50 protein-coding genes and 5 pseudogenes (2 of these 55 running past the window's edge) are annotated in these 57,671 nt (G+C 39.5%); 28 read left to right on the top strand and 27 right to left on the bottom strand.

Annotated elements, in window-relative coordinates; genetic code table 11:
- From VSAL_RS01215 to VSAL_RS01205, 3 genes are all read left to right on the top strand, one after another.
- Nucleotides 1-96, top strand: partial view of a hypothetical protein gene (locus VSAL_RS01215; RefSeq protein WP_012549067.1) — the 3' portion only. The gene continues 363 nt to the left of window position 1, outside the view; 96 of the gene's 459 nt are visible here — the last part of the coding sequence; its start codon lies off the left edge, out of view; its stop codon occupies nt 94-96.
- A gap of 187 nt (nt 97-283) precedes the next feature.
- Entirely contained in the window at nt 284-1,102 is an 819-nt protein-coding gene (gene mutM, locus VSAL_RS01210; RefSeq protein WP_012549041.1) for a bifunctional DNA-formamidopyrimidine glycosylase/DNA-(apurinic or apyrimidinic site) lyase, read from the top strand.
- 36 nt (nt 1,103-1,138) lie between these two features.
- The gene (locus tag VSAL_RS01205) at nt 1,139-3,118 is read left to right on the top strand and encodes an LTA synthase family protein (RefSeq protein ID WP_012549040.1); all 1,980 of its coding nucleotides are present in this window, start codon (nt 1,139-1,141) and stop codon (nt 3,116-3,118) included.
- A 43-nt stretch (nt 3,119-3,161) separates the two neighbouring features.
- On the opposite strand, the gene coaD (VSAL_RS01200) is transcribed toward VSAL_RS01205, so the two are convergent.
- Genes coaD (VSAL_RS01200) through VSAL_RS01185 form a run of 4 tightly spaced genes read right to left on the bottom strand, consistent with a single transcriptional unit; the run spans nt 3,162 to nt 6,526 of the window.
- Nucleotides 3,162-3,650, bottom strand: a complete 489-nt coding sequence (gene coaD / locus VSAL_RS01200; protein ID WP_012549066.1) for a pantetheine-phosphate adenylyltransferase — start codon at nt 3,648-3,650, stop codon at nt 3,162-3,164.
- Nucleotides 3,643-4,671 (bottom strand): glycosyltransferase family 4 protein, encoded by a 1,029-nt coding sequence (locus tag VSAL_RS01195; RefSeq protein ID WP_044583156.1) that lies wholly within the window; start codon nt 4,669-4,671, stop codon nt 3,643-3,645. Before VSAL_RS01195 ends, coaD (VSAL_RS01200) begins: the two co-directional genes overlap by 8 nt.
- Before the next feature lie 2 nt (nt 4,672-4,673).
- Nucleotides 4,674-5,456: a glycosyltransferase family 2 protein gene (locus VSAL_RS01190; protein ID WP_012549064.1), complete on the bottom strand. Its 783-nt coding sequence runs from the start codon at nt 5,454-5,456 to the stop codon at nt 4,674-4,676.
- Nucleotides 5,456-6,526: a glycosyltransferase family 9 protein gene (locus VSAL_RS01185; protein WP_012549063.1), complete on the bottom strand. Its 1,071-nt coding sequence runs from the start codon at nt 6,524-6,526 to the stop codon at nt 5,456-5,458. Before VSAL_RS01185 ends, VSAL_RS01190 begins: the two co-directional genes overlap by 1 nt.
- A 375-nt stretch (nt 6,527-6,901) precedes the next feature.
- Here VSAL_RS01185 and VSAL_RS01180 point away from each other — a divergent pair, with 375 nt between their 5' ends.
- The 7 genes and pseudogenes from VSAL_RS01180 (at nt 6,902) to VSAL_RS01150 (ending at nt 13,796) form a co-directional block, all read left to right on the top strand.
- Nucleotides 6,902-7,606, top strand: a complete 705-nt coding sequence (locus VSAL_RS01180; RefSeq protein ID WP_012549062.1) for a 3-deoxy-D-manno-octulosonic acid kinase — start codon at nt 6,902-6,904, stop codon at nt 7,604-7,606.
- A gap of 47 nt (nt 7,607-7,653) precedes the next feature.
- Nucleotides 7,654-9,492: a DUF3413 domain-containing protein gene (locus VSAL_RS01175; RefSeq protein WP_044583366.1), complete on the top strand. Its 1,839-nt coding sequence runs from the start codon at nt 7,654-7,656 to the stop codon at nt 9,490-9,492.
- A gap of 21 nt (nt 9,493-9,513) precedes the next feature.
- Nucleotides 9,514-10,605: a dTDP-glucose 4,6-dehydratase gene (rfbB, locus tag VSAL_RS01170; RefSeq protein WP_012549060.1), complete on the top strand. Its 1,092-nt coding sequence runs from the start codon at nt 9,514-9,516 to the stop codon at nt 10,603-10,605.
- On the top strand, nt 10,605-11,489 hold the full coding sequence (rfbA, locus tag VSAL_RS01165) for a glucose-1-phosphate thymidylyltransferase RfbA (RefSeq protein WP_012549059.1): 885 nt from the start codon (nt 10,605-10,607) through the stop codon (nt 11,487-11,489). The genes rfbB and rfbA overlap by 1 nt, the downstream gene beginning before the upstream one ends.
- Nucleotides 11,489-12,388: pseudogene (gene rfbD, locus VSAL_RS01160) on the top strand (dTDP-4-dehydrorhamnose reductase). Before rfbA ends, rfbD begins: the two are co-directional and overlap by 1 nt.
- A 10-nt stretch (nt 12,389-12,398) precedes the next feature.
- Nucleotides 12,399-12,956 (top strand): dTDP-4-dehydrorhamnose 3,5-epimerase, encoded by a 558-nt coding sequence (gene rfbC, locus VSAL_RS01155; protein WP_012549058.1) that lies wholly within the window; start codon nt 12,399-12,401, stop codon nt 12,954-12,956.
- Nucleotides 12,957-13,796, top strand: a complete 840-nt coding sequence (locus VSAL_RS01150) for a glycosyltransferase family 2 protein (RefSeq protein WP_012549057.1) — start codon at nt 12,957-12,959, stop codon at nt 13,794-13,796.
- Here the strand turns inward: VSAL_RS01150 and VSAL_RS24205 are convergent.
- The gene (locus tag VSAL_RS24205) at nt 13,783-14,031 is read right to left on the bottom strand and encodes a GNAT family N-acetyltransferase (RefSeq protein WP_083799305.1); all 249 of its coding nucleotides are present in this window, start codon (nt 14,029-14,031) and stop codon (nt 13,783-13,785) included. The two genes, VSAL_RS01150 and VSAL_RS24205, sit on opposite strands and share 14 nt — an antisense overlap.
- Before the next feature lie 6 nt (nt 14,032-14,037).
- On the bottom strand, nt 14,038-14,496 hold the full coding sequence (locus VSAL_RS01145) for a GNAT family protein (protein ID WP_044583155.1): 459 nt from the start codon (nt 14,494-14,496) through the stop codon (nt 14,038-14,040).
- A gap of 82 nt (nt 14,497-14,578) precedes the next feature.
- Between VSAL_RS01145 and rffA the strand changes: the two genes are divergently transcribed.
- The 11 genes and pseudogenes from rffA (at nt 14,579) to VSAL_RS01090 (ending at nt 26,334) form a co-directional block, all read left to right on the top strand.
- A complete protein-coding gene (rffA, locus tag VSAL_RS01140; protein ID WP_012549056.1) occupies nt 14,579-15,721 on the top strand; it encodes a dTDP-4-amino-4,6-dideoxygalactose transaminase in 1,143 nt (380 codons plus the stop codon).
- Nucleotides 15,718-16,839: a hypothetical protein gene (locus VSAL_RS01135; RefSeq protein ID WP_012549055.1), complete on the top strand. Its 1,122-nt coding sequence runs from the start codon at nt 15,718-15,720 to the stop codon at nt 16,837-16,839. Before rffA ends, VSAL_RS01135 begins: the two co-directional genes overlap by 4 nt.
- 117 nt (nt 16,840-16,956) lie before the next feature.
- Nucleotides 16,957-18,147 carry a UDP-N-acetylglucosamine 4,6-dehydratase gene (locus VSAL_RS01130; RefSeq protein ID WP_012549054.1) on the top strand — a complete coding sequence of 397 codons (1,191 nt, stop codon included), beginning with the start codon at nt 16,957-16,959 and terminating at the stop codon, nt 18,145-18,147.
- Between the two features lie 23 nt (nt 18,148-18,170).
- Nucleotides 18,171-19,316, top strand: a complete 1,146-nt coding sequence (locus tag VSAL_RS01125; RefSeq protein WP_012549053.1) for a LegC family aminotransferase — start codon at nt 18,171-18,173, stop codon at nt 19,314-19,316.
- Between the two features lie 37 nt (nt 19,317-19,353).
- Entirely contained in the window at nt 19,354-20,538 is a 1,185-nt protein-coding gene (neuC, locus tag VSAL_RS01120; protein WP_012549052.1) for a UDP-N-acetylglucosamine 2-epimerase, read from the top strand.
- 7 nt (nt 20,539-20,545) lie between these two features.
- The gene (neuB, locus tag VSAL_RS01115; protein WP_012549051.1) at nt 20,546-21,619 is read left to right on the top strand and encodes an N-acetylneuraminate synthase; all 1,074 of its coding nucleotides are present in this window, start codon (nt 20,546-20,548) and stop codon (nt 21,617-21,619) included.
- Complete coding sequence (locus tag VSAL_RS01110) at nt 21,612-22,256, top strand: acetyltransferase (RefSeq protein WP_012549050.1); 645 nt, start codon at nt 21,612-21,614, stop codon at nt 22,254-22,256. The genes neuB and VSAL_RS01110 overlap by 8 nt, the downstream gene beginning before the upstream one ends.
- A 15-nt stretch (nt 22,257-22,271) precedes the next feature.
- The gene (locus tag VSAL_RS01105; protein ID WP_012549049.1) at nt 22,272-23,330 is read left to right on the top strand and encodes a nucleotidyltransferase family protein; all 1,059 of its coding nucleotides are present in this window, start codon (nt 22,272-22,274) and stop codon (nt 23,328-23,330) included.
- Nucleotides 23,330-24,025, top strand: a pseudogene (locus VSAL_RS01100) (acylneuraminate cytidylyltransferase family protein). Before VSAL_RS01105 ends, VSAL_RS01100 begins: the two are co-directional and overlap by 1 nt.
- A complete protein-coding gene (locus VSAL_RS01095; RefSeq protein WP_012549048.1) occupies nt 24,022-25,125 on the top strand; it encodes an N-acetyl sugar amidotransferase in 1,104 nt (367 codons plus the stop codon). Before VSAL_RS01100 ends, VSAL_RS01095 begins: the two are co-directional and overlap by 4 nt.
- Before the next feature lie 252 nt (nt 25,126-25,377).
- Nucleotides 25,378-26,334 carry an IS30-like element ISVsa7 family transposase gene (locus VSAL_RS01090; protein ID WP_012549047.1) on the top strand — a complete coding sequence of 319 codons (957 nt, stop codon included), beginning with the start codon at nt 25,378-25,380 and terminating at the stop codon, nt 26,332-26,334.
- A gap of 152 nt (nt 26,335-26,486) precedes the next feature.
- On the opposite strand, the gene VSAL_RS01085 is transcribed toward VSAL_RS01090, so the two are convergent.
- The 5 genes from VSAL_RS01085 to rfaD all read right to left on the bottom strand — a co-directional run bounded on the left by VSAL_RS01085 (nt 26,487) and on the right by rfaD (nt 32,196).
- Nucleotides 26,487-27,488 carry a polysialyltransferase family glycosyltransferase gene (locus VSAL_RS01085; RefSeq protein ID WP_012549046.1) on the bottom strand — a complete coding sequence of 334 codons (1,002 nt, stop codon included), beginning with the start codon at nt 27,486-27,488 and terminating at the stop codon, nt 26,487-26,489.
- Nucleotides 27,489-27,534: 46 nt separating this feature from the next.
- The gene (waaA, locus tag VSAL_RS01080) at nt 27,535-28,797 is read right to left on the bottom strand and encodes a lipid IV(A) 3-deoxy-D-manno-octulosonic acid transferase (RefSeq protein WP_012549045.1); all 1,263 of its coding nucleotides are present in this window, start codon (nt 28,795-28,797) and stop codon (nt 27,535-27,537) included.
- On the bottom strand, nt 28,791-29,861 hold the full coding sequence (gene waaF / locus VSAL_RS01075) for a lipopolysaccharide heptosyltransferase II (RefSeq protein WP_012549044.1): 1,071 nt from the start codon (nt 29,859-29,861) through the stop codon (nt 28,791-28,793). The genes waaA and waaF overlap by 7 nt, the downstream gene beginning before the upstream one ends.
- Nucleotides 29,858-31,084, bottom strand: coding sequence for an O-antigen ligase family protein (locus VSAL_RS01070; protein WP_012549043.1), 1,227 nt, complete (start codon nt 31,082-31,084; stop codon nt 29,858-29,860). The genes waaF and VSAL_RS01070 overlap by 4 nt, the downstream gene beginning before the upstream one ends.
- A gap of 170 nt (nt 31,085-31,254) precedes the next feature.
- Entirely contained in the window at nt 31,255-32,196 is a 942-nt protein-coding gene (gene rfaD, locus VSAL_RS01065) for an ADP-glyceromanno-heptose 6-epimerase (RefSeq protein WP_012549042.1), read from the bottom strand.
- Between the two features lie 292 nt (nt 32,197-32,488).
- Here rfaD and mutM (VSAL_RS01060) point away from each other — a divergent pair, with 292 nt between their 5' ends.
- Together mutM (VSAL_RS01060) and VSAL_RS01055 are read left to right on the top strand one after the other, a co-directional pair.
- Nucleotides 32,489-33,307 (top strand): bifunctional DNA-formamidopyrimidine glycosylase/DNA-(apurinic or apyrimidinic site) lyase, encoded by an 819-nt coding sequence (gene mutM, locus VSAL_RS01060; RefSeq protein WP_012549041.1) that lies wholly within the window; start codon nt 32,489-32,491, stop codon nt 33,305-33,307.
- A gap of 36 nt (nt 33,308-33,343) precedes the next feature.
- A complete protein-coding gene (locus VSAL_RS01055; protein WP_012549040.1) occupies nt 33,344-35,323 on the top strand; it encodes an LTA synthase family protein in 1,980 nt (659 codons plus the stop codon).
- A gap of 43 nt (nt 35,324-35,366) precedes the next feature.
- On the opposite strand, the pseudogene coaD (VSAL_RS01050) reads toward VSAL_RS01055, so the two are convergent.
- Nucleotides 35,367-35,564, bottom strand: a pseudogene (coaD, locus tag VSAL_RS01050) (pantetheine-phosphate adenylyltransferase); the annotation flags it as partial.
- Between the two features lie 72 nt (nt 35,565-35,636).
- Between coaD (VSAL_RS01050) and tnpA (VSAL_RS01045) the strand changes: the two are divergent.
- The 3 genes and pseudogenes from tnpA (VSAL_RS01045) (at nt 35,637) to VSAL_RS01035 (ending at nt 37,855) form a co-directional block, all read left to right on the top strand.
- A complete protein-coding gene (tnpA, locus tag VSAL_RS01045; RefSeq protein ID WP_012548925.1) occupies nt 35,637-35,951 on the top strand; it encodes an IS66 family insertion sequence element accessory protein TnpA in 315 nt (104 codons plus the stop codon).
- A gap of 76 nt (nt 35,952-36,027) precedes the next feature.
- Complete coding sequence (tnpB, locus tag VSAL_RS01040; protein WP_083799278.1) at nt 36,028-36,294, top strand: IS66 family insertion sequence element accessory protein TnpB; 267 nt, start codon at nt 36,028-36,030, stop codon at nt 36,292-36,294.
- Between the two features lie 71 nt (nt 36,295-36,365).
- Nucleotides 36,366-37,855 (top strand): annotated as a pseudogene (locus tag VSAL_RS01035) (IS66-like element ISVsa2 family transposase).
- Between the two features lie 100 nt (nt 37,856-37,955).
- On the opposite strand, the gene fre reads toward VSAL_RS01035, so the two are convergent.
- From fre to trxA, 6 genes are all read right to left on the bottom strand, one after another.
- Nucleotides 37,956-38,666 carry an NAD(P)H-flavin reductase gene (fre, locus tag VSAL_RS01030; protein ID WP_012549039.1) on the bottom strand — a complete coding sequence of 237 codons (711 nt, stop codon included), beginning with the start codon at nt 38,664-38,666 and terminating at the stop codon, nt 37,956-37,958.
- 98 nt (nt 38,667-38,764) lie between these two features.
- A complete protein-coding gene (locus VSAL_RS01025; protein WP_012549038.1) occupies nt 38,765-39,028 on the bottom strand; it encodes a 2Fe-2S iron-sulfur cluster-binding protein in 264 nt (87 codons plus the stop codon).
- Nucleotides 39,025-40,866, bottom strand: a complete 1,842-nt coding sequence (ubiD, locus tag VSAL_RS01020; protein ID WP_012549037.1) for a 4-hydroxy-3-polyprenylbenzoate decarboxylase — start codon at nt 40,864-40,866, stop codon at nt 39,025-39,027. The genes VSAL_RS01025 and ubiD overlap by 4 nt, the downstream gene beginning before the upstream one ends.
- 96 nt (nt 40,867-40,962) lie before the next feature.
- Nucleotides 40,963-41,985: a hypothetical protein gene (locus VSAL_RS01015; RefSeq protein ID WP_012549036.1), complete on the bottom strand. Its 1,023-nt coding sequence runs from the start codon at nt 41,983-41,985 to the stop codon at nt 40,963-40,965.
- A 143-nt stretch (nt 41,986-42,128) separates the two neighbouring features.
- Nucleotides 42,129-43,388 (bottom strand): transcription termination factor Rho, encoded by a 1,260-nt coding sequence (gene rho / locus VSAL_RS01010; protein WP_012549035.1) that lies wholly within the window; start codon nt 43,386-43,388, stop codon nt 42,129-42,131.
- Between the two features lie 238 nt (nt 43,389-43,626).
- On the bottom strand, nt 43,627-43,953 hold the full coding sequence (trxA, locus tag VSAL_RS01005) for a thioredoxin TrxA (protein ID WP_012549034.1): 327 nt from the start codon (nt 43,951-43,953) through the stop codon (nt 43,627-43,629).
- Nucleotides 43,954-44,065: 112 nt separating this feature from the next.
- Here trxA and rhlB point away from each other — a divergent pair, with 112 nt between their 5' ends.
- Both rhlB and gppA read left to right on the top strand, forming a co-directional pair.
- Nucleotides 44,066-45,370 carry an ATP-dependent RNA helicase RhlB gene (gene rhlB / locus VSAL_RS01000; protein WP_012549033.1) on the top strand — a complete coding sequence of 435 codons (1,305 nt, stop codon included), beginning with the start codon at nt 44,066-44,068 and terminating at the stop codon, nt 45,368-45,370.
- Nucleotides 45,371-45,402: 32 nt separating this feature from the next.
- A pseudogene (gene gppA, locus VSAL_RS00995) lies at nt 45,403-46,855 on the top strand (guanosine-5'-triphosphate,3'-diphosphate diphosphatase).
- A 35-nt stretch (nt 46,856-46,890) separates the two neighbouring features.
- On the opposite strand, the gene VSAL_RS00990 reads toward gppA, so the two are convergent.
- The 9 genes from VSAL_RS00990 to VSAL_RS00950 all read right to left on the bottom strand — a co-directional run.
- Nucleotides 46,891-48,378 carry an IS66-like element ISVsa2 family transposase gene (locus VSAL_RS00990; protein ID WP_012549008.1) on the bottom strand — a complete coding sequence of 496 codons (1,488 nt, stop codon included), beginning with the start codon at nt 48,376-48,378 and terminating at the stop codon, nt 46,891-46,893.
- 71 nt (nt 48,379-48,449) lie between these two features.
- The gene (tnpB, locus tag VSAL_RS00985) at nt 48,450-48,797 is read right to left on the bottom strand and encodes an IS66 family insertion sequence element accessory protein TnpB (RefSeq protein ID WP_012548924.1); all 348 of its coding nucleotides are present in this window, start codon (nt 48,795-48,797) and stop codon (nt 48,450-48,452) included.
- Complete coding sequence (tnpA, locus tag VSAL_RS00980; protein WP_012548925.1) at nt 48,794-49,108, bottom strand: IS66 family insertion sequence element accessory protein TnpA; 315 nt, start codon at nt 49,106-49,108, stop codon at nt 48,794-48,796. The genes tnpB (VSAL_RS00985) and tnpA (VSAL_RS00980) overlap by 4 nt, the downstream gene beginning before the upstream one ends.
- A gap of 124 nt (nt 49,109-49,232) precedes the next feature.
- On the bottom strand, nt 49,233-50,039 hold the full coding sequence (locus VSAL_RS00975) for an ABC transporter ATP-binding protein (protein ID WP_012549032.1): 807 nt from the start codon (nt 50,037-50,039) through the stop codon (nt 49,233-49,235).
- A gap of 14 nt (nt 50,040-50,053) precedes the next feature.
- Nucleotides 50,054-50,995 carry a FecCD family ABC transporter permease gene (locus VSAL_RS00970; RefSeq protein WP_231850865.1) on the bottom strand — a complete coding sequence of 314 codons (942 nt, stop codon included), beginning with the start codon at nt 50,993-50,995 and terminating at the stop codon, nt 50,054-50,056.
- Between the two features lie 73 nt (nt 50,996-51,068).
- A complete protein-coding gene (locus VSAL_RS00965) occupies nt 51,069-52,169 on the bottom strand; it encodes a FecCD family ABC transporter permease (RefSeq protein WP_012549030.1) in 1,101 nt (366 codons plus the stop codon).
- Nucleotides 52,166-53,116 carry an iron-siderophore ABC transporter substrate-binding protein gene (locus VSAL_RS00960; protein WP_012549029.1) on the bottom strand — a complete coding sequence of 317 codons (951 nt, stop codon included), beginning with the start codon at nt 53,114-53,116 and terminating at the stop codon, nt 52,166-52,168. Before VSAL_RS00960 ends, VSAL_RS00965 begins: the two co-directional genes overlap by 4 nt.
- Nucleotides 53,117-53,234: 118 nt before the next feature.
- Nucleotides 53,235-55,400: a TonB-dependent siderophore bisucaberin receptor BitA gene (bitA, locus tag VSAL_RS00955; RefSeq protein WP_012549028.1), complete on the bottom strand. Its 2,166-nt coding sequence runs from the start codon at nt 55,398-55,400 to the stop codon at nt 53,235-53,237.
- 23 nt (nt 55,401-55,423) lie between these two features.
- A protein-coding gene (locus VSAL_RS00950) for a GNAT family N-acetyltransferase (protein WP_012549027.1) crosses the window boundary here: on the bottom strand, nt 55,424-57,671 show its 3' portion. 212 nt of this gene lie beyond the right edge of the window; only the last 2,248 of its 2,460 coding nucleotides appear in the window; its start codon lies off the right edge, out of view — the gene reads right to left on this strand; the stop codon is at nt 55,424-55,426.

The raw sequence follows: 57,671 nt of genomic DNA, 5'->3' as shown, positions 1-57,671 counted from the left end.
ACAATTTACCAAGCTCCGAATTTCTGGATGATGCAGAACTGGCAGGGTGAATGGATAGCGGTGAGTGGAGAAGAAGGGTATTTGTTTAGAAACTAGAGACTATACGCTTCGCTAACTAGAAACTATAAGAGCAGGTACGGTTGAAGTGGTAGGATAATTGGTTTCAGTTGTGTTCGCTTTTTCTTTTATAGGAGCGAAGCGGTCTAGTTAGCGCAGCGTATAGTTTCTAGTCTCGTTGCGATCATCTCTGAACGCTAAGGATTTATTTTTAAAAGGATCAAAAATGCCAGAACTACCAGAAGTCGAAACCAGCCGATTAGGAATAACACCACACCTACAAGGTCAAACTATCAAAGCGATCACAGTCAGAACAGAAAAGCTGCGCTGGCCGATCCCACAAGAGCTACAAAAACTCGTAGGGCAAAGAATTCAATCCATCCGCCGGCGTGCTAAATATTTAATGATAGACACCCCAGAAGGCACAGCCATCATTCATTTAGGTATGTCTGGTAGTCTACGTATACTCGATGAGGCGATCCCAACAGCAAAACACGATCATGTCGATCTTGTTTTAGATAGCGGTAAATTGCTTCGTTATAACGATCCTCGTAAATTTGGTGCTTGGCTATATTCTGAAGTAGGCGTTTCACATGACGTGCTTGCCAAGCTTGGCCCAGAGCCACTTACCGATGTATTTAATGTGGAATATCTAGCAGAAAAAGCAAAGAATAAAAAAATCGTCGTAAAACAGTTTATTATGAACAACACTATTGTGGTGGGGGTGGGGAATATCTACGCCAGTGAATCCTTATTTATGGCAAAGATAAATCCTAAGGCACCAGTAGGTACATTGACGTTAGCCCAAATTGAACGATTAGTATCTGACATTAAAAAAGTACTAGAGACGGCTATTAAACAAGGTGGAACCACCTTAAAAGACTTTAACCAAGTCGATGGTAAACCGGGATATTTTGCACAAGAATTGCAAGTTTACGGACGAGCAGGAGAGGCGTGCTTAATTTGTCAGTCATTGATCCAAGAACAGAAAATAGGGCAAAGAAATACGTTTTGGTGTGAAAAGTGCCAACCTATTAATCAGTAAAATAGTGATCAGAATACCAATAGAAAAGAGATATAGATGAGCTTTCAACAAAACTTCAAACAACTCAGTAGAACCATATGGTTATCTGTTTTTATTGCCACAGCCATCATGTCTGTAGGTCGATTAGTCTTTCTTGCCAATATTGGTGACATGGCAGAGCTTACACATCGCGGCGGGGATCTATGGCGTGCTCTATTTACAGGCTTACGCTTTGATTTAAAAATAGTGGTTATTGGTTTTGTCCCCTTATTGCTCATTGGTCTAGTTCTCGCTATTTTCCCAAAAGCTTATCGTTTCTTTGTAAGAATAATCCCTTGGTACGCAGGACTTATCTTTTTTATTGTTACTGGTTTCTCCATTGGTAATTACTATTACTACCTTACCTATGGCAATTACATTGATGTATTTATCTTTGGATTAGCGGACGATGATACCAAGGCTGTATTAGCCAATGCTTGGGCTGATTATCCTATTTTCTTGTCGTTTATTAGCAGTGTGATAGTCGCTTTCTTCTCTGCAATCATTGTACGTAGTGCAGTAAACAAAATGCAGCAATGGGAATGGAAATTACAACACAAAGGAATTATTTCTGTCTCTGTTTTTGTGATGATCTTGACGATATTCTTCTTTGCGCGAGGCACATTAGGTTCTCATCCATTAAAGCGTTATCACGCGCAAATTTCTGATTATAAAGTGCTTAACAGCATCACTCCGAATGGATTGATCGCACTTGAGTGGGCGAAAAGTGATTATAAAAAACAGAATAAATTTCACTCAGTAAATAAAGTGGATCTTGAAGCTCAGTTTACTAAGGTTGTTGGTAACTCAACTGGCCAGTTTACGACGCCTTATAATGCTTATTTAGCTGAGAACAAACCTCATGTTGTGATGGCATTAATGGAAGGAATGGGAACTAATGTTCTTGTTGAAGATAACTATCCAGAAAATGACTTATTAGGAGCATTGCGACCAACCTTTGAGTCTGGTTTTGTTTTTAAGCGATTTTTAGCTGAGACTCCAGCGACAATTAATACGCTGGTGAATATGTTAGGGCAAAGTAATGTTCCGACGATCAGCCATTCTTCAGCTCAAAAAGTAGAAGTCGCAGCAGCGGCAGCACGTCCTTATAAAGCTGCAGGGTATAAAACGATTTTTATTACTGCTACCAATGGCATGTGGCGTAATGTTGCTAATTATTTACCATCACAAGGCTTCGATGAAATATTAGATGAAAATGCGATTTTAAAAGCGTTTCCTGAAGCAGAAGCGTTTCGTGGTGAATGGGGATTATCGGATGAATACGCTTTCAAACTAGCAGAAAAAGAGCTAAAAGAAGCGACTCAGCCACTTATGATTTACATCTTAACCATTACAAACCACACTCCTTATGAAGTACCAGAAAATTATGATGTAAAACCACTTAAGGTGAGCGAGCGTTTATTAGAAAGAATGGGGTCAGGAGAAGAAGAAGCGACGCGATTACTTGAAACTTATCAGTATGCCAATAACGCATTAGGTGAATTTATTATGGATATAAAACAGTCACCACTAGGAGAATCAACCCTCATAGCCGCGACGGGTGATCATAAATTAAGAGGGTTTACGATGCAGTACCCTGATGATTTAGCGATCATCAATGCTGTGCCATTTTATCTGTATGTGCCTGAAAAAATACAACACCAAGTGCCATATATCTATAATGAAAAAGTTGTAGGATCGCACAAAGATATCTTCCCAACCTTGTATGCATTCAGCTTGTCAGAAGCGACATATTACAGCTTAGGTGGAGAGAATATGTTGAGCACAACAGACACAAACCGATTTGGTTATAATCCTGAAATGACGTTGATAGAGCAGGGGATATATATGAATAAGCAGCCAGATCGATTATATCCATGGGTATCAGAGGTGGCGATAACTCCTGAATCGATTTCAAATAACGGCAAGCTTTTAGATAAGGATTACCACACATTGCAAACCTTATACATCAATAGCCAAGTAAAAGGCGTTCATTAATTGTAATCATAGGCCACTTATTTGAGTGGCCTTTGTTTGGGCATTAAACTGGTGACTTTACTTTATGTATTAATGCTTGATTTACCACAGAAGGAACAAAGGCTTCCACACTTCCCCCATGCAATGCCACTTCGCGAACAATGGTCGAAGAGAGAAAAGCATACTCTTCAGAAGGCGTAAGAAATACACTTTCTAACTCTGGCATTAACTTACGATACATACTAGTTAAGCCAAATTCATACTCAAAATCCATCGTGGTTCTTAAGCCTCGGACCAATAGGTTTGCTTGTTTCTGTCTTGCGAAATCCACCATTAGTCCAGAGAAACCCTCAACGGACACGTTTGGCAGATCCTGAGTTACTTCTTGCACTAATTGAACGCGCTCATCGAGCGTAAATAAAGTATTTTTACTTGGGCTGGCCGCTACCGCCACAATAATGTGTTCAAACATGGCCGCAGAGCGTTTAATTAAATCTAAATGCCCATTAGTGATTGGATCAAAAGTGCCAGGATAAAGCGTTAATTTAGTCATGTTGTAAAGCTCGTTGGTAAACCTTGAAATACAGAGCCGCAGTATGCTCAATCATAAAGGCGGTTAATTTTTCCCACCCACCTTCAATTAAGTGCTCTTTTAGCGTGGCATTATTAGCTATTTTTTCAATGTGTTCTGCCAGTTCTGTAGAGTTACCCGGCTCGATAAGTAGCCCTGATTTTTCATGTTCGATAATGTTAGGGATCCCTCCTGCACGCGAACCTATAGCAGGAAGGCCTGTACTCATGCCTTCTAAAATCACAGACCCGAGCCCTTCAGTATAAGAAGGGTGGATCAACAAATCTGCAGCCGCAAACCAGTCACCCATATTATGTTGACGACCCATAAACGAAATATTAGTTAATCCTGAAGCTTGCTTTTCTAGTTCACAGCGTTGTTTCCCATCCCCCAATAAACAGATATGAACACGAGGATCTTTCAGTAGCATTGCGGCGTTAACGGTGACATCAAACCCTTTATGAGGGATCATATTACCGGCTTGAATAACCAAAAATTTATCCTTAAATCGCTCCCTAATATTCGCGACTTCAGAATGATTGATCGGATAAGTAACCGGTGAATCAGGAATCGTCATAATATGTTGTTGCGGAAGGCGTTGTCGCACTACCTCAGAAACACAAGTACTGATCCCAACAATGGCCGCTGCATTTGAATACGCAAAAGTAGTGAGCCATTTTTTCTTAATAGGATTATCTAAACGTCGAGTAATGATATAAGGCGTTTGACTTACTTTATGTTGAAGTGCAGCCCAATAGATAGCATGCCCCTCATGAACATGTAAAACCGCGTCTTTCGGAAGAGAAATCGTGTGACCTAGTAGATAATGTCGAACAGTAATAACTTCGCAGCCTAAATCTGATATCGCGTTATAAAAAGGGCTGTTAGTTAGAGCAATCACTGCGATATTTTGCTTCTCTTTTAGATGTTGCTGGATGAGTGCGAGGGTTTGCTGTTCCCCGCCACTGAAACCACGAGCAAGATTAACATGATAAATTTTCATCATTATTCCTTGTTTGCTTTATTGTAGTCTCGTAGCCATAGATCAGCGTAACGATTGAACGTCACGCTAGCGCTTAGTGTTGCAAGTAGTAATCCGTGGCGGCCATCTAAAAAACCACGCTTTAAAATATACATACGGATAAAACAAAAGAATCCATGAAGAAAAGCACCACTGAGTGAGCCTTTCTTTTTTCCTTCGCGTTGGTCGACCCAAGATTTTATATACATGACATTTTTTGCATTATATTGCTGCAAAGCATCGTATGTGAAATGTAATAAGCGACCAGTTAAAGCGTTAACTTGAATATGGTTTGGAATAACGACACTTTCATGCACTAGAGAGTCGCTATATTGAGTTTCATCAGTTTTATATAAACGAACAACCCAATCAGGAGACCAACCAGAGTGCTTAATAAATTTCCCAAACGCAGAGCTTGAGCGATTTATTTTATATGCGGTCTTTGTCTTGTTTGCTTTCACGGCAGCTAAAATTTCAGTTTTTAACTCTGGAGTGACTCTCTCATCGGCATCAAGCCATAATACATAATCTGAGGTAACGTGCTGTTGTGCTAATTGACGTTGTTTGCCAAACCCTGGCCACTCTTTATTTACAATAAATTTATCAGTAAATTCACGAGCAATTGTTTCAGTTGAATCAGTACTTCCTGAATCCATTATCACAATTTCATCAACCCAATCAGCAACGGTATCAAGACAGGCTTTTAAATGTTTTGCTTCATTTTTAACAATAAGCGCAACCGCTAAGGTTGGAGAGGATGTTGTCATTATTTTTTCCCTTCTTCGGTGCTGTTTAGGATGATTTCCAGTTGCTGAAATGAGCGGGCAACCATATCAAGCGTTATATCTTGCATTATATGCTCGCCTTTAACGCGAGTGCTCCATTTTAGCTCATTAACAGGCTTATTTTGTTGTTGCGTTACATGTTGTTCATACACACTCACCACATAAGATAAGCTATTATATGGCCCCGTGCGTTTAGGATTACTATGGCCATATAAGCCAATAACTGGTGTGGCTTGTGTTGTAGCGATATGTGCTGGGCCTGAATCCGGTGCAATTACTACCGTGGCTTTTTTTAATACTGCGGTTAACTGTTTTAATGAAGTCTTACCAATTAAATTAATAAGTGGAGAGTTGGCAAGTGATTCAATACTGTCACCAAGTTGCTTTTCACGATCACTTGGCGAACCACAAAGTACCACTTGGTAGCCTTGTGTGGTTAACCAGTCAGATAATTGAGCATAGCGCTCAGTCAACCAATTACGCTCATCCTTACTGGCAGCAGGGGAAATCACCACATACGGCTTTTCTGCTGGAATATGTGAATTCACAAACGAAAAGTCATCGTCAGATAATGGAATATTCCAGGTTGGTTCACTTTTAGGCACACCAAGGTACTCAATAAAAGAGTAGAAGCTATCTAGAACATGCGCTGAGGCCGTATCTTCAATTTTACGATTGGTAAAAAGCCATTGACCTTCTTTGGCGCGCTTGCGATTAAAACCGACTTTATATTTAGCTTTTATACCAATAGTTAACACACTAGCACGTAACGCCAATTGCATATGAATCAGTGCATCAAAACGTTGGTTATTCAGCTGTGACCAAATTGCTTTCATCCCTTTTAATCCCAGTTTTTTATCAAACGGGATCACCGTAATACCAGGTAAATCATGAATTAATTGCGCTTCTATTTTTCCCACAATCCAAGTGATTTTGGTTGTCGGCCACTCTTTTTGAATCGCTTGAACTGCCGCAACAGCATGACAAACATCACCAATAGCAGATAAGCGTAGAATACAGAGTGAGTTAGGGGCAGAAGTGAATAAAGCCATAAAGATGTTTACCCAAAAAGAATGAGGTAGAATTATGCTATTAACGTTCATAAATGTAAAATGGCAGAGCAAGAAAGAGACTAGAAACTATACGCTGCGCTAACTAGAGGCTATAAGAGCAGGGTTCAGGTCTCAGGATTCAGGGGTACTTGCTTTTAGCTCCTCCCCTTTATTGATATAGCTACTTAGCTATAAATGTTGATATAAGGGGAGGTTGGGAGGGGTTGCTGGCGAGAAACTATACGCTTCGCTTCTAGAGACTATAAGAGCAGAGTTTAGAGGCATTTCGCTCTTGAACTTATAGTTTCTAGAAGCGAAGCGGTCTAGTTAGCGCAGCGTATAATCTCTAATGTTTAATATTGGAGTACCTGTAACATGCAAAAAATCCAAACAACAAAACAAACCATTTGGTATGACGACTCAATTCTTAGTGACTCACCAGAACAATGTTGTGATCCCGACTATTGGCAGCAACAAGATAAGGTAATTGGCTCAGCTCAAGGGCGAGGAACAACTTGGTTTGTGGCATTAGATACTATGGATGCGGCACTGCGTCATTATCGCCGTGGTGGCTTGTTTGGAAAGCTAATTAAAGATCATTATATTTTTACTGGTTGGGAAAAAACACGCAGTTATCAAGAATTTCAGCTTCTCAATATTTTAATAGAAGCGGGTGTTAATGTACCAAAGCCCATTGCAGCTCGTTCGATTAAACGCACTTTTTGCTACCAAGCCGATTTGTTAAGCGAGAAGATCCCTCATGCACGAGATTTAGTGGCTATTTTACAAGAAGAATCACTATCTAAAGAAATATATCAAAAAATAGGGGCTGAGATTGGTAAGATGCACACCGCACAAGTGAATCATACTGATTTAAATATTCATAATATTTTAATTGATGATAAAGAGAATGTTTGGATAATCGACTTTGATAAATGCTATCAACAAGAAGGTAGCGATTGGAAAGAAAGTAATTTATCTCGTTTGAATCGATCTTTTCATAAAGAAGTAAACAAAAGACAGATAAAATGGTCGGAAGATGAGTGGCAACACTTGTTTTCGGGCTACAACACAATTTAACCCATTTTTATTCACCCATTACAGCTGGATTCATGATTTTGAATACATTGACATTTAAACAAAAACTTCACAGTCACGGTTGGTTTATTTTAATCAACAGTCTTATTGCGATGGCCATTGCTACTCGTTATTTTGCCTTCTTGCCAGAGATCCCAACGGACATACTTGGTTTTAGTTTTATTACTTCAGGCACCTTTAGCCAAATGGTATTACTAGTGGGATTAATCGGTCTGGTTGCTTTGCCTGCTCTAGCAATTCGTCCTGCAAAAATACGTAATGGGTTGCAAGCATTAATCGCCTCTATTTGTATTGCGACGTTATTTATTGATATCTTAGTGTTTGCTCAATACCGATTCCACATTAATGCCGTTGTTCTTGAATTGGTGCTTTCTGGTCAAGTAGTAAGCTTTCCACTCATTACATGGGTAACGGTTATTGGTGGAGTAATTGCTCTGGTTGTTGGTCAATACCTTTTGATCTCTTGGTTAGAAAAACCAGCCGCAATAACTCAGCACAAATTGGGTCGTAAATTTGCACTTATAACGTTCTTCGCATTATTAGCAACCCACGGAATTCATATTTGGGCTGCAGCGAACGCCTACCAACCCGTGACAACAGTAAAACGTTATTTACCTGCTTTTTACCCTGCAACATCAACAAGCATGATGAAAAAATATGGCTGGGTAAATGAAGAAGCCATTGCTCAACAAAAAGCGATGAAGCTAAATCGTAAAAGTGATTTAAATTATCCGCTTGCACCATTACAAAAAGAAGCGGTTGAAAAGCCAATTAATATTATGATTTTGACTGTTGATTCATGGCGCGCAGATACCTTTAACGCAGAAAATACGCCAAACATGTGGGAATACGCGCAATCAGGCGTGATTTTTAATAATCACATCGCAACAGGTAATGCGACACGTACGGGTATCTTTGGATTGTTCTATGGCATTCCAGGCACGTATTGGCACGGCTTCTTAGCTAACCAGAAAACACCTGCGTTAATTGATCGCCTACAAGAACTCAATTATGACATGGGAATATTCACAGCAGCACAGCTAGAAAAGCCTGAATTTAACCAGACTGTCTTTAAAAACATTCCAAATTTACGCATTAAATCAGAAGGTGGCTCGCCATCAGAACTAGATAAAGATCTAACTAAAGATTGGCTAGAGTGGTACAGCAAGCGTGATACCTCTAAACCTGCATTCTCATTCTTATTCTATGATGCACCGCATGGGTATGATTTCCCTAAAGATTATGCACATCGATATGAGCCAATGCTAGATGAGATTAATTATTTAGAATTGAGTAATGATAGCGATCCAACGCCTTTCTTTAATCGCTATAAAACGAGTGTACATTTTGTTGATAGTGTAGCAAAACAAGTATTAGATAAACTAAAAGAAACGGGTGATTTAGAAAATACGTTAGTGATTATTACGGGTGACCACGGTCAAGAAATGAATGATAACCGCATGAATTTCTGGGGTCATAATAGTAACTTTACAGACGCTCAGGTGAAGGTTCCGTTTGCTATATTTGGGCCAAAGATAAATGGTAAAGCGTTAGATTGGACGGCAGATGATTTAACTAGCCACCAAGATGTCGTTCCAACCTTGATGAAAAACTACTTAGGTGTAACAAACAACATTAAAGATTACTCAGTAGGTGAAGATCTATTAGGCAAGCATGTTGATCGTAATTGGATCATGACTTCAAACTACAGTGGTTATGCAATTATTGATAAAGAGTCGATTTTAGAAGTTGGTGCAACAGGACAATATCAATTGTTAGATAAGACTAACCGTCCAATGAAAGATGCTGAATTAAATTATCAACATCTTCAAGAAGCATTAGAGCAGATTAGTCGATTTAGTAAGTAGATTTTAGATTAAAGGATAAATATGAATATTTTAGTCACCGGCGGCGCAGGTTTTATTGGCTCAGCAGTTATTCGCCACATTATCAGCAATACATCAAACTCTGTCATCAATGTTGATTCTCTTACCTACGCAGGAAATCTAGAGTCTTTGAGTCAGGTTGAAGCATCAGATCGTTATTCATTTGAACACGTTGATATCTGTAATCGCACTGAACTTGACCGTATTTTTTCTGAATATCAACCTGATGCAGTCATGCACCTAGCTGCTGAGTCACATGTAGATCGCTCAATAGATGGCCCTGCTGCGTTCATTGAAACTAATATTGTCGGTACTTATACTTTACTTGAAGCAACGCGTGCCTATTGGAATTTGTTAGCTGATGATAAAAAGCAAGCCTTTCGTTTTCACCATATATCAACGGATGAAGTGTATGGTGATTTAGAAGGTACAGATGATTTGTTTACCGAAACAACCCCTTATGAGCCATCAAGCCCTTATTCCGCGTCTAAAGCTTCTTCAGATCATTTAGTTCGTGCATGGCAACGTACTTATGGCCTACCAACAGTTATTACTAATTGTTCAAATAACTATGGGCCATATCATTTCCCTGAAAAGCTGATCCCATTAATGATTTTAAATGCCTTAGAAGGTAAGTATTTACCTGTTTATGGCAATGGAATGCAAATTCGAGACTGGTTGTTTGTAGAAGACCATGCTCGCGCGCTATATAAAGTCGTTACTGAAGGTGAGATTGGCGAAACCTACAATATTGGTGGTCATAACGAAAAAGCCAATATTGAAGTAGTTAAGACCATTTGCTCATTACTTGAAGAGTTAGTGCCGAACAAACCTGAAGGTGTTGCTCAGTACCTTGATTTAATTACCTACGTAACAGACCGCCCTGGTCATGATGTTCGTTATGCTATTGATGCTTCAAAAATTGAGCATGAATTAGGGTGGAAACCAGAAGAGAGCTTTGAATCAGGGATCCGAAAAACCGTTCAATGGTATTTAGACAATAAACAATGGTGGTCACGCGTCCTTGATGGGTCTTATGCAGGAGAACGTTTAGGCGTATCAAGTGAACAGGTTGTACATAAGGAAATTAGATAATGAAAGGGATTGTTTTAGCCGGAGGCTCAGGCACACGCCTATATCCATTAACTCGTGGAGTATCAAAGCAGTTATTACCTATTTACGACAAACCAATGGTGTTTTATCCGATATCGACATTAATGCTCGCCGGTATTAAAGATATTTTAATTATCACTACTCCAGAAGATAACGCAGGTTTTAAACGCTTATTAGGCGATGGCTCTGATTTTGGGATTAACCTTGAATACGCAATTCAACCAAGCCCTGATGGTTTAGCTCAAGCTTTTATTATTGGCGAAGAGTTCATTGGTGATGACCCAGTCTGCTTAGTACTTGGTGATAATATTTTCTATGGTCAATCTTTCTCTAAAACGTTAAAGAATGCGGCTTCACGTGACTTAGGTGCCACCGTATTTGGTTATCAAGTAAAAGACCCAGAGCGTTTTGGTGTGGTTGAGTTTGATGAAAAAATGAAAGCAATCTCAATTGAAGAAAAGCCACTAAAACCTAAATCGAATTATGCGGTGACAGGATTATACTTTTACGATAACCGCGTAGTTGAAATGGCAAAACAAGTTAAGCCTTCTCATCGTGGTGAGCTTGAAATTACCACGCTTAATGAAATGTATCTTAACGATGGTTCTCTTAATGTTGAATTATTAGCTCGTGGCTTTGCGTGGCTAGATACAGGGACTCATGAGAGTCTGCATGAAGCCTCTTCATTTGTGCAAACCATTGAGCATATACAAGGCTTAAAAGTGGCGTGTTTAGAAGAAATATCATGGCGTAATGGTTGGTTATCAGATGAGCAAATATTAGATCTCGCAACCCCGATGATGAAGAATGAGTATGGCCAATATTTAACCCGATTAATTAACGATAATAAACAGAAAGAATTATAATGCTAAAGGTCCTTATTACAGGTGCAACCGGGCAAGTCGGTAGTCATTTAACTCTCTTATTAACGGGAAGAGCTCAACTGCTCGCGGTCGATAGGTCTGAATTAGATATCACCGATGAGAGTGCTGTGAACGCTATAGTTACAGAATTTCAGCCTGATTTTATTATTAACGCAGCAGATCATACCGCCGTTGATAAAGCATAAGAGTAAGTGGAAAGCTCTTATGCGATTAATGAACTCGGTCCTCGTTATTTAGCACAAGCTTCTGCACAAATTGGAGCAACCATACTTCATATTTCTACCGATTATGTATTTGAGGGAAATAAGCAAGGTTGCTACAGTGAAACCGATGTCACAAACCCACAAGGTGTATATGGGCTGAGTAAACTCGCTGGCGAAAAAGCAGTGATAGCAGAAAATGCTAAACATATTATTTTAAGAACGGCGTGGGTTTTTGGTGAGCAAGGTAATAATTTTGTCAAAACTATGCTGCGTTTAGGGGCTGGTCGAGAGGCATTAAGCATTGTTGGTGATCAATTTGGTGGGCCAACTTATGCAAAAGACATTGCGGCCACCTTAATTAACATCATGATGCAGCTAGCAGAGAACACAGCAGAAGTAGATGAGAATAAGTATTATGGTATTTACCATTATTCAGGCTTACCTCATGTAAGTTGGTATGAATTTGCCCGCACCATTTTTGCAAAAGCCCAAGAGCAAAAAGTACTAGATTCAATACCTACACTCTGCTCTATTTCAACAGCTGAATATCCGACACCGGCTAAACGACCGACAAACTCAACGATGAATACCTCTAAAATTACCGATACTTTTAGTATTCAAGCAAGTAACTGGACTACGGCCTTGGATAATCTTCAAGTTTATAAAGATAAGGGATAAGAAACGAATCATGAACGTTATAGATACCAATATTCCTGATGTAAAAATATTCGAGCCAACGGTGTTTGGGGATGAACGTGGGTTTTTCATGGAAACATGGAGCCAGAAGAAGTTTGAAGAATTAGTGACGGGAAAACCAACTCAGTTTGTACAAGATAACCATTCAAAATCTAAAAAAGGGATTTTGCGTGGCTTGCATTACCAAACAGAAAACACCCAAGGGAAACTAGTACGTGTAGTTTCAGGAGAGGTGTTTGATGTAGTGGTTGATATTCGTGAAAATTCCCCAACCTTTGGTCAATGGGTTGGCACTTATCTTTCTGCTGAAAACAAACATCAACTCTGGGTGCCAGAAGGCTTTGCTCATGGTTTTTATGTGACAAGTGAAGACGCTGAGTTTGTCTATAAATGCACGGATTATTATAACCCAAAATCAGAAATCTCAATTGCTTGGGATGATAAGGCTATTGGTATTGAATGGCCAATCACGACTCCACCTCAATTATCTGAGAAAGATAAAAATGCGATGATATTATCTCAAGTCACACCCATAAAGCAGGAGGACTAGATGCTAAAACCAAAAGCCTCTTTAATTATTGCATTTTATAACAATACAGTATGCTTAGAGTTAATATTTAAAGCCTTATCTACTCAAACGGAATCCAATTTTGAAGTGATTATCGCGGATGATGGTTCAAAGCAAGAAGCTATTGATTTCATTAATACCCGTAAAGAATCCTTACCTTTTACCGTTAAGCATGTGTGGCATGAAGATAAAGGTTTTAGAAAGAATCGTATCCTTAATCATGCAGTGCTCAAATCCAGTAGTGATTACTTGATCATTATTGATGGTGATTGTATCCCAGAAAAGCACTTTATTGAGGATCACTTTAATAATGCAGAAAAAGGGCGTAGCTTAAGTGGTCGTCGAGTTGAACTCCCAGAGCTGTATACTCAACGAGTTATGAATAGCGTATCTCCAGGAGCATTTTTTAGTGAAAATAAGCTAGAAATTTTAATACGGTACATGTTATCTAATGGAGATAAACAAACAAAAGGTCGCCATATTGAAAAAGGCCTTAGATTTGCTAAGCTGTGGCAACAATCTCTGTTTAAAGGAAAGAAAGCCAAAGCGATTTTAGGTTGTAACTTCTCATTATTTAAAGAAGATTTATTAAAAATAAACGGCTTTGATATGAGATATGAAGCGCCAGCAGTAGGTGAAGACAGTGATGTTGACTATCGACTAAACTTAGTCGGTGTTACCAATAAATCTCTCAATGGACTTGCCGTACAAATCCATTTGTACCATCCATGGTTAGATAGAGTTTCGGGTAATTGGGATATTCTCAGAGATACCATGAAGCATGAGAGGTATTGGGCTGATAGTGGTATTAATGATTGTTAAGAGCCTTATAAAGCCAAATAGAATAATTTTTTACTTGAAAATTATTCTTAATATATAAATTGATCGCTGGTAAATTACTAGTTTGTGTTGCGACTGTAAAACAGTGGCAACCTTTCGATGAAAAATAATTTGATGCATGGTCTAAAAGCTGAGAAGCAACACCTTTGCCTCTAGCGTATTCAGAGACCCCAATTAAACCTATTTGGCCTGAATTACCGTTAACTTTTAGAGTTATAAAGCCTTAGATAGAGTGATTTGTCTTATCTTTTAGTAGATAGCAAATATCGTCAAATGTACCATGAACTGCTTTTTTCACCCATTCAGTATAGAAACGTATCTTTTCTTGTTGTGAGAACCATGGGGACTTAAAGCGAGAATATTCATATAAATTATCTATAATATCATTGAGTTCAGGAAGATCTTGAGGAATCGCTGGTGTGATATTTGTATTAGACAATATTGTAGACTCTGTTGGTTGTATTTGTTTGATAAAATCAAGTTCCCCTTCACAGTATGAATATCCTAGTTCACATAACTCATTGATTTTATATGAATCTTGATTTTTTATTTTAGTTGTTATTAAGCAGTTAGTATTATTGTCATCTTTTAGAATATCGATACTACTTTTCCCATTTAAATCTATATCATAAATAGGTTTCTTGAAAAAATTAGAGTCCCAAACGCGTTTTTTTAACTGCATGATCATTAAGCCTGTTAGATAAGTTGAAAAATAATTTATGTTATAGTAAATAACATGTTTTACATAGCCTCAGAGTATTTTTATGATTCCATTTAATAAACCACCAGTAACAGATAATGAGATTTCATATATTGATCAAGCAATTAAAAGTGGTTGTCTTGCCGGAGATGGACATTTTTCAAAAAAATGTGAAACCTGGTTTGAAAATGCTACTGGAGCACAAAAAACCTTGTTAACACCTTCATGTACTCACGCATTAGAGATGGCAGCTCTTCTTATTGACATTCAGCCTGGTGATGAAGTTATTATGCCAAGCTATACCTTTGTTAGTACTGCAAATGCTTTTGTCTTAAGAGGTGCTAAAATTATTTTCGTTGATGTTCACCCTGAAACTATGAACATTAATGAGAATTTAATTGAAGCTGCAATAACAAAAAAAACAAAGGCGATTGTTCCTGTTCATTATGCTGGTGTTGCGTGTGAAATGGATCTTATTATGAGTTTAGCTCATAAGTATTCATTATTCGTAATAGAGGATGCTGCTCAAGGGGTAATGTCTACTTATAAAGGAAAAGCGTTAGGCTCTATTGGCCATTTAGGGGCTTTTAGTTTTCATGAAACTAAAAATTACACCAGTGGCGGTGAGGGGGGACTATTGCTTATTAATGACTCTAGATTTATAAAACGAGCAGAGATACTAAGAGAAAAAGGAACAAATCGTAGTCAATTCTTTAGGGGGATGGTAGATAAATACAGCTGGGTTGATGTTGGAAGCAGTTTCCTTCCTAGTGAAATTCAATCGGCTTATTTATGGGCTCAATTAGGTAGTGCTGATAAAATTAATAAAAAAAGATTATCTGATTGGTTGTTTTACTTTAATAAACTACTTCCATTTCAGCATGAAGGTTTAATCGATTTACCTCATATACCGGAAGAAGTAAAACACAATGCTCACATGTTCTATATTAAAGTAGAAAATTTAGAGGTTAGAACTCAAGTTTTAAATAAACTTAAAGATCGAGGTATATTAGCTGTATTCCACTATATACCATTACATAGTTCTATCGCTGGTCTTCAATTTGGTCGTTTTCATGCTGAAGATAAATATACAACCGAAGAAAGTGAACGATTGTTAAGATTGCCAATGTTTTACAACTTGTTAGAAAGTGAGAGAGAACTTGTGTGCAATGAGTTAATTAAGATTCTAAAGGAAATTCAATCATGATAGACATCAAAGATAAGCATGTTTTTTTTATCGCAGACAATGATCGATTTTTCTATTTATACGCAGATGCTTTAATTCATAGAGCTAAAATTTCTCCTGAATCTTTAGTTGTTATTGTTTTTCCTATGCTTGGTCATATGGATAATCTTAATAAAATAGAGCAAGTGACATATGCTCAAATTAACCCAGAAGTGATAGCATCGGCATTAGATGCAAAAACTATTACTTTTATGTCGTTACATAAAGGTAATTCATCTTATGTTAAGCAAGTTCTAGAATTAAACGAAAGCATTGTGGATAAAGTGCACATTTTTCTGGCAGATGATGAAGTAGATCGTTGGGGGAGAGTATTTAAGAAACACGACAATATTGTTGAAGATAATAAAGCTTTAATTGGTAGAGATGATATTTGGGTTCTAGGGAAGATAAATAAATTTATTGCTCATAAAAAAACATTTGAGCAAAAACTGGTAACACTGTTGAAGCGTGAAACGATAGAGTTTATAGATGCAGGGGTGATTTTTGATACGTTGCCTACGTTAGAGTCTGAATGCCTAAGGCAAGCATATATTAAGAATAAGATAGTTGCAGACTCTGAGAAAAAAATATTGATCGGTACCAAGCAGAAATCATTTGATTTGAGAACTATAATATCGATTATAAAAGAATGTACAGCTGTGTTGGGTGATGAGTATAAATTTCTAATATTGTGGCATAAAAAACAGAGAAAAGAGCGTATGTTTCTTGATTTACATTTGATCTATTTGAGGCATATAAAAAGGAAAACGGTTGATGTAAGCTATGTCACCGCTTTGAATCCTTTAGGTTATACAGCATTGGTAATGTCATGCTCTCACATCATATTGCAAGGACGAGGTGGTGCAAGTACCGCAAGACAATTTATCAAATGGGCTGGTGGTATTGTGTGTATACAAGAAGATACGGCTAATAATTTTGGGTTTCGAGATGCTTTAGGCTTGGATATACTTAGTTTTGAATCAAGTAAAGAGCTAGCAAGTAAAATTAAAGAAGAGAAAATATCTTTACAGCTTAATGCAGAAAGAACTCAAGATGAAGAGAAGCGTTCAATTCAAGAGTTATTTCGCTTATATAATTGAGCGTACTTTTTAAATGCTGAGTAATTATTTAAATGCAGGAAGTGTAGATTATCTAATTCGATTAAATATCTCTATTCCTTTCCCCTATAGTATGAAAATTGTATAAAAGTGGTAACCATGAATCCAATTCTATCCCTTATCGGTCGTACCGATGCCTTATTTACACAAGATATTGCTAGCCATGAAGCTGAACTATCTCGTATCGTCTCTCAATCTCGCTTCCTTGTTCTCGGTGGTGCAGGATCAATCGGCCAAGCGGTGACAAAAGAGATCTTCAAGCGTAACCCTCAAAAGCTACATGTTGTTGATATCAGTGAAAACAACATGGTTGAGTTAGTGCGTGATATTCGTAGCTCATTTGGTTACATCAATGGTGACTTTCAAACTTTTGCATTAGATATCGGTTCTATTGAATATGATGCGTTTATCAAAGCCGATGGCCAGTATGATTATGTATTGAATTTATCTGCACTTAAGCATGTACGTAGTGAAAAAGATCCATTCACTTTGATGCGTATGATTGATGTAAACGTGTTTAATACTGACAAAACAATTCAACAGTCAATTGATGCTGGCGCGAAAAAATATTTCTGTGTCTCTACCGATAAAGCAGCAAATCCTGTCAACATGATGGGTGCTTCAAAGCGCATTATGGAAATGTTCTTAATGCGTAAGAGTGAAAAAATGGCTATCTCTACCGCTCGTTTTGCGAATGTGGCTTTTTCTGACGGCTCTTTGCTTCATGGTTTTAATCAGCGAATTCAAAAGAACCAACCGATTGTAGCGCCAAATGACATCAAACGTTATTTCGTTACTCCACAAGAGTCAGGTGAACTGTGTTTAATGTCGTGTATTTTTGGTGAAAACCGAGACATCTTCTTCCCTAAATTAAGCGAAGCACTGCATTTAATTTCGTTCGCAGATATTGCGGTAAAATATCTTAAGCAAATTGGTTATGAACCTCATTTATGTGACAGCGAAGATGAAGCTCGCGAATTAGCTAAAACATTACCTGCTCAAGGTAAGTGGCCATGTTTATTTACCTCTAGTGATACTACTGGTGAAAAAGATTTTGAAGAATTTTTCACTGATAAAGAAACACTAGATATGGCGCGTTTTGATAATTTAGGCATCATTAAAAATGATCCACTTTATCAACAAGAGTTACTTGCGCTATTTGAACAAAAAATAGGTCAAATGAAGTCAGATCGTCAGTGGACTAAAGAAGAAATCGTACAATTATTCTTTACCATGATCCCTGATTTTGGGCACAAAGAAACAGGCAAGTACCTTGATAGCAAAATGTAATTAAGAAAGTGGAGACCAAAGTAATGAACAAAACACCACTAGTTGAGTTTGTGCGAGATATTTATCAAACTAATGACTTTATTCCACTGCATGCCCCAACGTTTGATGGCAATGAGCAGAAGTATGTTCTAGAAACCATTCAAAGTACTTTCGTATCTAGCGTTGGTAAATTTGTAGATGAATTTGAACAGAAAATAGAATCCTATACAGGAACAGCAAAAGCGGTTGCGACGGTTAATGGAACAGCTGCGCTTCATGCTGCCTTGTATATGGCAGGCGTTCAGCATGGTGATTTTGTTATTACTCAAGCGCTTACTTTTGTTGCAACCTGTAATGCATTGCATCACATGGGTGCAGAACCAATCTTTGTCGATGTATCACCTGTAAGCTTAGGGCTTTGTCCTAAAGCGATGGATGAGTATTTAACTCAACATGCACAAGTTACGGAAACGGGGTGTATTCATTCACAAACTAAACGTCCAATTCGTGCGGTTGTACCAATGCATACCTTTGGACACCCTGTCGAATTAGATGAATTGATTGCCGTTTGCCATAAATGGAATATTACCTTAGTTGAAGATGCAGCTGAAAGCTTAGGCTCTTTTTACAAAGGTAAACATACGGGTACGTTAGGCGATTTTGGTGCGGTTAGTTTTAATGGTAATAAGATCATTACAACTGGTGGCGGCGGTATGGTGCTATGCAAAACGGCAGAGCTTGGAGCTCGAACAAAACACGTTACTACGACAGCAAAAGTACCACATCCTTATGAGTTCTATCATGATGAAGCCGGTTTTAACTATCGAATGCCGAACCTTAATGCAGCGTTAGGTTGTGCTCAGATGGAAGTATTAGAACCATACTTAGCTCAGAAGCGAGTATTGGCAAATCGTTATCAAGATTTTTTTGCTGAAAGTGATTTCCAATTTGTGTCTGAGCCTGAATATGCACAGTCAAATTATTGGTTAAATGCAGTGATTTGTCCGTCAGTAGACGCGCGTAATGATATTTTAAAACAAACCAATGAATCAGGTGTAATGACTCGCCCAATCTGGCAATTGATGCACCGTTTGCCAATGTTTAAAGAGGCACCTCGTGGTGATTTAACTCAGTCTGAATATATTGAAGCACACTTGATTAATTTACCTAGCACGCCTGTTGCACTGTAGCTGTAATGAAAGACAACAAAGAGGTAATCGGTTTATTATGAGTCAGCTATTCATGAATAAGAAAGTAGCCGTTTTTACAGGGACAAGAGCAGAGTATGGCCTGCTCTTTTGGCTTTTAAAAGATATTCAAAATGACCCAGAACTTCAGTTGCAACTTTTGGTTTCTGGCATGCATTTATCTCCAGAATTCGGAGAAACCTATAAGCAAATAGAAACCGATGGGTTTGTGATTGATGAAAAAATTGAAATTCTTCTTTCATCCGATTCAGCAGTAGGTACAGCCAAAAGTATGGGGTTGGGTGTGTTAGGGTTTGCAGATTCGCTTTCACGATTACAACCTGATGTTCTAGTGATTCTTGGTGATCGTTTTGAGGCGTTAGCTGCCGCACAAACAGCAATGATCATGCGTATTCCCATTGTTCATTTACATGGTGGTGAAATCACTGAAGGTGCTTATGATGATGCGATTCGCCATGCAATCACTAAACTTAGTTACTTGCACGGAACATCAACTGAAGACTATCGCCAACGTGTTATACAATTAGGTGAAGATCCGAGTCGAGTGCAAAATGTTGGTGCTATTGGGTTAGACCATTTAAAACGTGCGACATTTATGACGGTGGCAGAGTTATCTGAATCATTAGATTTTACTTTAGATAAGCCTTTCTTTTTGGTAACCTATCATCCTGTAACCCTCGGTAATGAAGCACCAGAAGAGAGTTTTCAAGCCTTATTAAATGCGTTAGATGAGTACCCAGATCATCAAGTTATTTTAACGTATCCAAATGCCGATGATGGTGGGCGACGTATAATTCCAATTCTTGAAGAATACGCTCGTAGCAATCCAACACGAGTATTAGCAATCCCTTCTTTAGGACAGGTTCGTTATCTTAGCTCGGTTATGCATGCAACTGCTGTTATTGGTAATTCATCAAGCGGAATAATTGAAGTGCCTGCCTTTGATGTTCCGACCGTAAATATAGGTTCAAGACAAAAAGGGCGTTTAGCCGCTAAGAGTGTTTTGAATGTTGAACCTAATCAACAGTCGATTTCAGACGCGATACAAGTTGCTATAGACCGAACTTATAAACTTGCTGATGAAAAGATCCATAATCCATATGGTCAGGGTGATACTAGCGGTAAAGTGATTGAAATGATTAAATCGTTGCAATTCACACCAAGCAAAGCGTTTTACGATATAACTATTAACGATGTAGAGTGAGAGAGTCATGACCCTAATTATTGCAGAAGCTGGCGTTAACCATAACGGTGATGAAAATCTGGCCTTTCAACTTGTTGATGCGGCTTATCACGCAGGTGCAGACATTGTTAAATTTCAAACCTTTAAAGCAAAAAATCTAGTAACGGAAGATGCAGTTCAAGCAGAGTATCAAGTTACCAATACACAAAAGCAAGAATCACAATTAGCAATGTTAAGTCGATTAGAGCTTTCGTATGATATTCACCATCAGCTAGTTAAGCATTGTGAATCGTTAGGTATTGAATTTCTTTCAACCGCGTTTGATTCAGAAAGCCTTGATTTTTTAGTAAATGATTTAGGGTTAACTCGTCTTAAAATTCCATCAGGTGAAATTACCAATGCCCCATTGGTTTTAGAGCACGCTCGTACTGGATGTGATTTAATTGTCTCTACTGGCATGGCAACCTTGTCAGAAATTGAAGCAGTATTAGGCGTCATTGCTTTTGGTTATGTTGCAGATAAAACAGAAGAGCCAAGTGAGTTAGCTTTTCAGCAAGCTTATGCTTCAGAGCAAGGTCAGAAAGCACTAAAGAAAAAAGTGACAATATTGCATTGCACTACAGAATACCCAGCTCCAATGGTTGAAATCAATCTCAAAGCAATGGATACATTAGGTCGTGCATTTGAGTTACCTGCAGGCTATTCCGATCACAGTGCAGGGATCACCATTCCAATTGCTGCTGTTGCTCGTGGTGCGGTTTTAATTGAAAAGCACTTTACGTTAGACCAAAACATGGAAGGCCCAGACCATAAAGCCTCTTTAGAGCCTCAAGAATTAACAGCTATGGTAAGCGCAATACGCCAAGTTGAAGTTGCTTTAGGTGTGGGAGTGAAAAGTCCAACGGTATCAGAAGTAAAAAACAAAGCCGTTGCGCGTAAAAGTTTAGTGGCAGCGAAAGCGATTCAACAAGGTGATCTTATTACAGAAGATAACCTTACAATTAAACGCCCAGGATCAGGCATGTCGCCATACCACTACTGGGCTCTATTGAATCAACCTGCAAGCCAAGATTATAAAGCAGGAGATTTAATTGTTGAGTAAGACAGAGTTAAAGCCTCTGGTTGTGATTGGTGGAGGAGGTCACGCAAGTGTCTTAGTTGATATCCTTCGTTCACAACAGCGTGAAATTCTTGCTATTGTTAGCCCAGAGGATATTAGTCAGCGTCGTGTTTTCTCTGGCTTAACACATCTTAAAAATGATGACGATGTACTTGGTTTTTCACCAGACTCAGTATACTTGGTTAATGGCGTAGGCATGCTCCCTAAGTCAGGGTTAAAGCGTAAACTAAATGAGTATTTTATATCTCTTGGATATTCATTTGAAACCGTGATTTCTGATAGCGCTCAAGTATCCTCATTTGCTGAGATAGAGCAAGGTGCTCAAATTTTTTCAGGGGCTATCATTCAAGCGGGTGTAGTGATTGGTGCTCACAGTATTATTAATAGTGGTGTAATTATTGAGCATGACTGCATGATTGGTCAGTATAACCATATTGCGCCTAAAGCAATATTATGTGGTCAAGTGACGACACATCAATATGTATATATTGGAGCAAACGCAACTGTGATTCAAAACATTACGCTTGAACAAAGTTCGATTGTTGGTGCGGGTGCTATAGTGACTAAAAATATATCTTCTGAACAAATCTGCTACCCAAGCCGTTCGGTATTGAAATAAGTAATAAGGTAAGTCATGAGTTATTCTTGGAAAAAAGTATTAATTAAACCGGAATCCACCATTGTTGATGCGCTTAGAGTTATTGATAATGAATCATTGAGAATCGCATTAGTTGTTAATGATGAACAGCAGCTCTTAGGTGTAGTTACAGATGGTGATATTCGTAGAAGTATTTTAAATAACTTACCTTTAGATACCCTTGTTGTAGATATCATGAGTTGCTCACCTATTACGGCATCAGTGAATACAGCAAAAGAGCAGTTAGTTAAATTAATGGAGAGCGAAGGGATTCTTGCGATACCATTAATGGAAGAAAATAAAGTGGTAGGGCTAGAAACGCTCCATCACTTATTTGAAGAGAAAACCTATCACAACCCTGTATTTATCATGGCAGGTGGCTTTGGTACGCGTTTGCGTCCTCTAACAGATTCTTGCCCTAAACCCATGCTTAAAATTGGTAATAAGCCAATTTTAGAGACAGTTATTCGTAGCTTTATTAAAGCGGGTTTTGTAAATTTCTATATATCGACACACTATATGCCAGAGCAGATCCAGCAGCACTTTGGTGATGGATCTGATTTAGGTGTAAAGATCAGCTATGTTCATGAAGATTTTCCGCTAGGTACTGGTGGGGCGCTTGGTTTACTTCCTGATGATTTACCAAAAGACCTACCATTAATCATGATGAATGGAGATGTACTTACCAAGGTCGATTTTGAACGTCTATTAGATTTCCATACAGAAAATGAAGCCGATGCAACCATGTGTGTTCGCGAGTACGATTATCAAATCCCTTATGGCGTGATTAATGGTGAAGGAAACAAGATTACAAGTATGGTAGAGAAACCAATTCAACGTTTCTTTGTTAATGCTGGTATTTATGTCGTGTCGCCACGCGTGATCCAGTCGGTTCCTGAAAATCACCATATTGATATGCCAACATTGCTAGAACAGCATATGAATGAGCGCGATAACATTCTTATGTTCCCTATTCATGAATATTGGTTAGATATCGGTCGTATGGATGATTTTAATCGTGCACAAGCGGATATTCATACTTTGGGTGTTTTATAATGATTAGTAATAAAAAAATAATGGCGATTATTCCTGCTAGAGGCGGCAGTAAAAGATTACCAAGGAAAAATATACTTCCTTTAAATGGAAAGCCTTTAATAGCTTGGTCTATTGAAGCGGCACAACAAAGTAAATAGATTGATACCGTATTTGTCAGTACGGATGATCAAGAAATTGTGGAAGTATCACAAAGATTTGGTGTTGACGTTCCTGAATTGAGACCTAAAAAATTAGCTTCAGATACAGCGACAACAGAAAGTGTGCTTTTCTATACCTTGAATAAATTTGGTTCTGATGTAGATATTGTTGTTATTTTACAACCGACATCGCCGCTTCGTACTGCTCAGCATATTGATGAAGCCCTAGAATTATTTATTAAAAAAGAAGCATTTTCAGTCGTATCAGTAACACCTTGTGAGCATTCACCACTCTGGACTAATACTTTACCGAAAGATGGATCTATGGGGGAGTTTTTACGTCAAGAGGCCTTGCAACGTTCACAAGATCTAGAAGAGTTTTATCGCTTAAACGGTGCTCTATATTTATTTGATGTAGATAAGCTAAAGAATAAAGGTGAAATTCGTTATACATCAGAATCTTTTTCTTATGTAATGGATAATCACGTGTCGTTTGATATAGATACTAAGTTAGATTTTGAACTGGCTGAATTTTTTTGTAAAGGAGAACTAAAATGAAATATTGCTCTAAATGTGTAATGCCTGATACTAGACCTGGGATAGCATTTGATGAAAATGGTATTTGTACCCCATGTCTAAATCATGAGAAAAAGAAAAATATCGACTGGGATTCTAGGTATAAAGAGTTAGAAAAACTTTGCGAAAAATATCGTGGTATTAATGGTGAAGGGCAATATGATTGTATGATCGCCGTTTCTGGCGGTAAAGATAGTCACTATCAAGTATATTTCATGAAAGAAGTTATGAAGATGAATCCATTACTGGTTTCGGTTGAAGATAACTTTCCTATGACTGATGCCGGTAAGCATAATATTAGAAATATTTCTGAAGAGTTTGGATGTGACATAATATCATTGAAACCTAACATCAAGGTGCAGAAGCATTTGATGAGAAAGACATTTGAACGATATGGTAAGCCGACGTGGTTTATTGACCGGTTAATATATACATATCCATTAATGATGGCTGAAAAATTTAATACAGCGCTTTTGGTCTATGGTGAAAATGTAAGTTTCGAATATGGTGGTGCGGATGCAGTTGAAACTTATTCAGCTAGAAATATTATTGATAATGGTGTAGCTAGTGATATTCCATTTGAAGATTTAATTGATGATAACATTCAAGATAACGATCTTGTACTTTGTCACGCTCCAACAAAATCACAGTTAGACCGTATCGACCCAATGTATCTTGGTTATTTTATTCCTTGGGATAGTTTTACGAACTATAATTTTGCAACAAAACGTGGATTTAAAGATTTAACACATGAGTGGGATAGAACTCATCATGTAGAGAACTTTGATCAAGTTGATTCTCGGGCTTACTTGGTTCACCCTTGGTTAAAATATCCAAAATTTGGTCATGCATCAGCGACGGATTATGCTGCAAGAATGGTGCGTTATGGAATGTTGACTAGAAAAGAAGCGGTGGAGTTAGTTAAAGCTAAAGATGCGAAATTAGATCCTAAATGCATTGAAGATTTTTGTAATTTTCTAGGCTATTCGAATAGGCAATTTTGGGATGTTGTAGATGGCTTATACAATACTGAATTGTTCAATAAGGATAATAATGGTGAGTGGGTGTTAAAATCCATCTAGTTTTATAGTGTTAATTAATAATCCGAAAGAAATATATCTTTTGGATTATTAAAATATAACTTAATATTAACAGCATCAGGTAAATCGCATGAGTATGCTTTTTAAAAGGGATTTGATTAAATTAGTCTTTATAATTTACAAGGTATTTCTTAAAAACCTAGGTTCCAAGAATAACCGACACACTTTGGTATAGATTTGAGAGTCAGTTGCCTATAAGCTTCAAGCTCTCACACAATCAACTAAGGTAACCCCATGGGATACCAATATAAGCAACTGACACTAGGTGAAAGATACCAGATTGAAGCGTGGAATACACATAGTATTTCTGCTCGTGAAATAGGACAAAAATTAAAACGGAGCAATGGCTCCATTTCAAAGGAACTACGACGTTGTCCTGCTGGAAGCTATTCTGCCGAGCAAGCGCATAAACACGCTTTCCAAAAAAGAACACTTTCGATTAAGCACACAAAATGCAGCCAAAAGAATAAAAAAATAATTCACCTATATCTTCAGCTTGGTTGGAGCCCAGAGCAAATATCTGGACGAATGCGTAGAGAAAAAATAGAAAATACAATATGTTGCAGTACTATTTACAACGCAATTAAAAGAGAGCAGTGGCAAAGGATGCTTGCTCGAAAAGGCAAAAAATACAAACAACGCAAAGGTGTAGAAGCAGGAGCAAGACTCATTCCTAACCGCATTGATATATCTCAACGCCCTGCTATTGTCGATGATAAATCTGAGGTTGGTCACTGGGAAGGTGACACTGTTTATGGTCAAGACGGGTATTTAGTAACGATGGTAGAACGAGTGTCTAAGCTATTAGTTACGTGCAAAGTACGCAATAAATCCAAAAAGGCCGTTACTCGCGGGATAAATCGCATGATGAAGCCCTTTAAAGAGCTTTGCAAAACAATCACATTTGATAATGGCGGAGAGTTCGCAGGTCATGCTAAGATAGCTAAGCATCTGAACTGTGACATTTATTTTGCTAAACCTTACCATTCTTGGCAACGAGGTTTGAATGAAAATACCAATGGTTTACTAAGACGTTTTTTCCCAAAGGGAATGGCCATTGGAGAACTTACTGCAAAAGAGATTAAACAGGCAGAGTTTTTGATTAATTCTCGACCTAGAAAGACATTAAATTTTCTGAGTCCGAGCGAGTTTTTAAACGGTAAGAGTGTGTCGGTTATTGTTACGATCTAGCAAATTCATCACAAGATTGAAACTTATTGATGATCAATTTGTAGATCATTCTGAATATTTTTTAATGGTTCTGAACTTAAATTAGACGATTACAATAAAATGGTTCGAAGAGCAGGGACAGTACTCATTGTTAGAGGCCTCCTTCTACTCGATTAGAATAATTCAATGCCAATAGATTTTAAGAGTTCAAGCATCAGCTCATTGTCAGTATAAGTTACCTGTGTATGATATTCTTCTTTAGACTGTTTTGCAGAATATATTTTTATATGAGGGTAAATGATTTTTAAAGTGTACAGTGCTGTAGATGCTATCCCGCCTATGTTGTTGATATTTAGTTGCTTTTCTGCAATTTCTAATTCAATAGGTAGTGTTGAATCGTGATACGTCAAGTTTTCAATCTTCAAAATTTCTTTGCGGATATCTGAAGTTTCTGTACGATGAGGTGCATATAAGATTTTCTTTCCTGTAGTTTTAGCAAAACGCTTAATTGCATCTAAGTAGAAAGACTTAATTGTCCCATGACAATCAATGCTACCTTGGCCTAAGAAGAGAGCGTATTCATTAGAATGTTCGCGCTGGTGATCGTCATTCAAATTATATGTTTCTCTCATGTTAGAAAAATCATTTTTGACAACTGGCACCGTGGGATCCTTTATATCAAAAATTGTGAAAATCTCTAACTTTTTAGAAATGGGTAGTCGACCAATAGGCTTTAGTCCCTGCATTTTTATTATCAGATCATTTACAAATCGTGGGCGATAGAAAGTGTGCTCTGTTTTGATAAAGCGCTCATATTCCCCTAAAGTTAACGAACCATCATCGAAATAAATTTCAGTATCAGGTTTCAAGTTACGTAACAGAAATTTGGTTCGCCATCCGTTATATTCGCCATGAAAAAAGTGCTTAATAGAGCTATTCGTTCTTATCTTATTGACCGCTTTGATGGCCTTCGGCATTGAGAATGTTCGTTGGCTTCGCTCAATATTAATCACATGCGTCCAATCATTTTCATTAACAATCTTTGTCATTTGGCTAATTGCGGGCTCCATATCTTGTTTTACAAGCAGGAGGATATTATCATTAGTCGCATAATGACATCTTGCTTCATTTGCACAAATATATTGAAAGGGGGATGTCACAAGAAAAACATTCATGAAAATTAACCTTATTTAATTTAGATATGACTACTGATAATCGTGATTATATATTTGAGATAGCGATCGTACGATTTAAAGCACCTTGATTACTTTGAACAACATTAGAAGCGGAGTTTTGAAGTAATTGATATTCAGTACTATCATCAATCAGCTTGACGATGTGATTACTAAGTTGAGTCGGCTCACAAATAACAATCCCTTGTTCACCTCGTAACGTATCCACAATCTCTTTAAAGTTATAATAACTCGGCCCTATAATAACAGGCACACCTAGCGCAGCAGGCTCTAAAACATTGTGCCCACCGACTTTATCGCCAAGTAAACTCCCGCCCATAAAGCACACATCAGCCGCGCCGATCAGAACTAGCATTTCACCCATGGTATCACCAAGATAAACTTGAGTTTCAGCGGTAACCGTTTTGTTAGAGGTGCGTCTTATACTGCTAAATCCCGAGTTTTTACTTAATTCAAATACCGTATCAAAACGCTCAGGGTGGCGAGGTACCAAGATTAACAAGGCGTTAGGGTGCTCTTTCAATACTTCTTTATGAGCATCAAGAACTTGTTCATCTTCACCTTTATGAGTACTAGCTGCAATCCAAATAGGGCGGTCATTGTCTAATAGCTGACGTAACTCTTGGCCTTGCTGTTTTATCTCATCCGAGATTTGAATATCAAATTTGATAGAGCCAGTAGCACATAATCTTTCTTTATTGATACCTAAACGCGCAAAGCGATCTGCATCCGCTTGGGTTTGGCATAGTACTTTTGTTAAGTGCTTACTTAGCTCGGTAAAAACAGGTTGAATTTTGGTGTAGCCTTGGCAAGACTTCTCAGATAAACGTGCGTTAACCACATAAATAGGAATGTTAGATTTACCGACAGAATGTAAGGTATTTGGCCACAGCTCTGTTTCAATAATCAGTAATTTACTTGGATTAACCGTTTTTAAAAATCCGTTCACAGCAAATGGGAAATCAATAGGCATATAGCGGTGTTCAACTAAATCACCTAACTTGGCAATCTGCTCTGCACCCGTGCTTGTTGTGGTTGTCACTAGGATTGGCTGTTCAGGGCTCTGCTGTTTTAATGCTTTAATTAATGGTGTCGCAGCAATCGCTTCTCCAACTGAAACCGCATGAATCCAGAGTGGTTGTTCGCTTTTTTTTAGCGTAGGAGTAAATCCAAAGTGCTCCTTCCAGCGGTCACCAAATTGAGGTTTGTTTGGTTTTTTCTTATATAAACCAAACAATAAAACAGGAGAGAGAAGTGTTAATAGTAAGGTATAAACTAGTCGGATTAACATGAAGTAACCTGAATGACAGATTCATTCGAGTGGCTTTTGGGACTAATTTTATCCAGCACTAGTTGTGGATCAAGATCGGTCAGACACTTCAAATGCTTAAATTCACACTCGCGTTTAAAACAAGGGCGACATTCAATATCTGTACTCACAATGTCAACTTTTTCAGCTAATGGTGGCGTGTACTTTGGTGATGTTGAACCATAAACCCCAACCACATGACAACCGACAGCAGCAGCTACATGCATTAAGCCAGAGTCATTACTGACAACCGTTTTACAAGCAGCAAGCAGATCTACAGCTTCAATTAAACTGGTATCACCCGCTAGGTTAAATACCGATGCTTGATTATCTGAATGAACCAAAGATTTAATGGCTTCAGTGGTTTCTTTATCTTTTGCTGAACCAAATAACCATACTTGATAGCCTTGGTTAATCATCTCATTAGCTACAGCTGCGTAATGCTCAACAGGCCACTGTTTTGCCGGGCCAAATTCCGCACCAGGGCATAAGCCAAGAACAGGTTTATCCGCAGATAGAGAAAATTTAGTTAACATTGCTTGCTGGGTATCAGCATCAATAGCAAGCTTAGGTCGAGGTAAAGTATCTAGCCCACCTAATGAGCTTGAATTAATCATCTCTGATTTTGGATGAGCCAATGCCACATAGCGTTCGACCATGTATTGAAATGATTTCTTATTTGAACGTAAATCGTTAAGTAGGCCATAGCGCATCTCGCCTTTCCAGCCAGTACGAATTGGAATACCAGCAAACCAAGGTATTAATGCCGATTTAGCGGAATTAGGGCAGATATAAGCATGAGTATAATTATTAGCGCTAAGCTGCTTACTTAAACGGCGGCGACCAAACAAATCAAAGGCACCATGACCAAGCGGCATTTCAATCGCTTGGTTCACTTCAGGCATGCGTTCCAAAATAGGCTTACACCATGCCGGAGCCATAACATCAATAACAGCGTCAGGGTTTTGTTGTTTTAGTGTGATATACAGTGATTGCGACATCACCATATCACCCACCCAAGATGGGCCAATGATCAAAATTTTCATGATGGTTTTCTTTGGTTAATCACTAAGGCGCTCAGTATGGCGATGCCAACGGCAAAGAATAAAATGCCTGAGTGATGTGATAAGTAATGTTGGGTAAGGGCATAGCCTGCAACCAGTGCGACGTGCGAGGCTCCCATTAGGGCCAAAAAGTAGTGTGTGTCTTTGTCTGAATCATTGATATATTGTTTCAGGTTTCTTTTGAAAAAAGCAAAAGGCACCGCAAACATGATCAGCAATACAGAGAGACCAAAAATCCCTTTGGTTTGTAAATCTTCTAAATATTGGTTATGAGCTCGAGAGTATTTCAAGGCAATTGGATCTATGAGTCCAGCGTCGAGTTGGCGCTGTTTTGCTGCTTCAATACCAGAAAATCCTTGACCAAATAATGGGGATTCTTGTGCGCTATATAATGCAGATTTCCACATCTCTAAGCGTGCACCAGAAGAACTAGCGGATTGTTCAGCTGAGTATTGAGTTAAATCAGACTGTATTGCATCAAGTCGAGAAGTGATTTGGGCTGAGGCAATAGATAAATCGATAATTGCAGCAAGTAGAGCGTAACCGACTATTTTTTTATTTATTAACTCTTTATTTAAATACAGAACAATAAGTAAAACAAAGGGAGTTAATAGCCAAGCACCGCGAGCACCAGATAATAACGTGGCGATGTAGCCTAAATTAGCGGCAACGAAGCTGAATACAGCAAAGTTCTTCTGTTCTGTTTTACGGTAATAAAAAAACGAGATAACAGAGAATGTGGCTAATGAGGCGATAATACCTCCAATTTGAATTGGCATGTAACCAAACGTACCGACAAAAGCACACCCGCCAATATAAAAGCTATGGTAAAAACTGATGAAGCCTGCAATCGCCGCTCCAATCGGTGCAGCCAGAAATAGTGGTGCCGGATTGGGTTTATAAGTGACTAAAAAACATAAAATGAAAGAGGCCAACACCGTTCGGCTTGGCATATCAAGTTGGCTGGTTTCTCCTCCTGAATACAGAAAAGAGATGATGGTAAGAATAAAATACCCAACCATGGATAAGCTAATGTATTTAACGTCTCTGTTTTTAAAGGCGTGATAGGTTTTTGGCAGTAAAAACAAACCAAATAGTGCCAATAAAAGCGGAGCAACCACGTAAGAGTCAGGATAAATAATAGGGGTGCTGAAGAATAGAAAGCAAAGTATTGTAGCAATTAAAGGTAAGCTTATTTTTTTCATTTTTTTCATTTATCCTGATAACTAGAAACTATAAGTTCAAGAGCAGTTGTAGCGCTCTTGAGCTTGATTTACGCTCTTTCTGAAACCTGAAACCTGAAACCTAGCTCTTATAGAAGCGAAGCGATCTAGTTTCTAGTTAGCAAAGCGTATAGCTTTTACTTCTCAGAGCTTTACTTATTAACAATCGCCATATACTCAGCAACACCATCAGCTACCGACTTAAACTCAACATCACAACCCGCAGCTCGCAACTTAGTTAAATCTGCTTGCGTAAACTCTTGATATGCGCCTTTTAAATGCTCAGGGAACGGAATGCTTTGAACTTCGCCTTTACCGTGGTGCTTAATTACCGCATCCGCAACAGCGCGGAACGGTTCAGCACGACCAGTACCACAGTTGAAAATACCTGATACGCCATTTTCTAAGAACCACAAGTTAACCGCAGCCACATCACCCACGTAAACGAAATCACGCTTGAATTCATCACTGCGCTCAAACAGTTTAGGATCTTCGCTGGCATTCATTTGATTGTTCAGATGGAAAGCAACCGAAGCCATAGAACCTTTATGTTGCTCACGAGGACCATAGACATTGAAGTAACGGAAACCGGTAATTTGAGAAACCGTTTCACCGTGCGCTTCAGCATCAGCCCATAGGCGGCGAACGTAGTTATCAAACTGTTGTTTAGAATAGCCGTAAACGTTTAATGCACCTTCGTACTCACGCTCTTCAATGAAGGTATCAGTATCGCCATAAGTCGCAGCAGATGATGCGTATAAGAATGGGATCTCACGTTCGATACAAAAATGAAGCACTTCTTTCGAGTATTCATAGTTGTTCATCATCATGTATTTGCCATCCCACTCAGTGGTAGCAGAGCACGCACCTTCGTGGAAAATAGCATCAATTGTACCAAAGTCATCACCCGCCATGATTTGCGTAATGAAATCTTCTTTATCCATGTAATCAGTGATATCAAGATCAACTAGGTTCTTGAATTTTTTGCCATCTTTCAGGTTATCAACCACTAAGATATCGTTAAAGCCGTTGTCATTTAAAGACTTAATAATGTTGCTGCCAATCATGCCAGCGCCGCCAGTTACAATGATCATTTTGATACCACGATTTATTTAGATAATTGATTCGATTGTAGCAAAGAAAGGAGTAAAAGGCAGCGGTAATTTTGCGACAGGGTATTAGTGAGTGGTCGTCACTAGAGACTATACGCTTCGCTAACTAGAAACTATAAGAGCAGGTACGGTTGAAGTGGTAGGATAATTGGTTTCAGTTGTGTTCGCTTTTTCTTTTATAGGAGCGAAGCGGTCTAGTTAGCGCAGCGTATAGTTTCTAGTCTCGTTGCGATCATCTCTGAACGCTAAGGATTTATTTTTAAAAGGATCAAAAATGCCAGAACTACCAGAAGTCGAAACCAGCCGATTAGGAATAACACCACACCTACAAGGTCAAACTATCAAAGCGATCACAGTCAGAACAGAAAAGCTGCGCTGGCCGATCCCACAAGAGCTACAAAAACTCGTAGGGCAAAGAATTCAATCCATCCGCCGGCGTGCTAAATATTTAATGATAGACACCCCAGAAGGCACAGCCATCATTCATTTAGGTATGTCTGGTAGTCTACGTATACTCGATGAGGCGATCCCAACAGCAAAACACGATCATGTCGATCTTGTTTTAGATAGCGGTAAATTGCTTCGTTATAACGATCCTCGTAAATTTGGTGCTTGGCTATATTCTGAAGTAGGCGTTTCACATGACGTGCTTGCCAAGCTTGGCCCAGAGCCACTTACCGATGTATTTAATGTGGAATATCTAGCAGAAAAAGCAAAGAATAAAAAAATCGTCGTAAAACAGTTTATTATGAACAACACTATTGTGGTGGGGGTGGGGAATATCTACGCCAGTGAATCCTTATTTATGGCAAAGATAAATCCTAAGGCACCAGTAGGTACATTGACGTTAGCCCAAATTGAACGATTAGTATCTGACATTAAAAAAGTACTAGAGACGGCTATTAAACAAGGTGGAACCACCTTAAAAGACTTTAACCAAGTCGATGGTAAACCGGGATATTTTGCACAAGAATTGCAAGTTTACGGACGAGCAGGAGAGGCGTGCTTAATTTGTCAGTCATTGATCCAAGAACAGAAAATAGGGCAAAGAAATACGTTTTGGTGTGAAAAGTGCCAACCTATTAATCAGTAAAATAGTGATCAGAATACCAATAGAAAAGAGATATAGATGAGCTTTCAACAAAACTTCAAACAACTCAGTAGAACCATATGGTTATCTGTTTTTATTGCCACAGCCATCATGTCTGTAGGTCGATTAGTCTTTCTTGCCAATATTGGTGACATGGCAGAGCTTACACATCGCGGCGGGGATCTATGGCGTGCTCTATTTACAGGCTTACGCTTTGATTTAAAAATAGTGGTTATTGGTTTTGTCCCCTTATTGCTCATTGGTCTAGTTCTCGCTATTTTCCCAAAAGCTTATCGTTTCTTTGTAAGAATAATCCCTTGGTACGCAGGACTTATCTTTTTTATTGTTACTGGTTTCTCCATTGGTAATTACTATTACTACCTTACCTATGGCAATTACATTGATGTATTTATCTTTGGATTAGCGGACGATGATACCAAGGCTGTATTAGCCAATGCTTGGGCTGATTATCCTATTTTCTTGTCGTTTATTAGCAGTGTGATAGTCGCTTTCTTCTCTGCAATCATTGTACGTAGTGCAGTAAACAAAATGCAGCAATGGGAATGGAAATTACAACACAAAGGAATTATTTCTGTCTCTGTTTTTGTGATGATCTTGACGATATTCTTCTTTGCGCGAGGCACATTAGGTTCTCATCCATTAAAGCGTTATCACGCGCAAATTTCTGATTATAAAGTGCTTAACAGCATCACTCCGAATGGATTGATCGCACTTGAGTGGGCGAAAAGTGATTATAAAAAACAGAATAAATTTCACTCAGTAAATAAAGTGGATCTTGAAGCTCAGTTTACTAAGGTTGTTGGTAACTCAACTGGCCAGTTTACGACGCCTTATAATGCTTATTTAGCTGAGAACAAACCTCATGTTGTGATGGCATTAATGGAAGGAATGGGAACTAATGTTCTTGTTGAAGATAACTATCCAGAAAATGACTTATTAGGAGCATTGCGACCAACCTTTGAGTCTGGTTTTGTTTTTAAGCGATTTTTAGCTGAGACTCCAGCGACAATTAATACGCTGGTGAATATGTTAGGGCAAAGTAATGTTCCGACGATCAGCCATTCTTCAGCTCAAAAAGTAGAAGTCGCAGCAGCGGCAGCACGTCCTTATAAAGCTGCAGGGTATAAAACGATTTTTATTACTGCTACCAATGGCATGTGGCGTAATGTTGCTAATTATTTACCATCACAAGGCTTCGATGAAATATTAGATGAAAATGCGATTTTAAAAGCGTTTCCTGAAGCAGAAGCGTTTCGTGGTGAATGGGGATTATCGGATGAATACGCTTTCAAACTAGCAGAAAAAGAGCTAAAAGAAGCGACTCAGCCACTTATGATTTACATCTTAACCATTACAAACCACACTCCTTATGAAGTACCAGAAAATTATGATGTAAAACCACTTAAGGTGAGCGAGCGTTTATTAGAAAGAATGGGGTCAGGAGAAGAAGAAGCGACGCGATTACTTGAAACTTATCAGTATGCCAATAACGCATTAGGTGAATTTATTATGGATATAAAACAGTCACCACTAGGAGAATCAACCCTCATAGCCGCGACGGGTGATCATAAATTAAGAGGGTTTACGATGCAGTACCCTGATGATTTAGCGATCATCAATGCTGTGCCATTTTATCTGTATGTGCCTGAAAAAATACAACACCAAGTGCCATATATCTATAATGAAAAAGTTGTAGGATCGCACAAAGATATCTTCCCAACCTTGTATGCATTCAGCTTGTCAGAAGCGACATATTACAGCTTAGGTGGAGAGAATATGTTGAGCACAACAGACACAAACCGATTTGGTTATAATCCTGAAATGACGTTGATAGAGCAGGGGATATATATGAATAAGCAGCCAGATCGATTATATCCATGGGTATCAGAGGTGGCGATAACTCCTGAATCGATTTCAAATAACGGCAAGCTTTTAGATAAGGATTACCACACATTGCAAACCTTATACATCAATAGCCAAGTAAAAGGCGTTCATTAATTGTAATCATAGGCCACTTATTTGAGTGGCCTTTGTTTGGGCATTAAACTGGTGACTTTACTTTATGTATTAATGCTTGATTTACCACAGAAGGAACAAAGGCTTCCACACTTCCCCCATGCAATGCCACTTCGCGAACAATGGTCGAAGAGAGAAAAGCATACTCTTCAGAAGGCGTAAGAAATACACTTTCTAACTCTGGCATTAACTTACGATACATACTAGTTAAGCCGTAAGCGTGCGGGGAACTACACCTAACAAATAAAATTCATTATGCGTATCTTACGATCTTTCATTTAACGAGAACGTAATTATGCAAAAAGATAAAAAGAGAACACCAGAGCAATGGCACGCTCTATTTGAATCTCAGCAATCTAGCAAGCTTAGTGCCGCTGAATTTTGTCGTAACCATAATATTCTGCCAAAGACATTTAGTGCACGTAAAGCACGATGGAAACAAAAGATTAACGCTTCTACTTTCTTGAAAGTAGAAGCGTTAACATCAACTATCATCGCCACTCCACAATTACCAGATATTCAACTTTCTATCGGAAAATTGCGATTAACATTGCCAGCTAATACTGAACCTCACTGGATAGGACTCTTATTAAAAGGGTATCAATCATGAATGTATTTACTGATGTTTCCACCATTTATCTTCATCGTGATTTTGTCGATTTTCGCAAGGCCATTAATGGCCTGTCGTGATTGTTGAGCAAGAAATGCAACTATCACCGTTTAGTGATGCTCTATTTATATTTTGCAATAAGCCTCGTGATAAACTCAAAATATTGTATTGGGATAAAACAGGATTCGCTTTATGGTACAAGCGATTAGATGAAGACCGCTTCAAATGGCCACGAAATATAAATAACGATACGTTAGCATTATCAGAGCAGCAACTGACACTGCTATTACAAGGTTTTGATATCTTAGGACATCAACCGGTACATTATCAAACAACCCTTTAAATAGTTGATTCTCAGTCAAGAATAGGAGGCAACCGATTGATTACCTGTATTATCGTTATATAGTCATCTACATGACTGATAAAATAAAACCACTTCCTGATACCATTGACGAGCTGAAAGCACTTGTGCTTCAGCTTGAAAATAAATATAACCGTCTTCTAGAGCAATTTCGGCTGGCTCAACATCAGCGCTTTGGTAAAAGCAGTGAATCTGACTCGACTCAATTTGATTTATTCAATGAAACAGAAGAAGAAATCATCATTGAAAATGATGACACACAAACGATTACCTACACTCGTCAAAAGCCAAAACGCCAACGCTTACCTGAAGACTTACCGCGTACTGTTATTATATCCACGACATAAAAGATAAAACTTGTAAGTGTTGCGGTCTAGAGATGCATGCGATGGGTAAAGACATCAGTGAAAAGTTGGAATTTGTACCAGCTAAAGTGGAAGTTATTCAACATGTTCGTCCTAAATATGCTTGCCGAAATTGTGAAAAAAACAATACTTCAGTAGACATTAAACAAGCCCCAATGCCAGCGTCACCAATCCCTAAAGGGATTGCGACCGCAAGTTTACTTGCTCAAATTATTACGGCTAAATTTCAATACAGTCTTCCACTTTATCGTCAAGAAACGTTATTTCAGCAATGGGGTATCATTATTGGACGGCGAACGATGGCGGATTGGTTAATAAAATGCTCGGTACTATTTACCCCTCTTTATAACGAGTTACATCGTATTTTGCTTGAACAACCCACTCTGCATTGTGATGAAACAACGGTAAATGTGTTGGATGTTGAAAAAGCAAAATGTTATATGTGGGTCTACTGCTCTGGCTATGATTCTCCAGGCTCTGGTGTTTTGCCTGGAATTGTACTTTATGATTATCAATCTAGCAGGCATGGCTACCATCCAGTTAACTTTTTAAAAGGTTATAACGGGTATTTACATACCGATGGTTACCAAGGTTATGAACAAACTGAAGCGATTTTAGTTGGCTGTTGGGCACACGCACGTCGACGATTTATTGAGGCTCAACGTGTTCAAGTAAAAGGGAAAACAGGGAGTGCAGATTGGGTATTGAGTAAAATCCAAAAGCTATACCGGATCGAATCGTTATTAAAAGAGGCTTCCCCTGAAGCCAAGTATGTTGCTAGGCAGACAGAAGCCCGCGATTTACTTAAAGAGCTCCGTGATTGGCTTGATAGCGCAGTTAGTCGAGTATCACCTAAAACAAAATTAGGTGAGGCGATTAGCTATACATTAAATCAATGGGATAAATTAGTTCGTTATATTGATGATGGATTGTTATCTATTGATAACAATCGAGCAGAGCGAGCGGTTAAACCGTTTGTTATCGGCCGGAAAAACTGGTTATTTTCGGGTTCAACGGCTGGTGCAGATTCAAGTGCAATGCTTTACAGCATTGTAGAAACAGCAAAGGCAAACGGATTAATCCCTTACGATTATATTAGGTATTGTCTAGATCGTTTATGTGTTGGATCGCCAGCTATCGATTCACTTTTACCTTGGAATGTAAAAGACAAGGTGTAGTTCCCCGCACGCTTACCTCTAATCCTATTTTATGACTCGTATAAAAAATGCCACTCAATTGAGTGGCATTTTATTTTCATTTATTACTCAGGAAAAGCGCTTAGATAAATGCAAATGCATCGCCAAATAAGTGTTCTTTCTTCGCTTGTTTTTCTGTCGTAAATTGCTCACGAGCCGCACCCGCCATTTCAAAACGACCTGCAATGTAAATATCCAATTCCGCTAATGAATTAAAATCTTCCTTCACCGCTTCCAATACATTGCCTGTTTTGCCAGTCCAGCCTTCACCTTGCTCAATAACGGGAACAAATGTGATATGACTGTGTGCTGCCGCAATCGCTTCTAATTCGGCTTTTGCGTACAACTGACGCTCATCACGACCACCCCAATAAAGGTAAATTGGTTTTTCGATATTCTGACTGATGCAATGATCAAGAATAGAACGCACGTAACTGAAACCCGTACCACCCGCAATCAACAACATTGAACGAGTGTTGTCTTCACGGATCCACGCCTCGCCATGCGGTGCATCAATTTGAATGTCTCCGCCATTTTCTAGCGCCGCTTTCATCGACTGTACGACTTCATTAGCATAAGCATTTTGCTCTGCGGCACCGATATGAAGTTCAATTTCTCCTTCATGGCGACACGGGCTACTTGCGATTGAAAATGGGCGTTTGTCTTTTTCTCCCATCACAACCATCAAATATTGACCCGCTTTAAACGCGATTGGTTGTTCAGGATGAAGTAAAATTCGAAAAGTATTACAAGCCAATGGCTCGATAGACTTTACTTTGCAATTGATTGGCATGACTTTCCTTTTCAGCTGATACCTATTTTAAAATGGTATTTATAACGCTGTAATTATTATGAGTATTGAGCATTAGACTCTAATTATACGGGGTGAATTTATTCTAACAACAGCACTAAATCACTTTTTGCTGTTGCCTGACACGCAAATACCCACCCTTCTTCTTGTTCTTTATCAGTCAAAAGAGGATCTAAATCGTATTCGATTTCCCCTTCTAACTTTTTACATAAGCACATAGCACATGCGCCTACTTGGCATCGATTTGGGTAGTTTATCCCGGCCTCTAATGCCGCATCTAAGATGGTTTGTCCTTCTTCGATGCCGAATTCTTTTTTCTGTGGTAATAAGGTTATTTTTTTCAAAAGATACCTAATTCACCCCAAATAGCGTCAATTTTAGCGACTATTTCAGGATCTTTTTTGATTGGTGTTCCCCATTCACGGAGGCATTCTTCTTCCCATTTATTGGTCGCGTCTAAACCAACTTTTGAGTGACTGTCTTCATTTTTCAAGAACAGTGTATCCCTTGCAGGGTCCATTCGTGTCGTCACAGCCCAAATAATGTCATTCCAATTACTCACATCGACATCACCGTCACACACGATAACAAACTTGTTCTCATCAAACTGAGACCAAACCCCTTCCATGATTCTCTTACCGTTATGCGCAGCCTGTTTATTGATAGATACAATCACCATACTGGCATTGTCATTCTGTAAATAAATATCAATGATTTCAGGGAAGGCCTTTGTTAACTCGGCTAAATTACCTTCAATATGTGCACTCTCTATTGATGACGATTCGATATTTGGTGACAGTGCTAATTCTGCGTCCCATTTTTTAGTGATATCTAAGCCCATTTTTGAACCTAAACCAACGACTGGTGAAGCAAAATCTAAAGAATCGATAGGGGTATTCTCTATCATCAAACTGTCTCGAAACGGATCCATATGCTGAGACATTGCAGCAGTCACTTCTGACCAATCTCGAGCATTGACTTCTTCGTCGCACACCAAAACAAATTTAGTGTACATGAATTGACGTAAGAAAGACCACACACCCATCATCACGCGTTTAGCATGTCCTGGGTATTGTTTCTTCATTGTTACTACCGCCATGCGATATGAACACCCTTCAGGGGGTAAATAGAAGTCAATAATCTCAGGAAACTGCTTTTGTAATATCGGCACAAAGACTTCGTTTAACGCCACACCCAATACAGCAGGTTCATCTGGCGGACGACCAGTATAGGTGCTGTGATAAATGGGGTCTTTACGCATAGTGATGTGGGTAACAGTGAATACATGATGCTTTTCAATTTCATTATAATAACCAGTATGGTCACCATAAGGGCCTTCATCGGCAAATTCGCTTGGATCAATATAACCTTCCAGTACGATTTCAGCGCTGGCCGGTACTTCTAAATCATTACTAATCGATTTCGTCACTTCCGTTTTACTGCCACGTAGCAGACCGGCAAATGCGTATTCAGACAACGTATCAGGAACCGGAGTTACTGCACCAAGAATTGTCGCTGGATCAGCACCAAACGCAACAGAAACAGGGAAAGGTTCGCCCGGATTCGTTTCCATCCAATCACGTAAATCTAATGCACCACCACGATGAGCAAGCCAACGCATAATAACTTTATTTTTACTGAGCTTTTGTTGGCGATAAATGCCTAGGTTTTGACGCTTCTTATGTGGGCCACGAGTAACGGTTAACCCCCATGTAAGCAAGGGAGCAACATCGCCAGCCCAACAACTCATTACCGGAATTTTATCAAGATCAACGTCATCGCCTTTCCAAACAATTTGCTGACATGCAGCTTTACGGATGTTCTTCGTTGGCATATTCAATACTTGTTTGAATACTGGCAGCTTATCCATCGCATCTTTAAACCCTTTTGGTGGCTCGGGCTCTTTTAAATACGCTAATAGCTTACCAACTTCACGTAGCTCAAGAACGTCTTTACGTCCCATACCAATTGCCACACGCTCCGCAGTACCAAACAAATTGGTCAATACAGGAATATCATAACCAATCGGATTTTCAAACAGCAATGCAGGGCCACCCGCTCGTAAAGTACGATCACTGATCTCTGTCATTTCATAATGAGGGTCAATCGGGTGTGAAATGCGTTTTAACTGCCCGATCGCTTCCAAATGATCGAGAAAACCGCGTAAATCCTTATATTGCATCGCTATCTACTGTCATGAAGTTTGAATAGATTATACCCAAACAAGTGCATATCCCCAACCTACTTCAAGCGTATTATTGAGTAATGCTTAACAAACTCAACGTTGTGATAACGCAAATCTTACGTGTTGCTTACGAACTTTATTGCGACTATTCAATAAACTTTCTAGCCAAGAACCATGCCCATAATTGGCTAAATGAAGTGCGACAGCGCCACCATCTTGGATATGACTGAGCTTAGCCAATAAGAACTGCTCAACATCTGAAGGCAAAGGATGCAGCTGCGCTAGAGAAGCAAACGCGCTTTGTTTTAGTGAAGGATTACTCGTTGCCGCAATCAGTTGATCGGTTGCAAACTTGTCCGGCGCTAAACGAGATAAACGAGATAAACGAGATAAACGAGATAAACGAGTTAGTTCTGAAATACTGTGTTGATCTGTTCTCATTTTCCATAAAATTTTATATACGGCAGGATCTTGCGATAACGGAGCTAAACGAACGACAATTTCCGTGGTGGGTAACCAGACAGAAATCGGTCCATCGTCTATTTGCCCAGATAAATAGGCAAGCGCTTCAGGGGTTAAGCTGTCTAACTCAGCTAAAACGATGGATTGACGTACGCGCACCTCATGGGGTTCACCCACGAGCCATTCAGACAGTACTAAGCTGTGCTCTTCTGCAGCAAGAATAAAATCTAAGACTTGTTGATCTTTCGACATTTGGTTTAGCACACGAGAAGCAATACTAGAATAATCAAACGCCAATTTAGTCACAACATACCCATCACCTTGCTCTTTAATCATATAGGTTGGGTGTTTCGTTAATTGCGCTCTTAACCAAATCGTTCCTTTTGGATCCAAAATGAGTTTCTGTTGCTCTATCTGTTGGAGCAACATAAAGCGTACGGCTTCTTGCTGAGGCATAGACAAACGATTGAGAGAGAAATTGAGTGTAATAATGTCACCATCAATAAGGTATTGATGTAATTCATCCACTTTCTTTTTTAGTTGTGCATCAACCAATAAGCTCTTCGCAAATGTAGGCTGAATTTCAGAGGCGGATACTACACCGACCATCAAACTAGTAGAAAGGAGGATTGATGCTAACAGTCCTTGTCGCATAGAGGGAGCTCCTTAAAAAATAACTAAACTGAATTATCCTTATCAAGTTTAGTACAAACCATAATGCGATCAAATTAACATTTAATCAACAAAAAAGCGCTGCCTAGTAGGCAGCGCTTTTCATTTAATGGCTAAATTATCAATTACTGGCGACGCATCGCGTCAAAGAACTCATTGTTCGTTTTTGTCATTGATAGTTTATCAATTAGGAATTCCATCGCATCACTTTCACCCATTGGATGAACAATCTTACGTAGGATCCACATTTTCTGTAATTCATCAGTCTTAGTTAGCAACTCTTCACGACGAGTACCAGAACGATTAAAGTCAATCGCTGGGAATATACGTTTTTCCGCAATTTTACGGTTTAAATGCAATTCCATGTTACCCGTACCTTTAAACTCTTCGTAGATAACTTCATCCATTTTAGAGCCGGTATCAACAAGTGCCGTTGCAATGATAGTTAAACTGCCACCTTCTTCAACGTTACGTGCTGCACCAAAAAAGCGTTTAGGGCGGTGTAATGCGTTTGCATCAATACCACCAGTAAGAACTTTACCTGATGATGGAATAACGGTGTTGTATGCACGAGCAAGACGAGTAATTGAATCCAATAGGATAACCACGTCTTTTTTATGCTCTACAAGACGTTTCGCTTTCTCGATAACCATTTCAGCAACTTGTACGTGACGAGACGCTGGCTCATCAAACGTAGACGCAATTACTTCACCTTTAACAAGGCGTTGCATCTCAGTTACTTCTTCTGGACGTTCATCGATAAGTAGAACCATCAACTCACATTCTGGGTAGTTGTGAGCAATACTTTGAGCGATGTTTTGAAGTAGCATTGTTTTACCCGCTTTTGGCGGAGCAACAATCAGACCACGTTGACCACGGCCAATTGGAGAAGCTAAATCAAGAATACGCGCCGTAATATCTTCTGTTGAACCATTACCACGTTCCATACGTAAACGATCGTTTGCGTGTAAAGGGGTAAGGTTTTCAAAAAGGATTTTGTTACGAGCATTATCTGGGCGATCATAATTAACAGCGTTTACTTTAAGAAGAGCGAAATAACGTTCGCCATCTTTTGGTGGACGAATCTTTCCGCCAATCGTATCACCAGTACGCAAGTTAAAGCGACGAATTTGGCTTGGAGAGACATAGATGTCATCCGGGCCAGCCAAGTAAGAACAATCTGCTGAACGAAGGAAACCAAAGCCATCTTGAAGAATCTCAAGTACACCATCTCCAAAGATGTCTTCACCGCTTTTCGCATGTTGCTTAAGGATGGAGAAGATGATGTCTTGTTTTCTTAGACGAGCTAGGTTTTCTAGGCCTAATGATTCGCCAAGAGCAACAAGGTCAGACACTGGTCTGTTTTTAAGTTCAGTAAGATTCATAGTGGTAGGTAGTTGTTTAGTCAAAATCAGATTCTATCTTTAGTTGATTTAAGAATGGATGACCTTCGAGCTCGGTCAAGAAATGAAATCGTATGAAATACGCCCGATAAATTATCACTTATTCGCATTTTAGTCTAGGGCTTAGCCCTGATTTCTAAGCTTAGCTTAGCTCAGAAAAACAAAACCGCACATAATTTTTCATTACATGCGGTTCTATCTGACTTAATTGCACCCTATATTATAGGTTTGCATCAAGAAACTCTTTAAGTTGAGTTTTAGAAAGTGCACCCACTTTCGTTGCAGCTACGCCACCATCTTTAAATAAAAGCAGCGTTGGAATGCCACGGATACCGAATTTTGGCGGTGTTCCTGCATTCTGATCGATATTTAATTTACCAATCGTTAATTTGCCTTCGTACTCATCTGCAATCTCATCCAGAATGGGAGCAATCATTTTACAAGGACCACACCATTCTGCCCAGAAATCTACTAGTACTGGGCCTGAAGCATTGATAACACTTTCTTCAAAACCGTCATCTGTAAGCTGCAAAATTTTGTCGCTCATCGTCAACTCCAACGTTAAATTTAAAGGCTGATTTCATGGTAACCAGCAAATTGATGCTCTATTTGAATGGAATCCGTTTCGTATTGCAAGCTTTAACTGATATTCTATAGTAATGAAAAAGACGCACATCACAGAGCAAAAATTTGCCGACCTAGGTTTAGAGCCTCAGGTCCTTGATGGTTTGAATGCAAAAGGGTTCATTAATTGTACCCCAATTCAAGCCAAGGCATTGCCGGTACTGCTCGCCGGCCAAGACATTGCAGGCCAAGCCCAAACGGGCACTGGTAAGACGCTCGCGTTCCTTGCTGCTACTTTTAATCACCTATTAACTACGCCTGCACCTGAAGGCCGTAAAATCACGCAACCACGAGCTATTATTATGGCTCCAACGCGTGAGTTAGCGATTCAAATCTATAACGATGCTGAATCTCTAATCGCAAGTACCGGCTTAAAAGCGGCACTTGCTTACGGTGGCGAACGCTATGAGAAGCAACAAAAAGTTATCGAAGCTGGTGTTGATATCCTAATCGGAACAACTGGCCGCATTATCGATTTCTACAAACAAGGTCAAATTGACTTTAAAGCAATCCAAGTGGTTGTTTTAGATGAAGCCGATCGCATGTTTGATTTGGGTTTCATTAAAGATATTCGTTTTGTATTCCGTCGTATGCCAGCGCCTGCTGAGCGTCTGAATATGCTGTTTTCAGCAACATTATCTTACCGCGTACAAGAACTTGCGTTTGAACACATGCAAGAACCTGAGCACGTAGTTGTTGAACCGGATCAAAAAACGGGTCACCTGATTACTGAAGAATTATTCTATCCTTCAAATGATCACAAAATGGCACTTCTTCAAACATTGATCGAAGAAGAATGGCCTGATCGTGCAATTATTTTCGCCAATACTAAACACAAATGTGAATTAGTTTGGGGGCATCTAGCTGCCGATAAACACCGCGTAGGCCTTCTTACTGGTGATGTTCCACAGAAAAAACGTGAACGCATCCTAGAAGAATTTACGAAAGGTGAAGTCGATATCCTTGTTGCTACCGACGTAGCGGCTCGTGGTCTACACATTCCACAAGTAACACATGTATTTAATTTTGATTTACCAAATGAAGCCGAAGATTATGTTCACCGTATTGGTCGTACTGGTCGTGCTGGTGAAAGCGGTAATTCAATTAGTTTCGCTTGTGAAGAATACGCAATCAATCTTCCTGCAATTGAAGAATACATTGAGCATTCAATTCCACAGTCTGATTACGATACATCAGCACTATTGGAAGATTTACCAGCACCAATCAGACTTCAACGCCGTCCACCACAAAATCGTCGTAACGGCAGTAACAATGGTCAACGTCAAAGCGGGAATCGCAAACATTCACGCCCACGTCCACCTCGTAGCCCTCAAGCTTAATCAGAGGTCGATGAAAGAATAATAAGGATGTTATGAAAAGTTCAACAATATCACCTATGTATGCCGTCATTGATTTAGGCTCCAATAGCTTCCATATGCTTGTTGTGCGTCATATAAATGGTAGTGTGCAAACCATGGCCAAAATTAAACGTAAAGTTCGTTTGGCTACGGGATTAGATAAAAACAACACACTCAGCCATGAAGCTATGCAACGTGGGTGGGATTGCTTGAACTTATTTGCAGAACGTTTGCAAGACATCCCTGTAGAAAATATTCGCATTGTCGGTACCGCAACACTTCGTGTAGCGACCAATGTGGATATCTTCTTAAAAAAAGCCAATCAGATCTTAGGTCATGACATTAATGTGATCGAAGGTGAAGAAGAAGCTTGTACAATTTACCAAGGAGTTGCACACACTTCTGGTGGAAGCGGACGTCGATTGGTCGTTGATATCGGTGGCGCAAGTACAGAGCTAATTATTGGTGAAGGTTTTGAAGCACAAGCACTCACAAGCCTCAAAATGGGTTGTGTTACTTGGCTTGAAGGCTATTTCAAAGACCGTGCATTAACCAAAGTGAATTTTGAGGCGGCAATCTCCGCAGCAAAGGAAACTTTAGCGCCGATTTTGCAGCAATACACTGACTTAGGTTGGCAAACCTGTGTTGGCGCAAGGCATGGATGAGGTTATTACCTTAGCCAAGCTTAAGCGCCTTCAAAAACAAGCGATGCAATACGAACATTTAGAAGAATTAGATATTGATGGATTGACCCTTGAGCGCGCTTTAGTGTTCCCTAGTGGTTTATCCATTCTTATTGCTATTTTTGAATTATTATCAATTGATTCAATGACATTGGCCGGTGGCGCTCTTCGTGAAGGGTTATGCTACGGAATGATCCCAGCACTTCAGCATGATGAAGTATGTCAACGTACGATTTCTAGTATTCAACAGCGCTATCAACTTGATGCTGATTACGCACAGCAAGTCACTGACCTCGCTGAACAGTTAAGTGCACAATGTGGCCATGATTGGCTCATTGATCCACAAGCCTTATCTCTATTAAAAACAGCAACACAATTACACGAAATTGGTATGTGTATTGATTATAAAAAAGCAGGAGAACACGCCTCTTATCTTATCAATGCATTAGATCTACCTGGTTATACCCGTGCTCAAAAACATTTATTAGGTGAATTACTGCGTCGTTATCGTGAGCAGTTCTCTGCAATGCCTAGCCAGTATGCGGTGTCTGATTTATCAGCTCAACGTATGTTACGTATCCTCCGTTTAGCACTTATTTTAACCCATCGTCGTGATGTTTCTTTAGCTCCAATGGTGACTCTATTTGAAAAAGATGATGTTTTATCGTTGTCGATTGATGGCAAATGGTTAGCTGAAAATCCGCTGACAAGAGCAGAGTTAGAAATTGAGGCAGATAAGCAGACGAATATTGGATGGGATTTGGTTATAGAGCCAAGAAACTAGAACGCTTCGCTTCTATAAGGTAAGCGTGCGGGGAACTACACCTTGTCTTTTACATTCCAAGGTAAAAGTGAATCGATATCTGGCGATCCAACACATAAACGATCTAGACAATACCTAATATAATCGTAAGGGATTAATCCGTTTGCCTTTGCTGTTTCTACAATGCTGTAAAGCATTGCACTTGAATCTGCACCAGCCGTTGAACCCGAAAATAACCAGTTTTTCCGGCCGATAACAAACGGTTTAACCGCTCGCTCTGCTCGATTGTTATCAATAGATAACAATCCATCATCAATATAACGAACTAATTTATCCCATTGATTTAATGTATAGCTAATCGCCTCACCTAATTTTGTTTTAGGTGATACTCGACTAACTGCGCTATCAAGCCAATCACGGAGCTCTTTAAGTAAATCGCGGGCTTCTGTCTGCCTAGCAACATACTTGGCTTCAGGGGAAGCCTCTTTTAATAACGATTCGATCCGGTATAGCTTTTGGATTTTACTCAATACCCAATCTGCACTCCCTGTTTTCCCTTTTACTTGAACACGTTGAGCCTCAATAAATCGTCGACGTGCGTGTGCCCAACAGCCAACTAAAATCGCTTCAGTTTGTTCATAACCTTGGTAACCATCGGTATGTAAATACCCGTTATAACCTTTTAAAAAGTTAACTGGATGGTAGCCATGCCTGCTAGATTGATAATCATAAAGTACAATTCCAGGCAAAACACCAGAGCCTGGAGAATCATAGCCAGAGCAGTAGACCCACATATAACATTTTGCTTTTTCAACATCCAACACATTTACCGTTGTTTCATCACAATGCAGAGTGGGTTGTTCAAGCAAAATACGATGTAACTCGTTATTAAGAGGGGTAAATAGTACCGAGCATTTTATTAACCAATCCGCCATCGTTCGCCGTCCAATAATGATACCCCATTGCTGAAATAACGTTTCTTGACGATAAAGTGGAAGACTGTATTGAAATTTAGCCGTAATAATTTGAGCAAGTAAACTTGCGGTCGCAATCCCTTTAGGGATTGGTGACGCTGGCATTGGGGCTTGTTTAATGTCTACTGAAGTATTGTTTTTTTCACAATTTCGGCAAGCATATTTAGGACGAACATGTTGAATAACTTCCACTTTAGCTGGTACAAATTCCAACTTTTCACTGATGTCTTTACCCATCGCATGCATCTCTAGACCGCAACACTTACAAGTTTTATCTTTTATGTCGTGGATAATAACAGTACGCGGTAAGTCTTCAGGTAAGCGTTGGCGTTTTGGCTTTTGACGAGTGTAGGTAATCGTTTGTGTGTCATCATTTTCAATGATGATTTCTTCTTCTGTTTCATTGAATAAATCAAATTGAGTCGAGTCAGATTCACTGCTTTTACCAAAGCGCTGATGTTGAGCCAGCCGAAATTGCTCTAGAAGACGGTTATATTTATTTTCAAGCTGAAGCACAAGTGCTTTCAGCTCGTCAATGGTATCAGGAAGTGGTTTTATTTTATCAGTCATGTAGATGACTATATAACGATAATACAGGTAATCAATCGGTTGCCTCCTATTCTTGACTGAGAATCAACTATTTAAAGGGTTGTTTGATAATGTACCGGTTGATGTCCTAAGATATCAAAACCTTGTAATAGCAGTGTCAGTTGCTGCTCTGATAATGCTAACGTATCGTTATTTATATTTCGTGGCCATTTGAAGCGGTCTTCATCTAATCGCTTGTACCATAAAGCGAATCCTGTTTTATCCCAATACAATATTTTGAGTTTATCACGAGGCTTATTGCAAAATATAAATAGAGCATCACTAAACGGTGATAGTTGCATTTCTTGCTCAACAATCACGACAAGGCCATTAATGGCCTTGCGAAAATCGACAAAATCACGATGAAGATAAATGGTGGAAACATCAGTAAATACATTCATGATTGATACCCTTTTAATAAGAGTCCTATCCAGTGAGGTTCAGTATTAGCTGGCAATGTTAATCGCAATTTTCCGATAGAAAGTTGAATATCTGGTAATTGTGGAGTGGCGATGATAGTTGATGTTAACGCTTCTACTTTCAAGAAAGTAGAAGCGTTAATCTTTTGTTTCCATCGTGCTTTACGTGCACTAAATGTCTTTGGCAGAATATTATGGTTACGACAAAATTCAGCGGCACTAAGCTTGCTAGATTGCTGAGATTCAAATAGAGCGTGCCATTGCTCTGGTGTTCTCTTTTTATCTTTTTGCATAATTACGTTCTCGTTAAATGAAAGATCGTAAGATACGCATAATGAATTTTATTTGTTAGGTGTAGTTCCCCGCACGCTTACCTAAATTCAGCCAGCAGGCTTATTAAGAAAAGGAATAGAGTGGTTAGATAGAAGGATCTTTTTTGGGGATAATCATGGGGGTTTGAGATTCTGGATCGGTGATAATGGTGGTGTTTACCCCATAGATCGTGTGAATAATGTCGGGGTTCGCGAGGTCTTCAGGTTTTCCTTCCGCCACTATTTTCCCCTTGTGCATCATGATGATATTGTCGGCGTATCTAAAGGCCTGATTAATATCATGCAGCACCATCACCAATGTTTTTCCTTGATCTCGTAGAGACAGACAAAAATTCATCACTAAAAGTTGCGCACGTATATCAAGAAAAGAGGTTGGTTCATCAAGCATTAAGATATTACTCTTTTGAGCGAGTACCATTGCTAACCAAACTTGCTGTTGTTGTCCGCCAGATAAGCTGGCAACAGGACGGTGTATTAACTCGGTTAACCCTGTGGCGATCAACGCTTCTTGAACGGCGGTTTCATCATCTAGCGACCATTGCTGCCACATTTTTTGGTGTGGGTAACGCCCGCGGCTGACGAGTTCGATAACCTCTATCCCCTCAGGTAATTCGGGCTTTTGAACTAATAGAGCAAGTTGACGCGCGAGTGTCTTACTGTTCATTTTTAAAATGTTCTCTTCACCTAAAAGAATGCACCCTTCATCGGGGTGTTTTATGCGACTTAACATTTTGAGTAAGCTCGATTTTCCACAGCCGTTTGGACCAAGAATCACTGTCAGTTTTTTAGCTGGAATAGCCAGTTGCATGCGGTTGATTATTTGCCCTTCACTGTAGCTTAATGAAACGTGATGAGCCGATAATGTTTTGGTTATTTCGTTATTGTTTTGCATTTATTCATCCATCCTTATTTATTGGTGACTTGTCGGCTTAATAAACCCACGAGATAGAGTCCACCAATCAATGCGGTGAGTACGCCTACTGGCATTCGAAATAAACCGGGCAGGGTGAGGGTTATTGTGTCAGAAACAAGAAGGAGTAGGCTGCCATAAATGGCTGATCTTAAGAGCGCCAATCGGCTGTGACCAAAACGTGCAAGATGCGGAGCGACTAAAGCAACAAAGGCAACTGGCCCAACAGTCAGAACGGCACCAAGCGCAAGTCCAGAAGCAAGAAGCAGCGCTTGCCATTGTGCTGTATCGACGCGGCTTCCTAGCACGATTGCACTATCATAACCTTGGGTAAGAAGAGACAGGCGACGAGCGAGCAGAAGAAGCAGTGGAACAAAAATAATAAGAGTCATGAAGATGACGGAAACGTCTTGCCAATTTCGGTTGGCTAAACTGCCACTAAGGTAACCAAAAAGCTGCTGAGCTTGTTCTCGTTGAACCAGAGTTAAAATGAGTTGAACGGTCGCGACAGCAAAGGCATTGATGGCGATCCCAAGCAGAACCAGTTGTCGTGATAATTGCCACGATTTCCCTAATGCGATCAGCATGATTGTTAAAACAGAGACGGCACCGAGTAAGGCACCAATAGCTATTGGTTGATTCGGCAAAAACCATAACCACAATACTGCGCCAGCACTTGCTCCGGCGTTTATACCAATAATGTCAGGGCTGCCTAATGGATTTTTAGTTAACGTTTGAAATACTGCCCCAGAAATACCGAGTGCGGCACCGGCTCCGATGGCACACAAAACCCTTGGTAATCTGGATTGCCAAAACAACCAATCTTGGTATGGGGACGCTTCACCTTTAAATAGCGTTATAAAATCATCAGGTGTTATGCCATTCTTGCCTAACATTAAACTAAAAACCAGAGATAGGGTGATTAATATCATCGCCATGATTACGGCGTTGAGTGTCCTTTTGCTTGGGGCCAGTATTACGATTGACCCTAACTGCCATGTTGAGACTAAATTAGTTTTCATTTGAGTTTCTCTTCAGACGTCGTTTACAAGGTGTTACTGATGACGACTTTTTCATTTGATCTCTTCTCACTGCGAGGTAGAGAAAAGGAGCGCCGAGCATAGCGACAACGATGCCAGTAATAAGCTCTGTCGGAGGCATGAGTGTTCGGGCGATCACATCAGCAATAACAACAAGGTTACCGCCAATGAGTGCCGATATGGGCAATTGCCAGCGAAAATCCTGTGGGGCAATAAATCGAGAAAGGTGGGCGGATGCTAAACCAACAAAAGTCAGTGACCCGACGGTGGCGGTTGAGGCCGCACACAAAATCGTAGCGCCAAGCCAACCTAGTTGCGGCTGCCATCGTAAATTCGCCCCCAAGGATATCGCAATGTTTCTATCGATAGAGAGTAAATTTAAAGCAGGAGCTAATAGAAGAAGAATGACAGTAGCGATAATAAAGTAAGGCCATATCGTATTAATATCAGATAGTTGGAGTCCTGATAATGACCCCGACATCCAATACTTTAGGTCACTAAAAAGCGATGGGTTTACGATGACTCTTGCTTGCACATAAGCACCTAATACGGCACTAATGGCGGCACCAGATAGGATAAGCCTTGTTGGGGATTGATTGTGGCCTCGTGACAATAAGTAGACCATCACGCTCGTGAGTAACGCACCAGGAATCGCTAACCAAAAAAGAGGCCAGTTGGCACTGAATGATAATAAGCTGAGTGTTATTATTGAGGCATTCGCTCCCGCATTTACACCGAGTAAACCCGGATCAGCTAAAGGGTTTCGAGTTAAGGCTTGCATGACGCAGCCTGCCATTGCTAATGACATTCCAGCCAATAAACCAATCAGAACTCGTGGGAGTCGAGCTTGTATAATAAGAGTATCGTGATTGAGATTATTTTCACTAAATAAGCGCAGTAGATAAAAGGGAGATAGGGTTGTTGTTCCTAAAAGAAGCCCAGAAATAATTGCAGAAAAACTTAATATAATTAGCAATATTAATGTGGTAGTGACCTTTTTATTTCTGCTGATTAAAGAAGGGAGAATAGCCAAGTCAGGTGTACTAGTTAATTGGTTATCTGCGTTATTCATTTACCCATAACCTCTTTGATTTTTGGAATAAATGCGGGCATTACCCATTCCAAACTGAGTAAACTGCCATAGGACGTCGCCATTACAATTGAGGGATCGGTTATCGCAAGATATCGTCCTTGCTTAACGGCGTTGATGTGTGAGAAAAGCGGGATTTTTTCAACGGCTTGTTTGCTTTTTTCAGACTCATACCAACTAATAATGAGATCGGCATCATTAAATATATCGGAGTGCTCTAAACCAATGTTGGCCGTGAAATGTCCACGAGTTGGTTTTATGTCTTTGACTTCAGGAAGTTGTATAAAGCCGAGTGCGAGTAGAGAATCGATACGTGGATCGCCAGGTACATACAACGCAAGATTACCGAATCGACTTCCTGCATTAATATACGCCAGTTTTTTACCTTTAAATTGAGGGTTTGCATCGGCAAGTGAAGCAAGGTATTGGTGTAATTGAACAAGCAGGGCCTCTCCTTCTTCTGTTTTTCCTAAAGCCGTTGAAATGAGGGTAACTTGCTTATCGATAGGGGTAAGCCAAGGTTGATCTGGATAAGCAACAACAGGAACAAAACTGTTTAATTGGTTAAACGTTTCGAGTGTGATCCCAGATTGTGGCGCTAAAATTAGGTCGGGTTTTAATGATAAAATATGCTCGATATCGAGTTCAGGGTAGCTATTGAGTACTGAGGGTAAGGCTTTTTCTTGTTCTAGGACGGCTTGTTTAAACCAAGGTAGATAACCTTTGCTGTCACCACCCCAATAATGAGCTTCAATGGCGATAGGCACAATGCCTAAGAGCAAGCACCAATCTTCGGTTGTTGCGCCTAGAGTGATGACGCGTTGCGGGTGAGTAGGAATAACCGCGGTTCCATGCGCGGTTTTAATGGTGACAGGGAATGGGGAGCTGCTTATTTGGTTTAAGGGAATAGCAGCAGTGTGGCTACTCATGAATATAAACAGCAGAGAGATTGCTTTTGGCCATTTTAATATAGTTATAAAATGTCGCCCTACCTTACGGTAGGGGCCTCCAAGTAAATTTGAGATAAATGAATGAACAGCGTTGGTCTTAAAATTGGTAGTCAACATTCACGCTTATATTACGAGGCTCGCCAGCGTGATATTGGTTATAGATCCCCATCTGGCTGTAATATTCTTTATCAAAAAGGTTTTTAACATTTGCATTGACGTTAAGTTTTTTGTTTACCTCATATCGCACCATTACATCGTATATCGCGTAACTGTCTTGTTTTACTTTGGTATCTCCAACATTAGGTATACCGCTTACTTCTTTATAAATACTGCTGTACCAACGAGCCCCTCCGCCAATTTGGAGGCCCTCTAAAACGTCACCTAATTCATAAGTGGTGAAGAGTTTGAGTTGTTTGTTAGGGATGTCTGTTTTTAATCTATTTCCTTGTGGATCTTCTATTTTGAAATAGGTATAGCCAAGCGTTAAGTTCCAGTCATCTGTGATGGCACCATTGGTTTCAAACTCGAACCCTTTGGTTTCTGTACCATCAACACCACGATAAATAGGCATCCCTGTATTTGGATCGACGTCGCCAGTTTTTATTCCTAAATTATCCTGTAACGTGTTGAAGCCATTAAGAGAAAGGTTTAACTGATCATCCAAGAGGCTTGCTTTAATTCCTGTTTCATAGTTCTTTCCTTTAATCGGGTCGAGATACGTATTATTTTTACCTTTTACGTTTTGCGGTGTGAAAATATCAGAGTAACTGGCGTATACCGCAACAATGGGGGTTATTGCATAAGTCGTCCCAACGTATGAGGTAAATTCATTACTGATTTTATTTTTATGAAGGGTTCCAAAGTCATTCATATCGGTTTCCCAGTCACTCAATCGTCCACCAAGAACGAAAGACCACTGGTCAGTTACATTGATATGTGAGGCGACATAGATCCCTTGTTGTTTGGTTTCTCCTGTTGATTCCCAGCTTTTTTCTCTGCTCCATTCCGGTTCTGGATAAGACCAATTTGGGTCAGTAAAATCACCGACCTCTGATTGTGCGTTTAGCCCTTTATAGTAAGTATTCTCGAACGTCATTTTTTGATTGTTGAAACCCGCGATCATTTGGTGATCTTGTCCAAACAGAGAAAAATGACCTTTGAGAGTTAGGTTAAGATTATTAATTTTTCGATTTCCATCAATATAATTAATACTGCCTGGAACCATACCTTCATTTGTATTTGGGTCAGGAAAACCTTTCGGCCATAAATAATTGAAATCTAAGCTGTTATCACCATAGGTATACGTTCCTTTTATTACCCAATCTGGGTTAAAGCTATGCTCTAGACTGACAAATGAATTTAATGCTGTGGTTTCAGCGGATGCCCAGTCAGGAGCGGTGGTTGCTGATGTGCTGTAATTTGTTCTCGTACCATCGCTATGAAAGAGGGGAAGTCCTCCCGCCATGGTGCCTTTTGGCTCGTTATATTGATAATCGGTACCGACCGTTAATAAGGTGTCGGTGGTTAAATCGGCCTCAATAACGCCATATAATGTACTTCTTTTCTGTTCGTATCTGTCTAAGTAGGAGTCACGTTCTTGATGGACAGCAACAAGACGAGCTCTAATACTTTCATCAGTATTTACGCTGCCAGAGATATCAACGACCCCACGTTTTAAATTCCAAGATCCCGTGCCTACGCTAACATTGGCATTAAAATCGTGAGTAGGACGTTTTCTAATAAGGTTGATAGAGGCTGAAGGCTCGCCTGCACCAATCATTAATCCGTTCGCACCGCGAACCACTTCAACGCGATCATAAATCGCCGTATCCATTAGGTTATCACCGTAATTGAAACGGGTGTCATAGGTGATAGGAACGCCATCATAAAGAATGGTGCTTACTTCCATACCACGAGCAGAGACGGTGTATCTGTCGTTGTCCATAGGTCGAGCGTAAACACTCGATACGCTGTTCATTACATCAACAACACTGTTTAGTTGTTGATCTTTCATGGCTTGTTCGTTCACGGCAGTTACAGATTGTGGTGTTTCTAAATAGGATAAATCCATCCCTGTTGAGGTTGAGGTTTCACCTGTTTTATAGCTGGCAATCTCTTGTTTATGCGCGGTAATGGTCATTACTTCCATTGCCTCGTTATCATTGTCCTCTGCCATTACTGGCAACGTTAAAACACAAGATAACCCATAGAAAAGTGAGTATGTCGGTATTTTTGGTGATGTCATGTTCGTATTCAATGTCATTGTTTGGCCTAAAAGTCAGTGAACTAAATAATGCGATGAGTCTTAGCAAATAGAGCGAGAGGGTTTGCAATATCCTCAGCAAAACGTAAGTTCTTTTCTCTATCTTCAAGGTCAATCATTTGCTGATTATTGTTTAGTTGAATTCGATTTAGGCAGGTACGGGCGAACGAGCTGCAATACAGATCGTAACGTTGATATTTCGCATCAAATTGCGGGTGTTCTTGTTGGTAGTCTTTGACTGAATCGGCAACTATCTCCCAAAAATCAGATTCGCTAACCTGAGTTTGTTGCTCAAGCAATGGAGCGATGAATCGGAAAATACAATCAAAAATATCGAGCAAAATGTAGTTAAGTTTCATTGGGTCTTCAAGATCAACTGCCAAGCAATTCATGTCATTTGGTAGAGTTTTTTCTCCATTTAAAATGGCCACTTCTTCCCCGATGTCTTTCATGATTATTTTGATTGGGCTGTTGTCTTCAAGTACTAAAATTAAGTTTTCACCGTGTGGCATAAAGACAAGATCATAAGCAAAAAAGCTGTGCAGAAGAGGTTGTAGATAAAGATCCATGTACTGCTTAAGCCAGTTATGATCAGACAACGGCGAATCGGCCATTAACGCTGATATCAGGCTTTTTCCTTGGTCATCAACATGCAGTAATGAAGCCATTGTCAGTAGTTTTTGCTGCTTGTTTACCAATACATTGCCATGTTGATCTGGTGCGTATGGACTTTCACGCCATAAAGAAGAAAGCATTTTTTTATAAGGATTGTCAGTGCGAGTAGCTTGCTCATAGTAGCTGTGGTGATAGCCTATTGCCGCGACTTCTTTAAGAACAAAAAATTGCTTTTTAGCAAAGTAGGGATCGGTTTCAATGAGGTTTGCAATGAACGTATTGATAGCCGGTGTTCGGCTCATGTAATACGGAGATAACCCACGCATGAAGCCCATATTTAAAATCGATAAGGCGGTTTTCACATAGCACTTTTCTGGTGAAGAAAGGTTAAAAAAGGTTCGAATAGATTGCTGTGCTTGATACTTATCTTCCGTCGTGCCAAGAGGAACTACATACTGATTGGCGATATCAGCGGCGAAGATACGTGATATTTTTTCTCGCCATTGCCATGGGTGGATGGGCATTAAGTAATAATGTGATGGTTCAAGCCCTTGCATAGAGAGTTGTTGATTGAACTCATTCAGTTGTGATTGACCTAATTCATCAAAAATTAGGCGGTCGTAGCTTAATGATTCGATGACGGCAAAGCTTGTTTTTTCACGCAGCACTGCAATCCATTGTAAATTTAATGATTGTCCACTTTCTGGTGAAAATTCAACATGATCTAACATATCAAAGCCAATTCTGCCGTTATTAGCAATGAATACTGGATGACCTTCTGTCATGGCAGCTTCAATCTCTTGGTAGCTTGCATTCGCTAATTGAGCTGAGGTCTTATTTTGGTGCATGAGCTTATAGGCTTTGCTGTATAGCGTGCTAGTGATTTCCTCTAAATACGTAGGTAACAATGCATCACTGATCTCAAGAAGGTGACGACAAGAAAGAATAAAAGAGACGGCATCAAGAGGTTGGTTTTTATCATCTTTAGTGCAAGTGATTGATTGTGGTTCAACAAATAAATGATCGAGTTGATATTGGCGTGCACGAAAGAGGTATTCAGACGTTCCCGTATCCGAGTTGAAGGTGATACACCAAGAGGCGGCTTGTGCATTTGATGCATCATCTAATTTTATCGGTGTGATGATTTGCTCATGGCTCAACTCGGTGATCATTTTCGCGATTAAATGTTGATTCGCTTTATGCCAATACTCTGTCGTTAAATGAGAAGTGGCGAGTGATAATGATGGATTCTTACTGCTATTTTTCATTGAAGATACTTTCCCTTGTGACTGCAAAAATTGTGACTTAGTAGCAAACCCTAATTTTGCGGTTTTGCTGTTAAGCGGAACGATTTGACTGTACTCAATACCTATTAAGTGGTTTAAACGGTGTACTTTCTCATTTTGGATATCCGGTTCAACAACGAGCCTTGTAAAAGGCAGGTGTTCTAAAATTAATGACGAGATTGCGGTAATGACGTTTTGACTTAAACGATGCTCTGGAATATCAACGGGAGCGATAATCAAGTGCATGCCACAGTCACCTTCTTGAACTGGGTAATGCTCACCTATTTCGTCTTTCGCTGGATGATATAGCTCGGTATAAAACAGTATTTTTCCGCGTTTTAGTCCCACCAGTCCAAATTTATGGGCTGTG

This window comes from Aliivibrio salmonicida LFI1238, assembly GCF_000196495.1.
GTDB lineage: Bacteria > Pseudomonadota > Gammaproteobacteria > Enterobacterales > Vibrionaceae > Aliivibrio > Aliivibrio salmonicida.
Note: the sequence above shows the minus strand (reverse complement) of the source record. Positions and strands in the feature narration are given on the sequence as shown.

Coding starts and splice junctions, on each gene's coding strand:
- mutM (WP_012549041.1), top strand. CDS start 284: ATGCCAGAACTACCAGAAGTCGAAACCAGCCGATTAGGAATAACACCA.
- VSAL_RS01205 (WP_012549040.1), top strand. CDS start 1,139: ATGAGCTTTCAACAAAACTTCAAACAACTCAGTAGAACCATATGGTTA.
- coaD (WP_012549066.1), bottom strand. CDS start 3,650: ATGACTAAATTAACGCTTTATCCTGGCACTTTTGATCCAATCACTAAT.
- VSAL_RS01195 (WP_044583156.1), bottom strand. CDS start 4,671: ATGAAAATTTATCATGTTAATCTTGCTCGTGGTTTCAGTGGCGGGGAA.
- VSAL_RS01190 (WP_012549064.1), bottom strand. CDS start 5,456: ATGACAACATCCTCTCCAACCTTAGCGGTTGCGCTTATTGTTAAAAAT.
- VSAL_RS01185 (WP_012549063.1), bottom strand. CDS start 6,526: ATGGCTTTATTCACTTCTGCCCCTAACTCACTCTGTATTCTACGCTTA.
- VSAL_RS01180 (WP_012549062.1), top strand. CDS start 6,902: ATGCAAAAAATCCAAACAACAAAACAAACCATTTGGTATGACGACTCA.
- rfbB (WP_012549060.1), top strand. CDS start 9,514: ATGAATATTTTAGTCACCGGCGGCGCAGGTTTTATTGGCTCAGCAGTT.
- rfbA (WP_012549059.1), top strand. CDS start 10,605: ATGAAAGGGATTGTTTTAGCCGGAGGCTCAGGCACACGCCTATATCCA.
- rfbC (WP_012549058.1), top strand. CDS start 12,399: ATGAACGTTATAGATACCAATATTCCTGATGTAAAAATATTCGAGCCA.
- VSAL_RS01150 (WP_012549057.1), top strand. CDS start 12,957: ATGCTAAAACCAAAAGCCTCTTTAATTATTGCATTTTATAACAATACA.
- VSAL_RS01145 (WP_044583155.1), bottom strand. CDS start 14,496: ATGCAGTTAAAAAAACGCGTTTGGGACTCTAATTTTTTCAAGAAACCT.
- rffA (WP_012549056.1), top strand. CDS start 14,579: ATGATTCCATTTAATAAACCACCAGTAACAGATAATGAGATTTCATAT.
- VSAL_RS01135 (WP_012549055.1), top strand. CDS start 15,718: ATGATAGACATCAAAGATAAGCATGTTTTTTTTATCGCAGACAATGAT.
- VSAL_RS01130 (WP_012549054.1), top strand. CDS start 16,957: ATGAATCCAATTCTATCCCTTATCGGTCGTACCGATGCCTTATTTACA.
- VSAL_RS01125 (WP_012549053.1), top strand. CDS start 18,171: ATGAACAAAACACCACTAGTTGAGTTTGTGCGAGATATTTATCAAACT.
- neuC (WP_012549052.1), top strand. CDS start 19,354: ATGAGTCAGCTATTCATGAATAAGAAAGTAGCCGTTTTTACAGGGACA.
- neuB (WP_012549051.1), top strand. CDS start 20,546: ATGACCCTAATTATTGCAGAAGCTGGCGTTAACCATAACGGTGATGAA.
- VSAL_RS01105 (WP_012549049.1), top strand. CDS start 22,272: ATGAGTTATTCTTGGAAAAAAGTATTAATTAAACCGGAATCCACCATT.
- VSAL_RS01095 (WP_012549048.1), top strand. CDS start 24,022: ATGAAATATTGCTCTAAATGTGTAATGCCTGATACTAGACCTGGGATA.
- VSAL_RS01090 (WP_012549047.1), top strand. CDS start 25,378: ATGGGATACCAATATAAGCAACTGACACTAGGTGAAAGATACCAGATT.
- VSAL_RS01085 (WP_012549046.1), bottom strand. CDS start 27,488: ATGAATGTTTTTCTTGTGACATCCCCCTTTCAATATATTTGTGCAAAT.
- waaA (WP_012549045.1), bottom strand. CDS start 28,797: ATGTTAATCCGACTAGTTTATACCTTACTATTAACACTTCTCTCTCCT.
- waaF (WP_012549044.1), bottom strand. CDS start 29,861: ATGAAAATTTTGATCATTGGCCCATCTTGGGTGGGTGATATGGTGATG.
- VSAL_RS01070 (WP_012549043.1), bottom strand. CDS start 31,084: ATGAAAAAAATAAGCTTACCTTTAATTGCTACAATACTTTGCTTTCTA.
- rfaD (WP_012549042.1), bottom strand. CDS start 32,196: ATGATCATTGTAACTGGCGGCGCTGGCATGATTGGCAGCAACATTATT.
- mutM (WP_012549041.1), top strand. CDS start 32,489: ATGCCAGAACTACCAGAAGTCGAAACCAGCCGATTAGGAATAACACCA.
- VSAL_RS01055 (WP_012549040.1), top strand. CDS start 33,344: ATGAGCTTTCAACAAAACTTCAAACAACTCAGTAGAACCATATGGTTA.
- tnpA (WP_012548925.1), top strand. CDS start 35,637: ATGCAAAAAGATAAAAAGAGAACACCAGAGCAATGGCACGCTCTATTT.
- fre (WP_012549039.1), bottom strand. CDS start 38,666: ATGCCAATCAATTGCAAAGTAAAGTCTATCGAGCCATTGGCTTGTAAT.
- ubiD (WP_012549037.1), bottom strand. CDS start 40,866: ATGCAATATAAGGATTTACGCGGTTTTCTCGATCATTTGGAAGCGATC.
- VSAL_RS01015 (WP_012549036.1), bottom strand. CDS start 41,985: ATGCGACAAGGACTGTTAGCATCAATCCTCCTTTCTACTAGTTTGATG.
- rho (WP_012549035.1), bottom strand. CDS start 43,388: ATGAATCTTACTGAACTTAAAAACAGACCAGTGTCTGACCTTGTTGCT.
- trxA (WP_012549034.1), bottom strand. CDS start 43,953: ATGAGCGACAAAATTTTGCAGCTTACAGATGACGGTTTTGAAGAAAGT.
- rhlB (WP_012549033.1), top strand. CDS start 44,066: ATGAAAAAGACGCACATCACAGAGCAAAAATTTGCCGACCTAGGTTTA.
- VSAL_RS00990 (WP_012549008.1), bottom strand. CDS start 48,378: ATGACTGATAAAATAAAACCACTTCCTGATACCATTGACGAGCTGAAA.
- tnpB (WP_012548924.1), bottom strand. CDS start 48,797: ATGAATGTATTTACTGATGTTTCCACCATTTATCTTCATCGTGATTTT.
- tnpA (WP_012548925.1), bottom strand. CDS start 49,108: ATGCAAAAAGATAAAAAGAGAACACCAGAGCAATGGCACGCTCTATTT.
- VSAL_RS00975 (WP_012549032.1), bottom strand. CDS start 50,039: ATGCAAAACAATAACGAAATAACCAAAACATTATCGGCTCATCACGTT.
- VSAL_RS00970 (WP_231850865.1), bottom strand. CDS start 50,995: ATGGCGATGATATTAATCACCCTATCTCTGGTTTTTAGTTTAATGTTA.
- VSAL_RS00965 (WP_012549030.1), bottom strand. CDS start 52,169: ATGAATAACGCAGATAACCAATTAACTAGTACACCTGACTTGGCTATT.
- VSAL_RS00960 (WP_012549029.1), bottom strand. CDS start 53,116: ATGAGTAGCCACACTGCTGCTATTCCCTTAAACCAAATAAGCAGCTCC.
- bitA (WP_012549028.1), bottom strand. CDS start 55,400: ATGACATTGAATACGAACATGACATCACCAAAAATACCGACATACTCA.